General features: G+C 59.8%; 40 protein-coding genes and 3 pseudogenes. 11 read left to right on the top strand and 32 right to left on the bottom strand.

Features of this window, described 5'->3' with window-relative positions; translation table 11 throughout:
* Positions 1-77: 77 nt before the first annotated feature.
* Genes CH74_RS03905 through CH74_RS19315 form a run of 7 tightly spaced genes read right to left on the bottom strand, consistent with a single transcriptional unit; the run spans position 78 to position 7,322 of the window.
* Positions 78-2,360: a cation-translocating P-type ATPase gene (locus CH74_RS03905; RefSeq protein ID WP_053070615.1), complete on the bottom strand. Its 2,283-nt coding sequence runs from the start codon at positions 2,358-2,360 to the stop codon at positions 78-80.
* A 4-nt stretch (positions 2,361-2,364) separates the two neighbouring features.
* Complete coding sequence (locus CH74_RS03900) at positions 2,365-3,522, bottom strand: c-type cytochrome (protein ID WP_082140280.1); 1,158 nt, start codon at positions 3,520-3,522, stop codon at positions 2,365-2,367.
* Entirely contained in the window at positions 3,515-4,393 is an 879-nt protein-coding gene (locus CH74_RS03895; RefSeq protein WP_053070613.1) for a c-type cytochrome, read from the bottom strand. The genes CH74_RS03900 and CH74_RS03895 overlap by 8 nt, the downstream gene beginning before the upstream one ends.
* On the bottom strand, positions 4,393-5,106 hold the full coding sequence (locus CH74_RS03890; protein ID WP_053070612.1) for a cytochrome c: 714 nt from the start codon (positions 5,104-5,106) through the stop codon (positions 4,393-4,395). The genes CH74_RS03895 and CH74_RS03890 overlap by 1 nt, the downstream gene beginning before the upstream one ends.
* Positions 5,103-5,720: a cbb3-type cytochrome c oxidase subunit II gene (locus CH74_RS03885; RefSeq protein WP_048306159.1), complete on the bottom strand. Its 618-nt coding sequence runs from the start codon at positions 5,718-5,720 to the stop codon at positions 5,103-5,105. The genes CH74_RS03890 and CH74_RS03885 overlap by 4 nt, the downstream gene beginning before the upstream one ends.
* A gap of 4 nt (positions 5,721-5,724) precedes the next feature.
* Positions 5,725-6,891 carry a cbb3-type cytochrome c oxidase subunit I gene (locus CH74_RS03880; RefSeq protein WP_253272931.1) on the bottom strand — a complete coding sequence of 389 codons (1,167 nt, stop codon included), beginning with the start codon at positions 6,889-6,891 and terminating at the stop codon, positions 5,725-5,727.
* Positions 6,843-7,322, bottom strand: a complete 480-nt coding sequence (locus tag CH74_RS19315; RefSeq protein ID WP_253272930.1) for a hypothetical protein — start codon at positions 7,320-7,322, stop codon at positions 6,843-6,845. The genes CH74_RS03880 and CH74_RS19315 overlap by 49 nt, the downstream gene beginning before the upstream one ends.
* Positions 7,323-7,589: 267 nt before the next feature.
* Here CH74_RS19315 and CH74_RS03875 point away from each other — a divergent pair, with 267 nt between their 5' ends.
* Entirely contained in the window at positions 7,590-8,213 is a 624-nt protein-coding gene (locus CH74_RS03875; RefSeq protein WP_048306158.1) for a YbhB/YbcL family Raf kinase inhibitor-like protein, read from the top strand.
* A gap of 260 nt (positions 8,214-8,473) precedes the next feature.
* Here CH74_RS03875 and tdh read toward each other — a convergent pair whose 3' ends face one another.
* The 15 genes and pseudogenes from tdh to CH74_RS03800 form a co-directional block, all read right to left on the bottom strand.
* Positions 8,474-9,499 carry an L-threonine 3-dehydrogenase gene (gene tdh, locus CH74_RS03870; protein WP_048306157.1) on the bottom strand — a complete coding sequence of 342 codons (1,026 nt, stop codon included), beginning with the start codon at positions 9,497-9,499 and terminating at the stop codon, positions 8,474-8,476.
* Positions 9,496-10,688: pseudogene (locus tag CH74_RS03865) on the bottom strand (glycine C-acetyltransferase). Before CH74_RS03865 ends, tdh begins: the two are co-directional and overlap by 4 nt.
* 93 nt (positions 10,689-10,781) lie before the next feature.
* Entirely contained in the window at positions 10,782-11,897 is a 1,116-nt protein-coding gene (locus CH74_RS03860) for an ABC transporter permease (protein ID WP_048306156.1), read from the bottom strand.
* Between the two features lies 1 nt (position 11,898).
* A pseudogene (rbbA, locus tag CH74_RS03855) lies at positions 11,899-14,666 on the bottom strand (ribosome-associated ATPase/putative transporter RbbA).
* A complete protein-coding gene (locus CH74_RS03850) occupies positions 14,666-15,742 on the bottom strand; it encodes an HlyD family secretion protein (RefSeq protein WP_048306155.1) in 1,077 nt (358 codons plus the stop codon). The pseudogene rbbA and the gene CH74_RS03850 overlap by 1 nt, the downstream one beginning before the upstream one ends.
* Positions 15,743-15,851: 109 nt before the next feature.
* Complete coding sequence (locus CH74_RS03845; RefSeq protein ID WP_082140279.1) at positions 15,852-16,499, bottom strand: ABC-type transport auxiliary lipoprotein family protein; 648 nt, start codon at positions 16,497-16,499, stop codon at positions 15,852-15,854.
* Entirely contained in the window at positions 16,496-17,383 is an 888-nt protein-coding gene (locus CH74_RS03840) for an MlaD family protein (RefSeq protein WP_048306153.1), read from the bottom strand. Before CH74_RS03840 ends, CH74_RS03845 begins: the two co-directional genes overlap by 4 nt.
* A 1-nt stretch (position 17,384) precedes the next feature.
* Entirely contained in the window at positions 17,385-18,200 is an 816-nt protein-coding gene (locus CH74_RS03835; protein ID WP_048306152.1) for an ABC transporter ATP-binding protein, read from the bottom strand.
* Complete coding sequence (locus tag CH74_RS03830; RefSeq protein WP_048306151.1) at positions 18,194-19,336, bottom strand: ABC transporter permease; 1,143 nt, start codon at positions 19,334-19,336, stop codon at positions 18,194-18,196. The genes CH74_RS03835 and CH74_RS03830 overlap by 7 nt, the downstream gene beginning before the upstream one ends.
* Positions 19,333-21,639, bottom strand: a complete 2,307-nt coding sequence (locus tag CH74_RS03825) for a DUF3141 domain-containing protein (protein WP_082140278.1) — start codon at positions 21,637-21,639, stop codon at positions 19,333-19,335. Before CH74_RS03825 ends, CH74_RS03830 begins: the two co-directional genes overlap by 4 nt.
* A 100-nt stretch (positions 21,640-21,739) precedes the next feature.
* Positions 21,740-23,218 carry a Na+/H+ antiporter NhaC family protein gene (locus CH74_RS03820; protein ID WP_048306150.1) on the bottom strand — a complete coding sequence of 493 codons (1,479 nt, stop codon included), beginning with the start codon at positions 23,216-23,218 and terminating at the stop codon, positions 21,740-21,742.
* Between the two features lie 96 nt (positions 23,219-23,314).
* Entirely contained in the window at positions 23,315-24,223 is a 909-nt protein-coding gene (locus tag CH74_RS19310; RefSeq protein ID WP_367379089.1) for a hypothetical protein, read from the bottom strand.
* 514 nt (positions 24,224-24,737) lie between these two features.
* Entirely contained in the window at positions 24,738-25,598 is an 861-nt protein-coding gene (locus CH74_RS03810) for an FTR1 family protein (RefSeq protein ID WP_048306149.1), read from the bottom strand.
* Between the two features lie 15 nt (positions 25,599-25,613).
* On the bottom strand, positions 25,614-25,955 hold the full coding sequence (locus CH74_RS03805) for a cupredoxin domain-containing protein (RefSeq protein ID WP_053070611.1): 342 nt from the start codon (positions 25,953-25,955) through the stop codon (positions 25,614-25,616).
* Positions 25,956-25,980: 25 nt separating this feature from the next.
* Complete coding sequence (locus tag CH74_RS03800) at positions 25,981-26,502, bottom strand: iron transporter (protein WP_048306148.1); 522 nt, start codon at positions 26,500-26,502, stop codon at positions 25,981-25,983.
* 235 nt (positions 26,503-26,737) lie between these two features.
* On the opposite strand from CH74_RS03800, the gene vapB reads away from it, so the two are divergent.
* From vapB to CH74_RS03745, 10 genes are all read left to right on the top strand, one after another.
* Positions 26,738-26,968, top strand: coding sequence for a type II toxin-antitoxin system VapB family antitoxin (vapB, locus tag CH74_RS03795; protein ID WP_048306147.1), 231 nt, complete (start codon positions 26,738-26,740; stop codon positions 26,966-26,968).
* Between the two features lie 8 nt (positions 26,969-26,976).
* A complete protein-coding gene (locus CH74_RS03790; protein WP_216594709.1) occupies positions 26,977-27,378 on the top strand; it encodes a type II toxin-antitoxin system VapC family toxin in 402 nt (133 codons plus the stop codon).
* A gap of 67 nt (positions 27,379-27,445) precedes the next feature.
* Positions 27,446-29,140 carry a VRR-NUC domain-containing protein gene (locus CH74_RS03785; protein WP_048306145.1) on the top strand — a complete coding sequence of 565 codons (1,695 nt, stop codon included), beginning with the start codon at positions 27,446-27,448 and terminating at the stop codon, positions 29,138-29,140.
* Positions 29,137-31,446 (top strand): ATP-dependent DNA helicase, encoded by a 2,310-nt coding sequence (locus CH74_RS03780; RefSeq protein WP_048306144.1) that lies wholly within the window; start codon positions 29,137-29,139, stop codon positions 31,444-31,446. The genes CH74_RS03785 and CH74_RS03780 overlap by 4 nt, the downstream gene beginning before the upstream one ends.
* A gap of 639 nt (positions 31,447-32,085) precedes the next feature.
* Positions 32,086-33,027 carry a hypothetical protein gene (locus CH74_RS03770; RefSeq protein ID WP_048306142.1) on the top strand — a complete coding sequence of 314 codons (942 nt, stop codon included), beginning with the start codon at positions 32,086-32,088 and terminating at the stop codon, positions 33,025-33,027.
* A 54-nt stretch (positions 33,028-33,081) separates the two neighbouring features.
* Positions 33,082-34,263, top strand: a complete 1,182-nt coding sequence (locus CH74_RS03765) for a toxic anion resistance protein (RefSeq protein WP_048306164.1) — start codon at positions 33,082-33,084, stop codon at positions 34,261-34,263.
* A gap of 69 nt (positions 34,264-34,332) precedes the next feature.
* Entirely contained in the window at positions 34,333-34,539 is a 207-nt protein-coding gene (locus CH74_RS03760) for a hypothetical protein (protein ID WP_053070610.1), read from the top strand.
* Positions 34,536-35,063 carry a TIGR02281 family clan AA aspartic protease gene (locus CH74_RS03755; RefSeq protein WP_082140277.1) on the top strand — a complete coding sequence of 176 codons (528 nt, stop codon included), beginning with the start codon at positions 34,536-34,538 and terminating at the stop codon, positions 35,061-35,063. Before CH74_RS03760 ends, CH74_RS03755 begins: the two co-directional genes overlap by 4 nt.
* Positions 35,064-35,197: 134 nt before the next feature.
* Positions 35,198-35,377, top strand: coding sequence for a PLDc N-terminal domain-containing protein (locus CH74_RS03750; RefSeq protein ID WP_216594711.1), 180 nt, complete (start codon positions 35,198-35,200; stop codon positions 35,375-35,377).
* A 75-nt stretch (positions 35,378-35,452) separates the two neighbouring features.
* Entirely contained in the window at positions 35,453-36,667 is a 1,215-nt protein-coding gene (locus tag CH74_RS03745) for a homoserine O-acetyltransferase (protein ID WP_053070609.1), read from the top strand.
* Between the two features lie 27 nt (positions 36,668-36,694).
* Here CH74_RS03745 and CH74_RS03740 read toward each other — a convergent pair whose 3' ends face one another.
* The 10 genes and pseudogenes from CH74_RS03740 to CH74_RS18560 all read right to left on the bottom strand — a co-directional run bounded on the left by CH74_RS03740 (position 36,695) and on the right by CH74_RS18560 (position 48,080).
* Complete coding sequence (locus CH74_RS03740) at positions 36,695-39,808, bottom strand: efflux RND transporter permease subunit (protein WP_048306140.1); 3,114 nt, start codon at positions 39,806-39,808, stop codon at positions 36,695-36,697.
* On the bottom strand, positions 39,808-40,986 hold the full coding sequence (locus CH74_RS03735; RefSeq protein WP_082140276.1) for an efflux RND transporter periplasmic adaptor subunit: 1,179 nt from the start codon (positions 40,984-40,986) through the stop codon (positions 39,808-39,810). Before CH74_RS03735 ends, CH74_RS03740 begins: the two co-directional genes overlap by 1 nt.
* A 178-nt stretch (positions 40,987-41,164) precedes the next feature.
* Positions 41,165-42,844: a glycerol-3-phosphate dehydrogenase/oxidase gene (locus CH74_RS03730; RefSeq protein WP_048306139.1), complete on the bottom strand. Its 1,680-nt coding sequence runs from the start codon at positions 42,842-42,844 to the stop codon at positions 41,165-41,167.
* 91 nt (positions 42,845-42,935) lie between these two features.
* Positions 42,936-44,440, bottom strand: a pseudogene (gene glpK, locus CH74_RS03725) (glycerol kinase GlpK).
* Between the two features lie 761 nt (positions 44,441-45,201).
* Complete coding sequence (locus CH74_RS03720; RefSeq protein ID WP_367379088.1) at positions 45,202-45,840, bottom strand: RES family NAD+ phosphorylase; 639 nt, start codon at positions 45,838-45,840, stop codon at positions 45,202-45,204.
* Between the two features lie 50 nt (positions 45,841-45,890).
* Positions 45,891-46,289, bottom strand: a complete 399-nt coding sequence (locus CH74_RS03715; RefSeq protein ID WP_048306137.1) for an antitoxin Xre-like helix-turn-helix domain-containing protein — start codon at positions 46,287-46,289, stop codon at positions 45,891-45,893.
* A 117-nt stretch (positions 46,290-46,406) separates the two neighbouring features.
* Entirely contained in the window at positions 46,407-46,514 is a 108-nt protein-coding gene (locus CH74_RS19960) for a hypothetical protein (protein ID WP_082140281.1), read from the bottom strand.
* Positions 46,515-46,673: 159 nt separating this feature from the next.
* Positions 46,674-46,811, bottom strand: coding sequence for a hypothetical protein (locus CH74_RS18565; RefSeq protein ID WP_156181347.1), 138 nt, complete (start codon positions 46,809-46,811; stop codon positions 46,674-46,676).
* A gap of 12 nt (positions 46,812-46,823) precedes the next feature.
* Positions 46,824-47,225, bottom strand: a complete 402-nt coding sequence (locus CH74_RS03710) for a nucleotidyltransferase domain-containing protein (RefSeq protein ID WP_048306136.1) — start codon at positions 47,223-47,225, stop codon at positions 46,824-46,826.
* A gap of 171 nt (positions 47,226-47,396) precedes the next feature.
* Entirely contained in the window at positions 47,397-48,080 is a 684-nt protein-coding gene (locus CH74_RS18560; protein ID WP_156181345.1) for a hypothetical protein, read from the bottom strand.
* Between the last annotated feature and the right edge of the window lie 324 nt (positions 48,081-48,404).

Here is a 48,404-nt window from a genome sequence, read left to right as displayed (position 1 = left end):
CGAGGTCATTCGGGAAGATCTCGAACTCGGGGGTTAACAAGCGGCTATTGGTGGATGCGCCTACGCTGCACTCCATGTCATTGAGCTCTGACGCTTTGCGGCTTTTCCTTAGGTGCGGAAGGCGTCATGGTATTCGAGGCCAGTCGCGAGGCATTGGCCACTACGGTCAATGAACTGGCAGCCATGGCAATGGCGGCGGCCACCGGGGGAATGGCGCCGAAGGCGGCCAGGCTCAAGCCAATGGCGTTGTAGGCAAGCGCAAAGACAAGATTCTGGCGCATGACGCGATACGCCCGGCGCGCCGCGTCCAGGGCATCCGCGATGCGCGCAACGCCGCCCTCGGTAATGGCCACGCTGGCGGCGGCGGTGGCGGTACTGCTGGCATCGGCAACCGCCAGACCAACGTCTGCCCGGGCCAGGGCCGGACCGTCGTTGATGCCATCCCCGGCGAAGGCGATGGTGCCATGGGTGTTGTTCAGGATGGCGGTCTTGGCTTCCGGGCTGCAGGCGGCGAAGACGCGATTGGCCGGGATGCCGAGCTGCCGCGCAACCGCCTGGGCCGGGGGCGCGGCGTCGCCTGTGACGATGGCGCACTCGATGCCGGCTGTCTGCAAGCGGCTCATCGCTTCCCTGGCATCCTCGCGCAGCTGGTCCTGAAGCCGAATCGTTGCCAGCCAGGTGCCATTGACCGCCACTTCGACATGTAGGCTGATCTCGTCGTCGGATTCATAAGAGGTTGATGGGTTGCACGTCACATTCTGCTGACTCAGAAACGCCCGGTTGCCAACCAGGACCGTGCCGAGCTGCGGATCGTCGTGGCGCACGCCCCGCTCGAAGCGCTGAGTGGTGCCGGCTACTGTGGCTATGTCGGTGGCGGTTTGTGCCGCCCGCAGCGCCCGGGCGATAACATGATCCACGCCTTGTTCGGCCTTGGCTGCCAGGGCCAGCACGGCGTCCGCAGTGTCCGGCAGGCCCGGGCTGCAAGCATGAATCAGGACGTCCGTCACGCTCAAACGCCCTTGAGTCAGGGTGCCGGTCTTGTCGAACAGCACCGTATCGACCTTGGCCATGGTCTCTAGCGCCGCCGGATGGCGAAACAGGATGCCGTGACGCGCCGCCTGGCTGGCGGCAGCCACATAGGCTACCGGCACGGCGATGCCCACGGCGCAGGGGCAGGCAATGACGAGCACGGATATGGACCTTAGTAGCGCCTGTTCCAGCTCAATACCGCCGAGACTGGTACCGAGGAAGGTGATCAGCGCAAGCGCGATCGCCACGGGCACCACCCAGCGCGCTACGCCGTTCGCCAGCCGCTGGGTATCGCTTTTGGTGCCGGCGGCTTCGGCAATGCGCGCGCCGATACGATCGATATGGCGATGACCCACGGTTCTATCGACGCATAGCGTCAAAGGACTGACAAGATTGACGCAGCCTGCTTCCACTCGATCGCCTGATGCCACCGAGCAGGGCAGAGATTCACCGCTGAGCACGGCGCGATCAAGCTGGCTTGATCCTGATAGCACAAGACCATCCAGGGGGATGCGTTGCCCGGCGGACACCCGGATCGTTTCGCCAAGCTGAATCTCATCTGCCGGTACCTCAGTGATACCCCCTTGCGCATCGATGCGCTCCGCGGTCTCCGGCACCGTGTTTTGCAAGGCGTCGATCGCCTTGGCCGCGTGGCGAAGGGTGCGGGTTTCGATGAAGCGACCAAGGGTCAGCAGGGTGATCAGCATCACGGCGGTATCGAAATAGACCTCGCTGCTGCCTTGGCTCAAATGCCAGATTGACAGCCCCAGGGCCGAGCAGGCGCCAAGACTCACCAGCGTATCCATGCCCGGTACGCCGGTGCGCAGGGTACGCCAGCCTGCCAGCAAAATGGGCGAGCCAACGATGACGAGCATCGGAGCTGCCGCTATTCCCGCTGCCAGCGCAATCCACCAGCCCGCAGAAGAGGAGGCGATGCCGCCGCTGTCGACATACAGCAGCACCGATAGCACCATGGTCCAAAAGCCAAACAGGGCCGCCATCGCCAGACGAATGCCCAATCGTTCGACTTCTTCATCGATGCGGGCCAGGGTTTGCTGCGCGGTGAGGGGAGGGCCGAGCCGATAGCCAAGCCGGCGTACTCGACGTGCCAGTTCAAACAGATGCAGGCGCTCGGGTTCCCAGCGCACCAGGGCCGCGGAGGTGGCAAAGCTCACGCCTGCCTCGATGACCCCGGGGGTTTGTTGGATGAGTCGTTCCGTGGCGGTGGCGCAACTAGGGCACCAGAGCCCATCGATCGATAGCAGGGCGTGTCCGCTGTCCTGCAATGCCTCGAGTTCAGGGCTTTCGTTATCCTTGCGCCGCCTGCCCATCGGCTTACTGCTGGTTCATGGCGGACATGCCGGCGGTTTGCTGGGACTTGACGAAACGCTCCCAGCGTTCCGGCGTCGTGCCTTCGCCCAGCTTGATGCCGTGCAGGGTCTCGCCGTAATAGTCCATGTGCTGATGATACTGCTCCTTTGACTCTTCGACGCTCATCTTGCCATCCGCCTGCCGAGGGTCCGCTGGCCGCGGGAAGCTGTTGATGTAGGCCGCGACGTCCCAGGCTTCCTGGTCGCTCAGGCTATAGGGCTTGCCCAGGGGCATGTTGGCCTTGATGAAGCCTGCGGCGGTGTTGACCCGGTGCATGCCTGCCCCCCAGTTGAAGGAGTGCGGCCCCCATAGCGGCGGGAAGATATAGCGGCCGTTGAGGTCCTTCTGGCCCTGACCATCCGCGCCATGACAGACCGCGCAGTTGTTGACGAATACCTCTTCGCCGCGCTGCCAGTCGTAGCCGAGTTCGGTCTCGTCCGGGGTCGGAAAGCCTCGACCCGGCATGTCCTCGTTGAGCGGTGCGCCATCGCCAAGCCAGTAGAAATAGCTCTGCAGGTCCTTGTAGACCTGATGGCCTGGCGGTGGTGCATCGCCACTGGGTGAGTCCTGGGCATCCATGGAGTAGGTGAAGCAGCCGTTGATGCGATCCTCCATAGTGTTGATCATCTTGTTCTTGCCACGATAGGCCGGGTAGTTGTTGGCTGCTGCCCACATGGGCGCCGAATGGGCCCTGCGCCCACCGTTCAGATGGCAGTTGGCGCAGGCCAGATCGTTGCCGACGAACGCCCGGGCGTTGGTACCGGGATTGAGAAAGATCTCCCGCCCGCGGCGTACCGACTCACCGAACTCATCGTCGGGAATTTCATTGTCGAGGGGCGGCTGGAAATAGCCGGCTGAATCCGTTGGGGGTCTGGGGGCATCTGCCTTGGGATCGTCCTGCCAGGCCTTACGCTGCTCGACAAGTTCCTGACGTGCCTGGCGAGCAACCTGGGCGTTCTTCTCTGCCTGGCTTTCCTGTTTCTCCGGGCCGGTAACATAAAGCAGTAGATTGTAGTTGGCGATGAGCGAGCCTGCGGCAAATAGCACGATCGCGCCCACGCTTGCATAGGCGAAGCGGCGTTTGGTCGAGCGTTTCATCCGAGAATTCTTGTCATCAGTCATGATCGGCGCTCCCCTGTTGCCGGCTCTGTGAAGGGCCAGCGGCGTCTGTCGATGTCGAACGTGCCTCTAGCGCCGAAGTATCGGGCTCGGTCTGCTGCCCTGGCGGGGCCGGCAGCGTCGCCAGATAATCCGCCACGGAACGCATGTCGTTTTCGGAAAGCGCCATGGCCACGCTGTGCATCAAGTTGATCGGCGAATTGGCCCGTCGTCCGTTCTTCCAGTTGGCGAGCTGGGTATAGGTATAGCTTGGATGCTGAGCCGCGAGGGCGGGAAAGGCCTGACCCACCCCCCAGGCGGAAGAGCCATGGCAGCTGTAGCAGGCGGGCACTTCGACGCTCCAGTCCCCTTGCAGGGCAAGCTCACGACCACGATCCAGATCGCCGCTCAGATCAGGCTTGGCGTTGCTGGGGCTTTCCAGCTGGGCGTAGTACTTGCCAAGCGCCGCCATCTGCTCATCCGTCAGGCCTTCCACTACATACTGCATGTTGGCATTCAGGCGGCGCTCGTTGGCGTAATCGTGCAGCTGCTTGGTGATATAGCCCGCCGGCAACCCGGCCAGGCGCGGCACGGTTTGTGCTCCCTGCCCATGATCGCCGTGGCAGGAAGCGCATGCCCAGGTCTTGTCGGTGCCTATACCGATCAACGGCTCTATGCTTTTGACATCGGCGTTGGCGGCGATACGCCCATAGTGCATTGCTGCAAGCGGTTTCTCGAGGGAATCCGCCTTCGTGGTCAGCGACTCGGAATCGGTGCGTTCTCCAGCGTCCTCGTCCTGATCCTGGCTCCAGGAGGTTGCTGCCAAGCCGCTACCGACAATGAGTAACACCGCATAGGCCATCCATCTTCTGTTAGTCGTCTTGAATGAGCGCATCAATTGGTCTCCTCGCTCGGGGCAGTCGCCGCCGCCTGAGTATTCGTTCTCGATAGCGATGCCGGAATGCCGAAGGTATCGGCAAGTGCCTGACCGCCTGCCCAAGGGCCATTGCGATCGGCGAAGCGCTGACGCTGCTCACTGACGAAATTCGCGTCGATCTCTGAGGCCTCGTTGCCCCAGCTGTTACGAACATGATTCACCACCGCCGCAATCTGATCGTCTTCCAGGTCGTGACCGAAGGTCGGCATGCGGCCATTGTAGAGATTGCCGGCCACGGAGATTTCTCCTGCGATGCCGAACAATAGAATATTCACCGGCACCGCAGGATCGCCTTGCACATAGCGGGAGCCGGCCAGCGGCGGTACCGCATTGGCGATGCCCGCGCCGTTGTTCTGATGGCAGGTCGAGCAGTTGGTGATGAACAGCTGATGGCCGTCCTGAGTTCGAGGGGCTGCGGTGGCAACTTCGGGTTGTCGAGACGCCTCGGCGCCTTGGGTGACATCCGGTTTCGAATCCGCCATCTGACTATTGGAAACAAGCGTGATGATGCCCCAGGCCGCCAGTGCGAAGGCAATGGCGAACACCTGCCAGGGGATGGGATTGAGCGCCTCATGAGGATCGAAATTGATGTCGCTGGTACCGGCGACGTTCTTTATTCGACGCTGCTTTCTAGGTTTCTGGTTGGGCCCTTGATCAGGCTTCTGGGTCATGAGTCCTCCTTGGCCACGAAGCCGTTATCCCGAAGATCGACCCGCTCTGCCGGGTAAGTGCGATCAAGGCTGAGCAGATAATCGACAAGATCCAACGCCTGCTGCTTGGCCACAATGATCTTGCCTTCCGGGCGATAGCGTGCCGGCACCGGAACGACGACGTCATCGTCTTCAGCTTGATCCTTGGCCTCGAACAGATAGGGGAAGGCCGGCATGATGCTTTGGGGCACGATGGCCCGAGGCTGATACAGATGGGTCAGTTGCCAGCCCTGGGAGGGTAGACGAGCCCCCACGTTGAGCAGATCCGGGCCGGTGCGCATGGTGCCCAGAAGATGAGGCTCGTCATAGACGTAGTCCGCGGGGGTCGAAGGGCGCCCCCAGCCGCGCAGCACGTCCGGTGCCTGTTCCGGAGAGCGGGGCTGCTGGGAATGGCAATAGACACAGCCTTGGCTTATGTATTCCGCACGCCCATTGAGCTGAGCCTGGGTGTAGGGCGCAAGCCCATCCGGTGCGTCGATGCTGCGAATTTGCATCGCAGGCCCCGCCACCAGGAACAGAGTGGCAAAGGCGAGAATGGCCAGGGCAACGATGATCAAGGGAAGAACACGATTCATTGCATCAAGCTCCTTGGCTCTGGGCGGCAACGGAGGGGCTGACGTCGTCCGCGTCTTCTTCGAATGCTTGCGTGCGACCAAAGAACAGCACAGCAAGATTGGCGGCAAATACCAGATGGCCCAGAGTCATCAAGGTACCGCCCAGGGAGCGACCGGTCAGATAGGGAATCGTCACTTCCATGCTTTCCAGCCAGTCCTTGCTGGCGTCCAGCATTGCCATGCCCTGTAGCCAGCCGCCGATGGTCAAGGATATGAAGTAGACGGCAAACCCAGCCACCACCAGCCAAAAATGCAGGCTAATCGCCCAGGGCATGGGCCAAGCGCGACCCGTGATGCGCGGCAGCATGTAATAGACGCCGCCGAACAGCACCATGGCCACGAAGCCATAAACGCCTAGATGCGCGTGAGCCACGGTGTAGTGGGTGAAGTGAGTGATGGTGTTGAAGGCGCGAACCGCCTCGAGAGAACCCTGTAAGGACGCCAGGGTGTACATGATGGCGCCAAGGGCGACGAAGCGCAGCGGCAGACTCTCTTTCCAGGCCCACAGATTGCCCAGACTCAGCGTATGCTGGTTGATGGCCACGGCGATGACTGAAATCACCATCATCACGGACTGCACCACGGAGAGCGACACCACCCAGGTAGGCACCGGGCCACCGATCAGATGGTGCATGCCCACCTGGCTGTAGAACAGGGCCAGTGCCCAGAAACCCAGCAGGGACAGACGATAGGAGTAGATCGGCTTGCCGATGATCTTGGGAATGAAATAGTAGGCGGCCCCGAGACCCAGCGGCGTCAGCCACATGCCCAGCACGTTGTGCGCAAACCACCAGTTGGTGGTGGCCTGCTGGGCGCCGCTATGAACCCCGGGCAGATTGGCCAGGATGAACAGCATCGGAAACCACACCAGGGCAGCCATGTAGTACCAGCCGGTTACATAGATATGACTCACCTTGCGCGCCGCGGCGGTATACAACAAAGGGATGGCGAAGCAGGCGCCGCCGATGGCCAGAAAGATATCGATCTGCCAGGGGATTTCGAGCCATTCCAGGCCATCGTTCCAGCCGCCGGCCATGGCAAGAAGACCGGCAAGCAGGGCCAGATTCCACACGACCGCACCGATCATGGCGAGCCGGGCTTTTTGCAGGGCCACCTTGAACAGAGTCGGCACCAGCCAGAACGCGGTGCGACCCCTGTCAGAGAAAGAAAGCCGTAGATGACCGAATTCAGGTGCAGGGTGCGCATACGGCCGAAGGTCAGTGGCGCGCTGCCGGTCAGCCAGTCAGGGATATGCAGTTTCAAAGAGGCGATCAGACCGAATATCGAGCCGAATACCAGCCAGGCGGTTCCCGTCACGAACATGACGATCAATAGGCGCTGCCACTCCCGAGTCATGTTTGGCTGCAAGGACGCCGCGGATCGTTCACTGTGAGAAGAAGTGGGATCGTCCAGTTTGCCACCCTCATCTTCGTCGAATACGGCAAGAGCATCGCTCTCGGTGATACGAAACTGATGAGTCGATATGGCCCAGATCAAGGCCGCGATCGCAATCAAGGAGACGGCGAAACTGAACGCCAATAGAGTGCCGATAGTGAAGTTCATGCGCGCTCCGGGAAAGGTTAGAGGGCCACGTGGACGACAAGCCAAGTGACCTGATCAAACAAAACAGAGGCCGTGATAGGCTCTGTTTATATAGCTCGCTTATTAATATAGACAAAAAAGCAATAAGAACCAAGTTAATGGCGAAGACCATTGAAAAATGGGGTTATCGTTACCAAGAATAGTTCAGCGGCTTAGGCTTGCAACCCTGGCGTACAACCCGAGCCATGCTAGCCTAGGAATGAGCGATCAATGACACAGGAGGTGACAATGAAGCTGACCATACAAGGTATTCAGGATAAGCAGCCCATTCCCGAGAAGTTTGCCTTTGGCGTTCCCGGTGACGGCGAGCCCATGGCCACCGGGCCAAATCGCAATCCCGCTCTGACCTGGGAAGACGCCCCGGAGAACACGAAGAGCTACGCCATCATCGTGGTAGATCCGGACGTGCCGGAAGATGCAAGCGATGCCAATCAGCCCGGTAAAATGCTGGCAGCCGATCTTACTCGGCGCAATTTTTATCATTGGGTGCTGGTGGATATTCCTGTGAATACCAGCGCCATCGAGGAAGGCGCGGCTTCAGACGGCGTCACCCCCCACGGCAAGGAGCCCGGTCCTAGCGATCTTGGCCTCAAAGGCATCAACTCCTTCACGGATTTCCTGGCCGGCGATCCGGACATGGAAGGCACTTACGGCGGTTACGACGGCCCCTGCCCGCCCTGGAACGACGAGCGCATGCACCATTATCACTTTACGGTCTATGCGCTCGACGTGGAAACCCTTGGGCTGAACGGCGAGTTCACCGGGGTCGAAGCAGAAAAAGCACTGCAGGATCATGTGCTGGACAAGGCCACGGTAACCGGCACCTATACGCTCAATCCCGCGCTGCGCTGAACCTAGCCTGTATCGCAAAACGGCCCTCGCTTGTTTTCAAGCGAGAGTCGTCTTATTTGGTTCACTGCAAATTAGTGTGACGCCGTGAATCTGCCGGACAGGTTGGCGTAGGAGCGTAGATCCTCTGCGCGAATGGCGCCGTCAGGCGCCCGAGCCGAGCTTGCACTCCTTGGCTGGTGCCGCTACGCGGCATTCGCCCGATAAATCAGGCTCCTACGTCCCACAGCCATAGCACGGCAATCTGTGAAGAACCTTTTATTTTACGTCCAGTCCAGCACCACCTTGCCCGACTGCCCCGACCCCATCACCTCGAAGCCTTTCTCGAAGTCGTCGATGCCAAAACGGTGGGTAATGATCGGGCTCAGATCGAGGCCGGACTGAATCAGGCTTGCCATCTTGTACCAGGTCTCGAACATCTCCCGGCCGTAGATGCCCTTGATGGTCAGGCCCTTGAAGATCACCTTGGTCCAGTCGATGGCCATTTCCTTGGGTGGAATGCCGAGCATGGCGATCTTGCCGCCGTGATTGATGACATCGAGCATCTCCGCCACCGCCGAAGTCACCCCGGACATCTCCAGCACCACATCGAAGCCTTCGCTCATGTCCAGATCCGCCATCACGTCCTGGAGTTTTTCCCGCGAGACGTTGACGGTGCGGGTCGCGCCCATCTTGGACGCCAGTTCCAGGCGATAGTCGTTGACGTCGGTGATCACTACATGTCGAGCGCCGATATGACGAATTACGGCGGCAGCCATGATGCCAATGGGCCCAGCGCCGGTGATCAGCACGTCCTCGCCGACCACATCGAAGGCGAGCGCCGTGTGCACCGCATTGCCGAAGGGGTCGAAGATCGCCGCCAGTTCGTCGGTGACTTCATCTGGTAGCTTGAACAGGTTGTAGGCCGGCAGCGTCATGTATTCGGCGAAGGCGCCAGGGCGATTGACCCCCACCCCAACGCTGTTGCGACACAGATGCCGTCGCCCGGCGCGACAGTTGCGGCAATGACCGCAGGTCACGTGCCCCTCACCTGAGACTCGATCCCCCACCTCGAAGCCGCGGACCTCTTCTCCCAGGGCGACGATTTCGCCGGAATACTCGTGGCCGGTGATCATCGGTACCGGCACGGTGTTCTGAGACCACTCGTCCCATTGATAGATATGCATGTCCGTGCCGCAGATGGCGGTACGATGAATCTTGATCAGCACATCGTTGTGGCCGATCTCCGGCACCGGTGCATCGATCATCCAGATACCGGTTTCCGGCTTCAGTTTCGCTAGTGCTTTCATGAGATCACCTCGAGTTCGCGGCCGATGCGGGTAAACGCCTCGATGGCCGCATCGATCTGTTCAGAGGTGTGGGCAGCGGACATTTGGGTGCGAATGCGTGCTTGGCCCTTGGGCACCACCGGGAAGGAGAAGCCAATCACGTAGATGCCCTCGGCGAGCAGCCGATCGGCAAACTCGCTGGCCAGACGCGCATCGCCCAGCATCACCGGGATGATCGGATGATCCGCGCCGGCCAGGGTAAAGCCAGCGTTTGTCATGCCGTCGCGAAAACGGGCCACGTTGTCCCAAAGCTGTTTGCGCAGCTTGTCGCCCTGTTCGACCTTGTCGAGCACCGCAAGGCTCGCGGCCACGATGGGCGGGGCCAGGGCATTGGAGAAGAGATAAGGCCGGGAGCGCTGGCGCAGCCATTCGGCGATGGCGCCCCGAGCCGCGGTGACGCCACCGGAGGCGCCGCCAAGTGCCTTGCCCAACGTCGTGGTAATGATATCCACCCGGTCCATGACCTGATGATATTCGTGGGTGCCGCGCCCGCTATCGCCGAGAAACCCCGTGGCGTGGCAGTCGTCGATCATCACCATGGCGTCATAGCGCTCGGCGAGATCGCAGATGCCTTCAAGGTTTGCGATCACCCCGTCCATGGAGAACACGCCGTCCGTGGCGATGAGCTTGAAGCGCGCGCCGGCATCACTGGCTTCTTTCAGCCGCGCTTCGAGTTCTTCCATGTCGTTGTTGGCGTAGCGGTAGCGCTTGGCCTTGCACAGCCGTACCCCGTCGATGATCGAGGCGTGGTTCAGGGCATCCGAGATGATGGCGTCTTCTGCGCCGAACAGGGTCTCGAACAGCCCGCCGTTGGCATCAAAGCAAGACGAGTACAGGATGGCGTCGTCCATGCCGAGAAACTCCGCAAGACGCTTCTCCAGACGGCGATGTTCCTCGTGGGTGCCGCAGATGAAGCGCACCGAGGCCATGCCGAATCCCTGATCGTCCAGGCCATGCTTGCAGCGGCGATCAGGTCCGGATCGTCCGCCAGGCCCAGATAGTTGTTGGCGCAAAAGTTGATCACATCGCCGCTTTCGACCTTGATCTTGGCCCGCTGGGGCGAGAGCAGTTCGCGCTCCTGCTTGTAGAGCCCTTCTTCGCGTAGCTCATCGAGCTGTTGATTGAGATGTGTCTGGAATGCCTGGGACATGGTGGTTGACTCCTTGTCAGTCGGCCAAATGAAAAGGCCCTTGTACGTTGCCACCCGTTCGGGTGACGTGACCAGCATTGCGGCAGCGGGACATCAGTTCAGTGATTTGCGCAGCCGCGACAGGGCGATAATAAAGAATAGACCGCCAATGGCCGCCAGGGCCAACAGCTGTGGCCAGACGATGGCGAACCCTGCACCGCGAAAGAGTATTGCCTGGGCCAGCTCGATGAAATGGGTCGTGGGGGCAGCGAGCATGATGTTCTGGATGATCTCCGGCATGCTTTCCCGTGGCGACTGCCCTCCGGAAAGTATCTGCAGGGGCATCAGCACCAGAATGATCAGAAGCCCCAGTTGAGGCATCGAGCGGGCCACGGTGCCGAAGAAGATGCCCATGGACGTGGTGGCGAACAGGTGCAGCGCCGCCCCCAGCAGAAACAGCCATAGAGAGCCCGCGATAGGAATGCCCAGCCAGGTTTCCACCACGAAACGCAGGGCAAACGCCGAGGCCAGCAATACCACCAGCCCCATGGACCACACCTTGGCCACCATGATCTCCACCGGGGTCACCGGCATCACCAGAAGGTGTTCGATGGTGCCGTGTTCGCGTTCGCGAATCAGTGCCGCCCCGGTCAGGATGATCGAGAGCATGGTGATCTGATCGATGATGGAGTTGATGGCACCAAACCAGGAGCGATCCAGGTTGGGGTTGTAGTTCATGCGCACCACGGACTCCACTGGCAGCGGGCCCTGCCCGGCATAGCGCTGTAGAAAGGTAGTGGTCTCGCTGGTGATGATCTGCTGGATATGCCCGGCGCCGGTGAACGCCTGGCTGACCTGAGTGGCGTCAACGTTGAGCTGCACCGACGGTTGTCGTCCCCCAAGCAAATCGCGCTGAAAATCCGGCGGAATGTTCAGGGTGAAGGTGTATAAGCCTTCATCCATGCCGGTATCCATTTCCGCATGGGTGATGGGCCTGGGCGGCAGAAAGTAGGGCAGCTGAAAGGCATCCAGGATGCGATAGGACAGCGGCGAGGGGTCCTCGTTGACCACCCCGATGGTGGCTCTGAACGGCGCTTCCGGCACCGCGGTGGCGCTGGAGTAGACGCTGAAGCTGAAGGCGTAGACGATCAGCAGCACCAGGGCCGGGTCGCGGCTCAGGCTGCGCAGCTCTTTCATGCCGAGTTGGAAAATATTGGCCAGGGTACGCATGTCATTTTTCCTGCTGTCTGAGTCCGGCGATGCTGAGCAGCAGCAACACAGGAATAGTGATCAACAAGGGAATGAGGTACGGATAGAGATCCGCCATGCCCAGTGCCTTGGCAAACACCCCGCGGCTGACGATCAGAAAGTGGGCGGTGGGATAGATCTTGCCGATGAAGGCTGCTCCCCCTTCCATGGCGGACACTGGATGGATCATGCCGGAGAACTGCACCGCCGGGATCAGGGTGGCAATCATGGTGCCGAAGATGGCGGCGATCTGGCTGTTGAGCACCGAGGACATCAGAAGTCCCAGGCCGGTAGCGCAGAAGATGTACAGGAGTCCGGCGATCGCCAGGGTCAGAAAACTGCCCTTGATCGGCACGCCGAAGACGAATACCGCCAGGGCCACCATGATCAGAAAGTTCACCATCCCCAGGGCCACGTAGGGCAGCTGCTTGCCCAGCAGGAATTCCGTGCGGGTCACCGGAGTGACATAGAAGTTGGTGATCGAGCCCATCTCCTTTTCCCGTACCACCCCAAGGGCGGTGAGCATCGCAGGATCATCATTAACAGCATGGGAATCACCGCCGGCACCATGGCTCGCAGGCTTTCCACGTCCGGGTTGTAGCGATAGCGCAGAGCGATATCCGCAGCGACGGGGCTTGCGCCACTTGGCGCCTGCCGGGCGAGGTTCTTCAAGTAGTCCATGTGGATGCCCTGAACATAGCCCTTGACCGTGTCCGCGCGATCCGGCATCGAACCATCGACCCAGAAAGCCACCTCGGGCGTGGCGCCGCGCTTGAGATCGCGCCCGAATCCCGGCGGAATGACCACCCCCAGGCTGATCTCGCCGGTACGCATGCGCGCATCGAGCTGATTGATATTGGCAAGGGGCGGCTGCTCGATGAAATAGCGCGATCCCGCCAGGTTCAAGGTGTATTCATGGCTGGTGGTGGTCTGGTCGTAGTCAAGCACCGCATAGGGCAGGTCTTCCACGTCCATGCTGATGCCATAGCCCATGATGAACATCAGGATCACGCTTCCCAATAGGGCGAGCACCCCGCGTACCGGGTCCCGGCGCAGCTCCATGGCCTCTCGACTGGCGTAGCTGTAAAGCCGCAGGAAGCTGAAACGCTTGGGCGCCGCCGCTTGTAAGCTTTGCTCCGAAGGCGGCTGCGCGACCGTGGCGGGCGTATCCAAGGATGGATCCGGCTCCACATCAGCGGCATCGTCGTCGCTGGCCTGTTCGAGATAGGCGATGAACGCCGCTTCCAGGGTCGGGGCGTTCTGCTTTTCCTGCAGCGCCGCCGGCGTATCGCTATCCAGCACCTTGCCTGCGTGCATCATGGACATGCGATCGCAGCGCAGCGCCTCGTTCATGAAATGCGTCGAGATGAAGATGGTGACGCGCTCTTCTCGGGACAGGTAAATCAGCAGTTCCCAGAAGTTGTCCCGGGCCACCGGATCGACCCCGGAGGTGGGCTCATCAAGAATCAATATTTCCGGCTTGTGAATCACCGCCACCGCCAAGGACAGGCGCTGGCGCACCCCTAAGGGCAGGCTCATGGGCAGACTGTCCACCACGGATTCAAGCGAAAAGCGCTCGAGCATTTCCTGGATGCGCGGTTCTTGCTGCGCCTGGGGGATCTGGTACAGGCGCGCATGCAGCTCGAGGTTCTGACGTACCGTCAGCTCGCCGTACAAGGAAAACGCTTGGGACATGTAGCCGACCCGCTGACGTATCTCCAGGTCGTTCGGGTCCACCGGCTGGCCGAACAGCTTGGCTTCGCCCTCGCTGAAGGGCAAAAGGCCGGTCAGCATCTTCATGGTGGTGGACTTGCCGCAGCCGTTGGAGCCTAGAAAGCCGAATATCTCGCCGCGTTCGATGCGAAAACTGACGTGATCCACCGCGGTGAAATCACCAAAGCGCTTGGTCAGACCATGGGCCTCGATGGCGATCTCGTCGCTGGATTCACGCGGGGGGATTTCCACCTTGTGATGCTGGGCGCGCTTGGCTTCCGGCAGCAGGGCAATGAAGGCTTCTTCGAGGGTTGCGCTGTCGGTGCGCTCGAGCAGTTCTGTTGGGGTGCCGGTAGCAAGAATCCTCCCGGCATCCATGGCCACCAGCCAGTCGAAACGCTCTGCCTCATCCATGTAGGCGGTAGCCACCAATACGCTCATTTGGGGGCGCTGACGGCGAATCCGCGCGATCAAATCCCAGAACTGGTTGCGCGCCAGGGGATCGACCCCGGTGGTGGGCTCATCGAGGATCAGAAGGTCCGGGTCGTGGATCAGGGCGCAGCACAGTCCGAGTTTTTGCTTCATGCCGCCGGAGAGCTTGCCCGCCGGGCGCTCGGTGAACTTTTCAAGCCCGGTGCTCGAGGTCAGATCCGCAATGCGACGATCCCGTTCTTGCTGGCCCTGGCCGAACAGTCGGCCGAAGAACTCGAGGTTTTCGCGCACGCTCAGGGTAGGGTAGAGATTCTTGCCCAGCCCCTGAGGCATATAGGCGATACGCGGGCAGGTCACGCGCCGGTGCTCTGCATTCGTCATGTCGCCGCCGAGCACCTGGACGTTGCCCTGCTGCAGGCGACGAGCGCCGGACACCAATGCCATCAGACTCGATTTGCCCACGCCGTCCGGGCCGATCAGCCCCACCATGCGGCCGGTGGGAATCTCGAGGCTCAAATCATCCAGCGCCTTGATCTTGCCCTTGCGAACGCTGCCGTACTCCAGGGTGACGTTCTTCAGGCTGGCGACACTTTCCTGGGCTGCCATTACGGCCTCACGTTGATCTTGAGTGCTTCGGGCCATTCAATATCGTCGTCGAGTCTGACGTAGGCCACCCCGGGCAGGCCGGTCTTGACCTGCTCCACGTACTTCCTCAGAAGCTCCGGGTCGAGACGCGCCTTGACCCGAAACATCAGCTTCTCCCGCTCATTTTCGGTTTCCACGGTCTTGGGGGTGAACTGAGCGACGCTGGCAACAAAGCTGATACGCGCCGGTACCACGTAATCCGGGGTCGCATCGAGCACGATGTGGGCCGAATCACGAATGCCAACCCGGCCCACGTCGCGAGTGGGCAGGAAGAAGGTCATGTAGACGTCGGTGAGATCCACCAGGTTGAGAATCTTGGCGCCGGCGCCCAGCACCTCGCCGGGTTGGGCAATACGGTACTGCACCCGGGCCACGCGATCCGCCTTCAGTTCGCTGTCGTCGATGTCCGCCTGGACACGGGAAACGGCGGCGTTGGCGGCCTCGATGGCGGACTCGGCCTCGACCACCTGGGAGCGTGCGGATTCGATACCCGCTTCCGCGGACAGCACCTGGGAGCGCGCTGCCGCAAGTGCCGCCTCGGCGCTCTGCCGGGCGGCAAGATCATCATCGAGCTGCTGACGTGAAAGGGCGTTGCGTTCCACCAAGGTAGCGGAGCGCTGATAGCGCTTCTGGGCAGCGTCGAGCTCTGCCTGGCGCTGATTGACCACGGATTTGGCGGTCTCGTGTTCGCTCTTGCGCTGGGCCACCACGCTGCGGGCGGTGATAAGGGCGTTTTCCGCCTGACGGGTCTCAGCCATGGCCCGGGCCAGCTCCGCGTTCAGGGTGTCGGTATTCATGCGCGCGATCACCTGTCCCGGCTCGACGAAATCTCCCTCGTCCACCAGCACCTCCATGAGGCGGCCGCTGAGCTTGGTGGCCACGTCGATTTCGGTAGCCTCGATGCGGCCATTGCCCTTGGCAAAACCCTCGGGCAGCCCCTCGGGCTTGTACATCTGCCAGACCAGCAGCGCCAGTACGACGACGACGCCAGCGATGATCGATAGTTTGATGATGGATTTTCTGTTCGCATGCTTCATTGCATTGTTCCTGTCGCTCAAAGGTGGCTCAGTGGTGGCCCAACAAAATTAGCCGGCAAACGTTATCGTTCAGTCTAGCGCGTCTGCCGCGAACACCGCTTGATGTAAATCAGCTTCCGATATGCTCGTCGATATTGGCAAGACCCCAGCTCACCAGCTGCCTGCTGAGTTCATCCGCTGCCTGGCCAAAGGTATCGACGACGGATTCGATGCGCGCATCCTTGCTCTTGATTCGTACCGTAAAATTCTTGCTGGCCAGCAAACGGCGGCTGGCACCGTCAATCAGCTGCGCATCGAGACGAATGACGATCCAAGGAGTGTCTGCTTGGTACTCGCTGTGAAAGGCATCCAGTTCGCTGAGTAGTACGAAATCGCTTCTGACCGGATCGTTGCCGGCAAATACGCCGGAAAGGCGCCCATCTTGACGAAACGCTTCCGTCAGACGACCGCGTAGCAGGTCAGGCACATCCGTACTCCAGCGCGCGTCTTTGTAAACACTCAATTCATTCGATGACGGCATGACCAAAATTCGTCGATTCTTCAGGACCTCGCTGGCTCGGGGGGTGGCAAGGTGCAAGGTGACGTCCAGTGGCGCTTCACTCGACGGCGCGTGGGTTCCGACCGGCAGGATGAAGGTTCGCAACGGCTTCGCGCCGGGAAGCAGGGTGCAGGCCACCAGGGAACTCGACAGGATTATCAGGACAAGAAATTTCCAGGCAGCGGCCCGCCGAACAAAGCCCATACTGCATGCGCTCATGGTGAAAACTCCGGTAGGGTGTCGCCCTTGAATAGATAGTTGGAAGGGCTTTCCTCGAAGCGACGGGTGATGCGATTCAGATTGGTCAGCACGCTGTTCAACTCGTTGATGGCCGGCCCGAAATCGCCCAGTCCTCGGTCGAGAGAAGCTTCGTTATCCGCAAGCAAGGATTCGAGCCGAGCGCTCGTACGGGCTAGGGTCGTCATTGCCCGCTGGGCATCGTCAAATGCCAGGCTTGCCTGATTTTCCAGCAGTGCGTTGAACGTCTGGCTGGCCTGATTGAAGTTCGTCGCCGTCTGGGCAAGCTCGCCGCGCTGGGCCGCCAGCGAAGCGGTGACTCGCTCCATGTCCGTCAGGATACGCTCGACCCGCCCGGCGTTATCCGCCGACAGCAGCCGATTGGCGTTGTTCAGCAGCTGATCGAGGCTGCCCATCAGGGTTTCGCCATCGGCGAAAAGCGAGCGCAGGGAGGAAGGCTCCGCCAGGATCACCGCCGGCTGATCCGGGTCGCTGACAAGCGTCGGGCTCTGTGGGCTACCGCCGCTGAGTTGCACGCTCATGCTGCCGGTGATGTTGGCAAGCGCCAGGCTGGCTCGAGTATCTTCCTTGATCGGGATATCGCTATAGACGCGCACCAGTGCCCGGACTTGGCCTGGGTCGTTCGGATCCAGCGTTAGATCCAGCACGTTGCCTACCCGGATGCCGTTGTATTGCACCGCATTGCCCACAGCCAATCCGCTCACGGCCTGGTCGAAGCGGATCTCGTAGTGGCTGTAGTCCCGCTCGGCGCTCGACTTGCCCAACCAGAGGGCAAACAGCAGGGCGCCACCAAGAGCAATGAGGGTGAACAGACCTATCATCACATGATGCGCACGGGGTTCCATGTCAGCCCACCTTCGAAGAATTGAGATGCTGCCTCGCTGCTCGCCCACGAGGCCCATGAAAATAGTCGCGAACCCAAGGGTCGTCCACTTTTTCGACCACTTCCAGCCGGTCCGCTGCCAAAACGCGTCGCTGGGACAGCACGGCAACCCGATCGCAGGTGCTGTAAAGCGTATCCAGATCGTGGGTGACCAGAAATACGCTCAGACCCAGCGCATTTCTCAAGGTCAGCAGCAGCTGATCGAAGGCCGCGGCGCCGATGGGATCGAGCCCGGCGGTGGGTTCATCGAGAAACAGCACCTCCGGGTCCAGGGCCAGTGCTCGGGCCAGGGCAGCACGCTTGATCATCCCGCCGGAGAGCTCCGACGGGTATTGCAGGGCGGCATTTGCCGGTAGCCCCACCAGGGACAGTTTCACTCGGGCCAGAAACTCCGCCTCGGCCCGCGCAAGCCCCAGGTGCTCGATCACTGGAAAGGCCACGTTCTCCTGCAGGTTCAAGGAAGAAAACAGCGCCCCGCGCTGAAACAGCACGCCGAAGCGCCGTTCCAGCAGGGAGCGGCGCCTGGTCGATAGCGCCTGCAGATCCTCCCCGAACACGTCGATGCTGCCTGCATTCGGTCGCAGCAACCCAACGATGCTGCGCAGCAGCACCGACTTGCCGCTGCCGGAGCCCCCCACGATGCCCAGGATCTCTCCACGGTAGACGTCCAGGTCGAGATGTTCATGAACGACATGCTCACCAAAGCGGTTGCACAGATCGCGAATCCTGATCAACACGTGATCGTCGCCCCTTGGCGTATCTTCATGAAGACTCACCATCCCATCTCCATGAAAAACAGCGCGGCCATGGCGTCCAGCAGAATCACCATGAAGATGGACTGCACCACGCTGGAGGTAGTGTGCTCCCCTACGGACTGGGCGCTGCCGCTGACCTTGAAGCCTTCCAGGCAGCCGATTGCTCCGATGAAAAAGGCAAATAGCGGCGCCTTGGCCAGACCGACGATGAAATGATGGGGCGCCACCTCCTGCAGGATGGTGAAGAACTGCAGCGCCGAGATGTCCAGAGCCACCAGGCACACCAGCGCCCCGCCAAGGATACCGCTCAACATGCCCACGAAGGTCAGGATTGGCAGTGTCACCAGTATGGCGAGCACCCGTGGCAGCACAAGAAGCTCGACAGGGTTTAGCCCCAAGACGCGAATGGCATCGATCTCCTCGTTGGCTTTCATCGAGCCTATCTGGGCGGTAAAGGCGCTGGCGGTGCGCCCGGCGAGCAGAATGGCCGCCAGCAACACGCCGAATTCCCGCAGGAAGGAAAAGGCGACAAGATTGACCGTATAGATCGTCGCGCCGAAGTTCTGTAGCACCGTGGCGCCCAGAAAAGCCACCACCGCCCCGATCAGGAAGGTCAGCAGGGCGACGATGCCGATGGCGTTGAAACCGGTCTGCTGAATCTGTGCCACCAGGGCGGTCATGCGCCAGCGCCTGGGGCGCAACAGGTTCGTCACCAGCGCGCTCAGAATCAGGCCGATGAAACCAAGCAAGAGGCGCTGCTGTCGCCAGAAATCCTCGATGCGCTCACCGGTTTGCGCCAGAAAGGCCAGCGGCTTTGAGATCTCGTGGCTTTTTGGCGTAAGCGGCGTCGCCATGGCCTGGGTCATGGTGTCGAGCAATGCTCGACGTGCTGGGGACAGTTCTGGTGCTTGCGCCATGGTTGCCGCCATACGCTCAACGCCGAGCAGATCGATCAGCAGCGCGGCACCGGCGGTATCCAGGGTCTCAATCGCACTTAAATCGATGCTTCTGTCTAGGTCGTGGCCGTTCCCGACCTGAGCCTTGAAAGCGTCGATTTGAGCCTGAAGTCTGGCGTAGTGGGTAATGGTCCAGGCACCGATGACATGCAAACCGTCGGGCCGGTCGTCGAGGCGACCGGCCTGGCTCGTGTTTGGAGTCATTTGGCTTTCGATTGCTTATTCGATGTTCGGCTTGACGGCTGTTCAAAGATCTCGTTCAGGTAACGCCATAGCTTTCCGGTCTCACCTTCGCCGTTGCACCAGGCCGGCTCGATCCTGCACACGGCATCGAGGATTCGCTGTCGCGACTCCTCATCCGGCACCATATCGGGCAGCTGCTGCACGCTTTCCTCGGGATAGGCAAAAACCAGTAGATTCTGCTGGCGCGTAATCTCGCGCAGCGTCTCGATGTCCGGTAAACGCGTCGCTACGCGGCGATAGCCATTGACGATGGTCTCCATGGCGGACTTGGACAGCCTGCCATCCGCCTTCTTGGCGAACAGCAGCAGCACCCGCAGACCAGCTTCCAGCTCGCCGCCCTTGCCCAGTTCATCGCGAAGCTTCTCGATGCGCTCTCGCTCACGGCTTTCGTCATGGCGCTTGGTGTTAGGCGAGGGGGCGGCGCTGCTGAGCATGCTCAGATAGCCGTAGACGGCATGAAAGATTAGTTCACCGCCGGCATCGCGCATCTCCCCCCAGCTGTCCAGAGTATTGGCGATGTTGCGCGAGGCCAGTCCCTGCCAGGCCAGCAGCGGGTTTTGCGCATCAACTAGGTGGCGGGACGCCCGCACCTGTTCAGCGGCGGCGGGCAGCCACCACAGTGCAGGATTCTGGCTGCCCCAAAGGCTGCGCTTGAGACGAAACGGATGGGTCTGGCGCATCGTTTCCGCCATGGGTTCAGTGATCGCCCGGCTGAGCCAGGGCCGGACCATCCAGTCGTAAAGGGTGCTGGTGATTTCCGAGACTCGGTCTACCTCGATGAATTCTCGCTCCTCGTCGCGTCCGTCCGTGTCCACGGCCCGGATGTCGTCGACGCTACGAGACTCAAAATGCACCTCGTACTGTGGCGTTTTGCTATCCGAGAGGTCATCGATGATCAGCTCATAGAGCCCGGGTGGAAGCGCCTTGATTTCATCGATGGCGTCGATCATCTGGCGATGCTCGCGCCGCGCCACCTTGCCGGAGACAAAGATGCCCAAGTGCCCGGTGCTGGCGTGCTTGAGATAGACGATGGTGCGCCCGGCGCTCTGCAGGGCGAAGTCGTCCGGGTAGAGATCGACGATCCAATCCAGGGCCTGCTGGGGCGGAGTGATGTTGTCACCATAGGAGCAGAACACCACCACCGGCACCTCGATGGCGCGCAGATCGAGCAGATTGCCACCGGCATTGGCGGCACCGGTCAGTCGATTGCCGATGAACAGATCATCGACGATGGACTCTATTTCGTCCGCGTTGAACAGATTCGGGCTGCCCCACCAGCGCTCGAAATCAAGAAAGCGCGGCGCTTCGGTATCTACCTTGGAATAGAGATCGTAGCCCTTGGTCCAAAGCGTGTTGGCAGGATTCAAGTTCTCGAAGTTGCTGACCAGCCAGGCACCGTCGAAGCGACCGTTGCCCAGATCGCTTGCCAGCCGGGTAACCCAGGCGCCCCCCATCAGGCCGCCGGCATAGCGCATCGGGTTGCGTCCGGTGACGCCGGCCCAGTAGGCAAGCGGCGCCCCGTTGACGATCACCATTCCCGGCAGTTCCGGGCGGGCGGCGGCAAGCCCCATCAGGGCCCAGCCCGCCTGGCAGTTGCCGATGATGACCGGCTTGCCGGCGTCAGGATGGCGTGCGGTCACGAGTTCGATGAAGCGTATCTGGGCCATGGCCACGTCGGTCATGGTCTGACCGGGTTCCGGAGAAAAGCCGAAGGCGATGAAATAGGTCGGATGGCCGGCGCGCAGGCTCTCACCAATTTCCGAGTCCTGCTTGAAGCCGCCGATGCCGGCACCATGGCCGCCGCGAGGGTCGATGACGATCAGCGGCGCCAAGGTATCGTCAATGGGCTGATCGTTACCGGGCAGGATGCGCAGCAAGGAGTAGTTGACTGGGGTTTCCAGATCGGCGCCGTCCAGCAGCACATCAAAATCGAACTTGAGCAGCGGGGGAGAGCCAGCCTGTTCGTGGGCCAGGGTGTTGTCCGCGCGCTGGCGCAAGGTGTCCCAGAACAGCACGCTGCGCTCGCCTGCATCTACCAGGTAGTTCAGCCAGTCTCCGGGGCTGGGCACCTTCAATTTGCCCTCGAGCCAGGGCTCGATCATGTCCTGCTGGCGCCTTTGCAGATTGGTCAGCAGATTCTGGCCTTGCTGGCGCTGCAGGTCGGTAATGTTGCCGATCAGTTGCCTGGCAGCGCTTCTTGTTTCGTGAGTTGCTTCCTGCGCGTTCACTTGCCTGGTGACTGACGTATTCTCTGAACGATCCATGAAATCTCCTCATGAAAACGCTTGTGGTGAGCGGTATCAAACGCCTCGAGCTGTTGATTAGCAGTCTAACTCACGCGCCATGAGCACCGCTTGATGCGGATCATCTTGCAGGTGGATGTTGCAGCTCGTTGCCGTCAGCGTCTTCGAATTTGAGTCCCCAGCTGGTCAGGGCGGCGAACAGCATGATCAGCGCCAGGAACCAGCCTTGGAAAACGAAGGGGAATACCTGGGTGGGCGCCACCGCCGGCAGCCAGTCGTAGGTGTCCTGCATCCCGGTGATCGTCGACCAGCCCAGCAGCACCGGCGCACCCCAGGGAAAGATGTACCCTAGCGCGGAGGTCACCGCGTCAAGCATGTTGGCCCGCCGATAGCGATGTATGTGATAGCGGGTGCCGAGTTCACGCACGAAGGGAGCGGCGGCGATCTCCGCGGCGGTATTGATGGTGATGGCGCTGTTGAGCAGAGCGACGATGCCCCAGATCGAGGTCTCGGCACGCTTGACGGATTTCCCGATCCAGGTCATCAGCTTGCCGGTGATCATCTCCATGGTGCCGCCGAGTTTCATCAGGTAAGCGCCAGCGACGATTAGCAGGATCAGGATCGACATGGTGACGTAACCTTGGACGCCATTGACCAGCGCCCCAGTGACCACGGTATCGGAATCCGCATCGAAGGCGATGATATCGGACAGCGAGCCGGGGCCGATGAAGGCAATGGTGGGAATCGAGGCCAGAATGCCCCAGGTGAGCGAGGTGATTAAATGCTGACCGGACAATGCCAGGATCAAAACCAGCGCAAAGGGCGCCAGCATTACCAGCCCCAGCGGTTCCGTGGACTCCATCATGGCACTGAGCGCGGCGGGATCGGCGGCGCTGCTGTCGCCGCCACCGCCGAACAACACATAGAGAATCGTCGCTGGAATCGCGGCCATGATCGAGTATTTGAAACGGCTGCGTACCACCCCGGGCACGTCCGCGTCCTGGGTGGTGGCGGAGACGATGGTAGTGTCCGAGACCGGCGCCAGATTGTCGCCGAAGATGGCGCCGGAGAGAATCGCCGCAAACAGCATCACCGGGTCGCTGCCCACGGCGACGCCAGCCGGGTACATCAGGGTACAAAACGCCACGGTGGTCCCGTAGCCGGTGCCCACGGCGGTAGAGAAGATGGCGGCCAGGATGAAGGTCAGGGCAACGAACCAGCCCCCGGTCATGTCGGAAATGGCGCCGAGCCACACCAGACCTTCCACCAGGCCGCCGACCTGCAATACCTGAGCGAACATGCCGGCATAGAACCAGGCCACGATGGCGACGACGCCGACCGGCTGGGTCAGACCCTCGAACAATCCCTTGGCGTAGTCCTCCCATTTGCTGGTGCAGAAGAATAGCCCCAGGGTAATGCCGAACAGGGCCCCCATCACCAGGCCGATCTCCGAGGAGAGCCCCATCACGCTGGTACTGATGGCCCAGATCACGAAGAACAGCAGCGGCACCGCCGCCCCCCAGGCGCCCAGACGAAACGAGAGAGACGACACTCCTTCATCCTGAGTGGCTTGTTGCCGATCCGTTGGTGTGCTGCTCATAGGACGTTCCTTGTTGTTCATTGCCTGCCATCAGCGTAGCAATGAAGACAGGAAATGTCGGCAGCGCGTCACATACGTCCCTGACTTCCCTGCGGGCTACCAGCCCCAGAACATCAGCCACCAGGCCGCAAGCACCACGCCAATCGCCAGGGCCACGCCGCCCAGGGCGCTCAGCCGGCGCACGCCGCTGGCATAGCGGCCAAGGATCTTCCAGCCAAGGCTCAGACACCAGGCGCTGCAGGCAATCAAGAGCGCCGCCCGGGCATCGTTTGCCCATAGCATGCGCAGCCCGTCGCCCCGTAGCAGGGATACCGTGGTGGTGGAGAGCCCGAGAAATACCCCCAGCCCGCCCAGGGGTATCAGGGCATAGGCAAGATGCCAAAGGCGCGGCCAGGACCAGGCACCCAGAAGTCGATTGGTCAGGGCCAGACATCCGCTCAGCAAGAATCCCATGACCAGGCCGGTTGCCAGGATATAGCCGATCAGTACGGCGCCATCCAGCAAATTGAAGACATCGTTCTGGCCAGGATAGTTGGTCAGTATCCACCAGGGCGCGGTGGTCTCCAGGGGCCACATCAAGTCGTGGTTGACCAGCCAGACGGCAGCGGCCTGCTTCAACTGCACGAACCAGGGGCTGGCAGACCAGTGAAAGGCACCAATGGCAACACCCAGCAAACCAAAGATCAGTAGAACGAACTCCCAGATGCTGGCGGGGCGATCGCGACTTGGGGTGATCAGCTCGCTGCCGGGCTTGCGCGCCTCGAGATGCATCGCATTCTTGTAGCCGCTGCAACGGGAGCACATATGGCAGTCGCTGGCGCTGTCGAGTTGCTTGAGTGGGATCAGCGGCGCACAGTTCGGCGCGGCGTGGCGCACCGCCTCTCCTTGGCGGACCTGGCGGTTGTAATCCTCCCAGGCGCCTTTGTCAGTGTGATAGTGCAGCGGTGCAAGCTTGGCCAGCAAAGAAAAGACGCCGTTGACCGGACACAGATGACGACACCACACCCGGGTGCCCTTGCCATAGACGAGCCCCACGGCGATCGCCGCCACGGTAGAGCCGCCGAGCACCACCAGGCGCCGGTAGGATACTGATAGACGCTGGCCATCTGGCCGTACAACGTGGTGCCGAGAAAGGCCACGAAAGGCCAGCCCTTCCAACGTATCCAAGGGGGAATGGGGCGGCCCATCCCGACCCGGCTGGCGGCTTCGGACAGCGAACCTTCCGGGCAGAACACGCCACACCACATCCGCCCGACCAGCACCATGCTGACCAGCACGAAGGGCCACCAGATGCCCCAGAACACGAAGGCAGCGAACACCGTGAGATTGGACAAGATATGCGCCTGATAGTCCGGCAAAGGCAGCCAGGCCGGCACCAGCAGCAAGAAGGCATAGAGCCCGACTACCGTCCACTGAATGGCCTGGATGACCCCGCGATGGCGCTGCAGGGCATTGCCTAGAGCCGCGAGCCTGGGGTTACGCGGCGCATTGCGTGATGTGCTCGGGCTGCAGGCGCTCATCAGGTTTGCTCCGCCGGTACCGAGTGAGTCACTTGATGAGTGCTTGCGCGACGCTTCTGCCAGCGCAGAAGCCCCAGGATTGCGATCCAGTAGATCGCATAGCCGGCCACCACGGTAAACGGCGGCCAGGCACGGTAGCCGGCGAAAGAAGCGAGAATGCCGCCGATACCGCTGCCATCATCCAGCCAGGCGCTGGTATCCCATAGCGGATCTGGCCCGGCAGGCAGAACGCCCAGGCCGATGAGTCGCTCAAGCCCCGATACCAGCAGCGACGCGGCCAGAAACAGCAGCAGAATCTCGGTGATACGGAAAAACAGCTTCCAGGAAAACACCTTGGTTCCCAGCTGCAGCACCCAGAAGGTCAACAGTGCCAGCACGAAGCCAACGGCGGCGGATAACGCAAAGCCGCCGATGCCGCCGCTTTGCAGCTGTGCCATGCCCATGCCGTACAGGAACACGATGGTCTCGGAGCCTTCCCGGGCTACGGCGATGGCCACGAGAAGTGTGATGCCCCAATAGCGGGACTGGGCCACGGACTCCTGCAGACCTTGCTGCATGTCCGTTTTCAAGGTGCGTCCGTGAGCGCGCATCCATAGCACCATCTGCACGATCAGCGCACAGGCGATCAGCACCATGGCAGTCTGGAAGACATCCTGAGCCGGACCCTGCAAGACGCTGCCGGCGCTCATCAGGCCCAGACCCATGAGACCCGCCAGCACCAGGCCACCGAACACGCCCAGCCATAGATAACGCAGGCCGATACGTGCCTCGGACTGTTTCAGCCAGGCATAGACGATGCCCACGACCAGAATCGCCTCGACGCTTTCGCGCCAGACGATGAAGAGTACCTGTTCGTTCATGCTTGTCTCCTGGGATTACTCGGCGATCACGAGGCCACGTGCATCGGGTAAGTGAAATTCATCGAAAAAATCGTATTCCCCGGGCTTGAGCGGATGGATGACCACGAAGGACTCGACACCGGGTCCCATCACCTTTTCCTTGCGCAAAGAGCGGCTTTCGAACTCCACCGGAGTGTTGCCGGTATTGTGCAGATTGATCTTGAAGCGCTCACCGGCTTTGACACGCAATTCCTGAGGCTTCAGCTCTCCGTTGTGCAGTTCGAGATCGTAGGCCGGCAGGCTAGCGGCCTGGGCTTGGGTTTGAACAAGAACAGCGGTAAGCGCCAGCAGGAGAAATCCACGCAGTGCTGTCTTCATAAGAGGACTCCAGGAATGGACCGAATCAATAACCGCCTTTCTTACCGGTCCCGGCATACACAAAGTCGTACTCGACCTCGAAAGGCTCATACCATTCGGCGACACCGGTTTCCTTATCGATGTGGCGCTGTAGCTGGGGAGGAGTGATGGTGTAGGTCAGATGATACTTACCTGGCCCATCAAGCTTGACGTTGGCGCCGTAGTGGGTGCCGTCGTTAGCCATCATCGGCATGAAGCTGCCCTCGATCGACTCATCGCTATCTTGCTTGGTCAGGGTGTAGTCGATGTCGAGATAGGGAATCCAGTCCCCCGGCGCGAAGCCATTGGGATTGTCCTCCAGAGCGTGAATGTCCGCTTCCAGATGCACGTCCGCCTGATCCGCAGGCAGTTCGCCGGCAGGTTCCATGGTTACCGGCTGCAGATAAACCGCAGCGATCTCCATGCCGTGCTCGAGCTTCGGCTCGCCGATAGGGTACTCGAGGGCCAGGGCAGACGTAGCGACCAGCGATAGAGGTATGGGCAGGGTGACAAGCAACACGCGCTTCATGAAGACTCCTGTTAAAGGTTAGCAGGATAGCATTGTGTCTAACAATGATAGGGATTCTCAACAGCATTTGTGTTACTGCGACGTCGTGCCGCTCTGGCGCAAGCCAGTTTGCTTGATGCCATGATATGTTTTGAGCGCCAGGTATCGACGGTATGTGACGGTTGTTCGCAACTATCTGCATATGCTTGCAAGGTTCTGAATATTCGAGCTCACATGTCCGAACTGGAGATCCTTCATGCGAACTGTTTCGATATTCAAAAATGGCAAGAATCAAGCCGTTCGCCTGCCCAAGGATATGGAGTTCGACGATGTCACCAAGCTGGAAATCATTCGCGAGGGCGATACCATCACGTTACGTCCGGTTCGTCCTAGTTGGTGTTCGTTGAGCACATTATCCAAGGCTGATGCGGACTTCCTGCAAGAGCGCCCTGGGATCGTTACTGACGAAGGGCGCTTCGAGCCATGAGCACCTGCATGCTCGATACCTGTATCTGTTCTTTCATCATGCGTGATCATCCGGAATCGCTGCTGCAGCGTCTGACCGACGAAGTGGCCAAGCAGAATAGAATCGTCATATCGGCCATCACCTATGCCGTAATGCGCTACGGCCAGATAGGCAAGAAAGCCTCGCCCAGGCACGAGCTGCTCGTAGATGAATTTGTGCGTCGCCTCGATGCCATTTTACCTTGGGACAAGGCGGCAATAGATGCCACTATTGAGGTCAAGCGCCAGCTGACCAGGACGGGAACGCGGATAGGCAACAACGACAGCGCCATCGCAGGCCATGCCATCGCGAGCGGCTGCGTATTGGCGACCAACAACCTGCGCGAGTTCAGCCGTGTGATCGGGTTGGTTTATGAGGACTGGGTTCACTGAAAGCACTAGCAACCAATAAATGGACTGAACAGGTTGCCTGTCCACCATGCCTTGCTATCATGGATGAATGAACAGTGCTCTGGCTTCTCACTCCTTCGCCGCGTCGGTAGACGATCCTTTCTATTACCTGCTCAATTTTCGTTTTCTGCTCGACTGGGTGGAGGCGCGTTACCGCGATCTGTTGAATGCGGAGGAGCAGGGCTTCATCACCGCCTTTCATGACGTGCCCAAGATTTCCCAGGCCCTGCTGGTACGCATGATCATGCGCAAGGGCACGCTGTTTCGAGAAAGCAAGCTTGCCTACCCCGAAATAGGCTCGACTCGAGACGCCGCAGTGCCGTTGATTGCCCAAGGGTTGATCGACGATAGGCCCATGCTGAGCCTGGAAGAGCTGTTCGACCTGCTAACCAAGGCAGAGCTCGTTGCCGTGTTCAAGGATCATGTCGATCGCAAAAGCGTGAAAAAAGCCACGCTGTTCGAGAAGCTTGCCGCTCTTTTCGGGGAAGAGCATACATTCGATGGCTGGTATCCGGAAAGCGAAGACAAGGTGTATGCCCTGCCGCTGATGGCCCTGTGCGACCGATTTCGCCTGATGTTCTTCGGCAATCTGCGTCAGGATTTCTCCGAGTTCGTGCTGGCGGATCTGGGCATCTTTCGCTACGAGCGGGTGCCGTTCACCCCGAATTCCCGCGCGTTCACATGTCGCAACGACGTGGACGCCTATCTGCATCTGCATCGCTGCCGAGAGTCTTTCGAGGCGGGAGTGCCTCTGGAGAATGTGCTCGCCGAGGTGCCGCCAGCCTTCGCCGACAGCCCCTGGCTCGAATCCCGCCGCGCCAGGCTGTTGTTCGCCCTGGGCCAGCACTGCGAACGCAGCGCGCTGCTGGACACCGCGCTTGACGTGTATGCGGATTGCATTCATCCCGGTGCCCGATCTCGCCGCCTGCGGGTGCTGGAGCGCAGCGAGCAGTTTGAAGCGGCGTTGGAACTGGCTCAGAAAGCGCAACAAGCACCGGAAAGCGAGGCGGAGTCCCAGCTTCTTGAAAGAGTGCTGCCACGCCTGCGGCGCAAGCTGAATCTACCCAAGCTGCCGCGACAGGACGACGCAACCGTCGAGCGCATCGATCTGGTGCTGCCGAGACCGACTTCCCCACGCTCGGTGGAAAGCCTGGTGCGCGAGCATTTCGATGAAACGGCGGGCCCGGTGCATTACGTCGAAAATGGGCTGATCAACTCCCTGTTCGGATTGCTCTGTTGGGAAGCAATTTTCGCGCCGCTGCCCGGGGCCTTCTTTCACCCGTTCCACGGCGCCCCGGCGGATCTGCTGCGCCCGGATTTTCATGCCCGGCGCGAGGCGCTGTTTGCCGCCTGTTTGGCCAAGCTCGATTCAGATGCCTATCTGAGCACCATTCGCGAGAATTTCATCGCCAAGCAGGGCCTGCAGTCGCCTTTCCTGCACTGGGGCCTTCTGAGCGACACGCTGCTGGAACAGGCGCTGACCTGTTTCCCGGCGCGACATTTGAAGCTCTGGTTCCTGCGGCTGCTCAAGGACATCAAGGCTAATCGTGCCGGCCTGCCGGATCTGATCCAGTTCTGGCCCGAGCGCGACGCCCCTCTCACTCGCTACCGCATGATCGAGGTAAAGGGTCCCGGTGATCGGCTGCAGGACAATCAACGGCGCTGGTTGGCGTTCTGTGCCGAGCACGATATGCCGGTGACGGTGTGTTATGTGCAGTGGCAGGAAGGCGACACCGCCTCATGAACTACCACATTGCGGTCCGCGCCCTGTGCGAGTTCACTGCCAAGGAAGGCGATCTTGATCTGCGCTTCACGCCCTCGCCCTCCGCCCGGGAGGGCATCGCCGGCCACGGTGTGGTCGCAGCTCGGCGCAGTGACGACTACGAGCGGGAAGTGGCGCTCGAGGGACGCTATCGTCATCTCAGGGTGCGCGGTCGCGCGGACGGGTTTGACCCCGCGCTCAGCCAGCTCGAGGAGGTGAAGACCTTTCGCGGCGACCTGTCGCTGATGCCGGCCAATCATCGGGCGCTGCACTGGGTTCAGGTAAAGGTCTATGGCTGGCTGCTATGTGAGAGCCGGGGGCTTTGTGAGCTGCGCCTGGCCCTGGTCTATTTCGATATCGTCAGCCAGCGGGAGACACTGCTCAGCGAGGTGTTTTCAGCGACGACATTGCAGGCATTCTTCGAGCAGCAGTGTGAGCGCTTCATCCATTGGGCGGATCAGGAACTGGCCCATCGGTCGGCTCGGGATCATGCCTTGAGTGAGTTGAAATTTCCTCATCCGAGTTTTCGCACCGGCCAGCGCCCCTTGGCGGAGGCGGTTTACAAGGCGGCCAGCACCGGGCGCTGTCTGATGCTGCAGGCGCCTACCGGTATCGGCAAGACGCTGGGCACGATGTTTCCTATGCTAAAGGCACTGCCGACTCAGAGCCTGGACAAGCTCTTTTTTCTCGCCGCCAAGACACCGGGGCGACGCCTGGCCCTGCAGGGGCTGGAATCCCTGTTGCCTCGAATTGATGGCGACGAGCCTGGGCCGTTGCGGGTGCTGGAACTGGTGGCCCGGGACAAGGCCTGCGAGCATCCGGACAAGGCCTGTCATGGCGATGCCTGCCCCCTAGCCAACGGCTTCTACGATCGTCTGCCCGCCGCGCGTCAGGCGGCGGTCGAAGTTGGCATGCTCGATCAGGCGGCGCTGCGGCAGGTGGCCTTGGCGCACGCTGTCTGCCCCTATTATCTGAGCCAGGAGCTGGCGCGGTGGAGTGACGTAGTAGTGGGGGATTATAACTACTACTTCGATCTCAACGCTGGGCTGTTCGGCCTTACCCTGGCCAATCAGTGGCGCATTGGTGTGCTGGTGGACGAGGCCCACAATCTGGTGGAGCGGGCCCGGCGCATGTACAGCGCAGAGCTGGATCAGGTGGCCTTCAAGGCGCTGCGGAAAGAGGCGCCGGCAGTGCTAAAGAAAGCGCTGGACCGAGTTGCCAGGCAGTGGAGCGCGCTCAACAAGCTAGAAAGCGAGACGGCAAAGAAACAGACCTACCAAGTGCTGGATGCGCCGCCGACCACGCTGTTGAACGCCCTGCAAAACGCCGTCGCCGCGATCACCGATTATCTCACGGAGCAACCGTTTGGCCTCGTTAGCGCGCTGCAGACCTTCTACTTCGAGGCGATGCATTTCTGCCGCGTGGCGGAGCTTTATGATGAGCACTCCCTGTTCGACATGACGCTCAAGGCCGGTCGGCGAGGTGGGGTGAGTTCAACGCTGTGTTTTCGCAATGTCGTGCCGGCAGGGTTTCTGACACCGCGCTTCGAGGCGACGAAAGCCACGGTACTGTTCTCCGCGACCCTGAGCCCGAGCCGCTACTACGGCGATTTGCTCGGTTTACCGGCAAATACGCCCTGGATCGAGGTGGAATCGCCTTTCAGCGCCGAGCAGCTGTCGGTGCGAATCGTCGATCATGTCTCGACCCGCTTTCATCAGCGCGGGGCCTCCCTTGCGCCTATTGCCCAGCTGATGGCGGATCAGTTCGCCAACCGGCCGGGCAACTATCTGGCCTTTTTCAGCAGCTTCGATTATCTCGAGCAGGTGGTCGAGCTGTTTCGCGAGCGTCATCCGGCGTTGCCGGTCTGGGTACAGTCACGACGCATGGACGAGCCCGCCCGGCAGGCGTTTCTTGCACGCTTCGAGGAGAATGGCCAGGGTATCGGTTTTGCCGTGCTGGGCGGGGTCTTCGGTGAAGGCATTGACCTGCCCGGCGAGCGCCTGATTGGCGCCTTCATCGCGACCCTGGGGCTGCCGCAAATGAACCCGGTGAACGAGCAGTTCAAGCGTCGAATGGGGGCGCTGTTCGGCGACGGTTACCACTACACCTATCTCTATCCTGGCCTGCAGAAAGTGATCCAGGCCGCCGGGCGTGTCATCCGCACCCAGCAGGATCGTGGCGTGATCTATCTTATTGACGATCGCTTCGCCGGCACCCAGGTACAAAAACTACTGCCCGGCTGGTGGCGGACGGCTAGTTCTGCGAAGGCTCGCCCTCCGCCTCTTTAGCGTTAGTCGGCTCGGCCTCGGTCGATTCAGTCTCAGCTGAATTGACCAAGACTCGAAGCTTTTGCTGATCCCCCGAGGTAGATGCAGCGTGAAGATGGCTCGAGTCGGGCCTGGCGGCGTCAACTGCCAGTAACGCCTGTCGCTGGTCAATTCGCTCGTCCATCCGCCTTGATCGACGAACCAGGTCGCAATCTGTTCGCTGTCCAAACATAGGCTCTCATTGCCCTCCAGCACAAGGGGCGCTGCCTGGGAGGCGGTGTCGGTGATATCCAGCACCTTGTCGCATTGTTGTGAGGGGTTATCCGCCTGCGCCAAGGCATGGCCATTCGTGAGCAACATAAAGGCGAGCGGTGCCATCAAGAGGGTATAAAAAAACGACTTCATACAGGGCTCCCTTCCGGTGGGGTCGTATTATCGAGCAGTTATTCGTTTGTCTTGGCTTCACATTCCCTGCGCGCCACTTTTCTATTTAAGCATTGGAGGATTGACTCGTCATTACATGGATCAATAAGAGGGTACTAGTGATTTCGTGGTGGAAAAACGAACGACATGCCCATATCTCCTCTCTAAGGAATTGTTGAATAAACCGCAGACCATCGCGGCAACTCCATCGTTTTTGAGTCGACAGGTCTCATATCCATGCTCGGATTTCTTCAAGGTTTTGCCTACGGGCTCTTCATCACCTGCCTGCCCTGGTTCCTGATCGGCATGATCAGCCCTGGGCTTGCCCTTGGCACGCTGACGCCGGACCGTCTTCAGGTCATCATTCGCTACTGGCTGACGGTGCCGTTCATCGCCATGCTGCTGTGGGTGACCTCGCTCTGGGGCGGCTTCGGTCCCAGCCTGCTGGGCTGGCTTGCAGGCCTTGGCGCGGTGGCGGTCGCCGTCCCGGTGGAGCGGCGCATCCGCGGCTGGCTGATGAAGCGCAAGCAGCGCCGTCTCGAGGCGCAGCTCAATGCCGAGAAGGCACGCCGTCAGCAACAGCAGGCTCAGGAGGCCAGCGAGAAAGGCGGCGCCACTCTTGATCCAAAAAATCCTCCAATCAATGCAGATGACGTCATTCGTGCGCTGTGCACCGCCAAGGAGCGTTTGATCGCCGTGAGCCAGCCTCAGCTTGCAGTGCAGGCGGATCGCTTATACAGCCGTTACTTGAGGGTCACGAAGGTGCTCAAGGAGCGCTTTGATACCAGCGAGCTCGCCTTCGAGCGCTCCCGTACGCTGATCTCGGAGGTCTGTTTTGCCGCAGTGGACAACTTGACCAGCATGGCCTCTCAGGCCAGCGGCATCGCCGGGGTAGACGGTGATTTCGTGCGCCGCCGTTTGTCAAAGGAGCGTAACAGCCTGAGTCTGACCGAACGGGCCACCCTGGAGCGGCGCCTGACGCTGCTCACGGAAACCCAGCAGCATCTGGATGAACTCAGCGCCCGTAACGAAGCCGCGTTGACCGCCCTGGACGATGCCACGGTGACCATGGCGCGCATCGAGACCGGTCGGCCCCAGGCCTCCATCGATGCGGACCAGGCCCTGCGCGATCTGAGTCATTTCGTCGAGCGAGCCGAGCGCTATGGCCGGCAGCGCTGATGGGATATGTTAGTGACAGATATCAATGACGGGCTGCAAAAGGGCAACGAACCTATGAGTGCTGAGCGTGACAGGACGCAAATGGCAGGACAGCTGCGTTTGCCGCCGGCAGATGAAATCGCAAGGAACCTGCAGGGGGAGTTCGAGCCTCGCAAGCCCGAAGACGACCAGACGGCACTTGCCGCCCAGGCGGACAGCTTCGTCGACGATCTGCTGACTAGGAGCGAGTCCGCAGAAAGCCAGCGTCGCAGGGTAGATGAGATGGGCAGCGACATACAGCGCCAGGCCGCCTATCGCAGCGAGATGCTGCAGACCCCCATTCGTAAGCTTGCCCATCAGGGCGATGATGGCGGTCCGGTGGCCAAGGCTCTGACCAGCCTGCGGGAGCGCATGACGAACCTCGATCCCAATCGGCACAAGTTGACTCGAAGCGGACTTGATCGCTTGCTGGCCCGCATTCCCGGCGTCGGCAACGGGCTTCAGCGTTATTTCCGCAAGTATGAAAGCGCCCAGCAGGCACTCGACGCCATCATCCGCGATCTTGAAGAGGGTCGTGACATGCTGCGTCGGGACAACCTGACCCTGAGTGACGATCAGACGGCGCTACGCGACATCCTGGGTCAGCTGCAGCATCAGATTACCCTGGGCAGGATGATCGACGAGCGTCTGGAGCGACGCGTGGTGAGCCTGGAAGAGAGCGATCCCAAGCGGGCCTTCATCGAAGAAGAGCTGCTTTTTCCGCTGCGTCAGCGCATCGTCGATCTGCAGCAGCAGCTGGCGGTCAGTCAGCAAGGCGTGCTGGCTCTGGAAGTGGTCATTCGCAACAACCGGGAGCTCATCCGGGGGGTGGATCGAGCCATCAACGTCACCGTTTCGGCGTTGACCGTGGCGGTCACCGTGGCCCTGGCCCTGGCCAATCAGCGTCTGGTGCTTGATCGGGTCGAAGCCTTGAACGCCACCACCTCCGACATGATCGCCGGCACCGCCAAATCCCTGCGCAGCCAAGGGGTGGAAATTCAGAACCGCTCCGCCTCCACCATGCTGGACATGGAAAAGCTCGAGCAGGCCTTTGGCGACGTCCTGGCGGCCATCGATGATGTCTCGCGCTATCGTCGGGAAGCGCTGCCCCGGCTGGATGAACAGATCGATCGTCTGCAGGTCCTGGCCCGCCAGGGGGGTGACGCCATTCACCGGCTCGAGCGGGGCAGCGATGCCAGCTCCGGTGAGGCCATATAGAGTACAAGTACGTCATGTTAGCGGGCTGTCATGCCCGGATCGCCAATCTCGAACGGGAGTCATCATTACATGATTCAGGGGCGCACTATCGATCATGGCTGCCTGCGTCTGGAACCTTTCGATGCCCAGGCCATCCAGGCGTATCTCAAGAAGCAAGGGGTCAATCCCGGCGAAGTAACCCGACGCTATGGCGCCGAGGGTATGGGGCCTTCGATCTATGTAAATGATCCGGAGGGCAATACCGTCGAGCTCAAGGGTTCGCCGGAGGCGCCGTGAACGACGAGGACAAGGCGCTACGCCGAGCCGGGCTCGGCATGATGCTGCTGTTCTGGCTGATCGTGATGGGGCTTGGGGTGTGGTGGTTTCAGGGCTTCATCGATGATCGGCGCAACCCCAACGCGGATCTTGCCCGGCTCGCGGGAAGCGAAGGCGAGCCGGTTACTCTTGAGCGCAACGCCTCCGGGCATTTTGTTGCCACAGGACATATCGACGGCGAGCCAGTTGAGTTTTTGCTGGATACCGGAGCAAGTCTGGTTTCGATACCTTCTACGCTTGCGGATCGCCTTGGCTTGCAGCCCGGCGCCGCTGCGGATTTCAACACCGCCAACGGACGCGTTCGCGGTCATCTGACGACGATCGATGAGATCGATCTGGGCGGTCTGATAGCAAAAGACGTGCGCGGCTCGATCAATCCCGGCCTTGGAGGCAACACCGCCCTGTTGGGAATGAGTTTTTTACGTCATTTCGATATCGCCATTCGGGGCAGCAAAATGGTGTTGAGTCCGGCTAGTCAGAATTGAGTAATCCTTCGCGTTCAAATTGGCATAACCTCGATGGAGTAGCGAAGACTGAAGCCTGTGATACTATTCCAGCGGCGAATGGAAGCACTCAATGAATCACGAAGGAGAAAAACATGGATAATTTGTTCGGCAGTCTGGGTAACGCCTTTGGCGGCATTCTGAGTCTGATCTGGTTGATCATCGTCATCTGGGCCATCGTCAAGGTCGCGAAAAGCGGTGCCAGCACCTTGGCCAAGGTCATCTGGATTCTCGTACTCATCTTCTTCCCGCTGATTGGCTTTATTCTCTGGCTGATATTCGGACCCAAGGGCTAGATATGGTTCCGTATTATCCGAACGGGCAGCTCTTCCGAGCTGCCCGTTTTTTTTGTGATATAGCGAGGACACGCCATGGCAAGCGATGATGAAAGAGCGTTCAAGGCATCAAGCTGGGCCGCTTCCGGTCTGATAGCAGGTCTGCTACTGCTGGGTAGTGGCGCGGCCATAGGCTATGACGAGCTGGTCGAAAAGCGAGTGTTCGAGATGGACCGTTACACCACCCAAGGCGGCGAGGAGATTCCTTCTCTCAAGGTAGGGTGGGAGGCCTACGGTACGCTGAATGAAGCCAAGGACAACGTCATCTTGATTACTCACTATTTCTCCGGCACCAGCCACGCGGCGGGCCGCTATGACGAAAACGATGCCGCTCCGGGTTATTGGGACGGTATCATCGGGCCGGGCAAGCCGCTGGATACCGACAAGTACTACGTCATCGCCTCGGATACCCTGGTGAACCTGAATGCCAAGGATCCCAAAGTGACCACTACCGGCCCGGCGACGATCAACCCGCAGACCGGCGAACCCTGGGGGTTGGATTTTCCCATCGTCACCATTCGCGACTTCGTCGAGGTGCAAAAAGCACTGCTGGAAAGCCAGGGCATCGACAGTCTGCAGGCGGTAATGGGGGCCTCCATGGGCTCGCTGCAGGCCTATGAATGGGCCAGTGCCTATCCGGAAATGGTGAAGCGGGTGATCCCGGTGATCGGTTCCGGCGTTGCCAATGCCTATCTGATTGGCTGGCTGAACGCCTGGGCCGCTCCCATCAAGGTCGACCCCCACTGGAACGGCGGCGATTACTACGCTGGCGAACCGCCCACCCAAGGGCTCCAGGAGTCGCTCAAGCTGATCACGCTGCAGGCCAATCACTGGCGATGGGCCAATGACACCTACGATCGGCAGTGGGCGAAGAAGGGCGTGGACCCCGCCAGCAGTCTCGAGGCGCGCTATCTTTTCGAGAAGATATTAGACGATGCCGCCGCCAGTCGGGCCAAGGTCGCCGACGCCAATCATCTGTTGTATCTGGTCAAGGCCAACCAGCTTTTCGTCACCGGCAATAGCGACAACGCGAAAGAAGGGTTTGCGGCCATCGAGGCACCGACCCTGGTGATCTACAGCAAGGATGATCTGGTGTTCTTTCCCGAGCTGGTGGAAAAGACCATGGATGAGATCAGCGCGGACGGCACCCCGGTGAGCCAGGTGGTGCTGGAGGGCGACCGAGGGCACCTGGACGGCGTGCTATCTATCGAGCAGGCAAGTGGCGACATCCGGCAATTTCTGGCGCAGTGACATTGGCTTGGCGGTCTGGGCCGGGCCTTACGGGGATGGGGAGTCCATCTCCCGCTCCAGCCGTCGGGAAATCGCCTGAGGCGAACCGGTATGACGTGCCAGCAGATCATAGGCCACCGGAATCACGAACAGGGTGAACAGGGTGGCGGCGGCAACGCCACAGAAAATCACCGTGCCCAGCACCAGCCGGGTCTCGGCACCGGCACCGGAAGAGAGAATCAGCGGCACGGCCCCGGCGATGGTGGTGACAGAAGTCATCAGGATCGGCCGCAGTCGGGTAAGCGAGGCCTCGATCAGGGCGTCGCGAAATTCCCGGCCTTCGTCCCGCAGCTGATTGGCAAACTCGACGATCAAAATGCCGTTCTTGGCTGCCAGGCCCACCAGCATGACCAGCCCGACCTGGCTATAAATGTTGAGGGACTGCCCCGTCAGATAGAGCCCGAGCAGCGCACCACCGATGGCCAACGGCACTGTCAGCATGATTACCAGAGGGTGCACGAAGCTCTCGAACTGGGCCGCCAGCACCAGAAACACCACGATCACGCCGAGAACGAACAGGAAGGTGGTGTCACCGCTGGACTCTTGGTAATCCCGGGCCGCGCCCTTGGTATCGGTCTGTACTTCCGCGGGCAGAATCTCATCCACCGTGTCTTCCAGATAGCTCAAGGCCTCGCCCATGGCGTAGTCGTCCGCCAGGTCCGCCTGAAGGGTGATGGCACGCAGACGGTTGTAGCGACTGTAGGTGCTGGGCCCGGCATAATCCGTCAGGGTCACCAGACTGGACAGTGGGATCAGCTGATTGGTGCGGGCCGAGCGCACGCGAATGTTGTCCAGGGCATTGGGGGAGGTATGAATGCCACGCTCCGCTTCCAGGATGACGTCGTACTCCTCGCCTCGCTCAACGAAACGGGTGACGCTGCGTCCTCCCAGCAGGGTTTCCAGGGTGCGACCAATTTCCGTGACGGTGACGCCGAGATCCGCCGCCCGGGTGTAGTCGATCTCGACCCGCAGCTGGGGCTGATCCTCCTCATAGTCGCTCTCGAGATTGAGCAGCCGCGGATTGTCCTTGCGAATATGTTCCATCAGAGTATCGCGCCACGTCACCAGCTCTTCATAAGTGCCGCCGCCCAGCACGAACTGCATCGCCTGTTCGGTGCTGCTACCGCCAAAACCGCGGCGCATGATGGGAAAGACGCGCACCCCGGGCAGATCGCCGAGCCGCGCGCTTATCTCCCCCATGATCGGCCAGGCGGCGCGTCGCTCGGCCCAGTCGCTCAAGCCCACGATGACGAAGCCGGTGTTGTAGTTTTCGCTGGGGCCGCCCCGGCTCAGCGGTGCCAGTACCAGCACGCGATCGACTTCGCCCTCTTCGCGCAGGGGCAGCAGTCGTGCCTCGACCTCGTTCATGTAGTCCAGCATGTAGTCGTAGGTAGCCCCAGGCGGGCCGGAGACGATGATGAAGAAGGTGCCACGATCTTCTCGAGGGGTGTACTCCGCTGGCAGCAGCGTATAGAGCCAAGCGGTGGCAACGAGCAGCGCAGCGAAAACGCCTACCAGCAGCCAGCGCAAGGCCAGGGCACGCTCCAGCAGACGACGATATAAGCGCTGGGAGGCTTCCAGCACCTGCGCCACCCGATGCGCCATGGCGCCCTCATGCATCCGGGAAGAGAGAATTTTTGATGTCAGCATCGGCGTCAGGCTCAGCGCCAGCACCGTCGAGATGGCGATGGCCGCCGCCAGGGTCAGGGCGAATTCCGTGAACAGCCGACCGATATCGCCGCGCAAAAAGCTCAGCGGCACGAAGACGGCGATCAGTACCAGGCTGGTGGAGACCACGGCGAAGGTCAGCTGGCGCGCGCCGCGAAAGGAGGCCACCAGTGCCGTTTCGCCGTAGAGATGCATGCGCCGATGAATGTTCTCCACCATGATGATGGCATCATCCACCACCAGGCCGATCGCCAGTACCAGGGCCAGTAGCGTCAGCAGATTGATGGTGAATCCAAGCATCGCCAGAATGGCGAAGGTCCCGATCAGCGCCGTGGGTACGGTGATCAGCGGCACCAGGGTGGTGCGCAGGTTGCCCAGGAAAATGAAGATGGACACCATCACCAGCACCATGGCGATACCCAGGGTGATGACGACTTGATCGATGGCGCCGGCGACGAATTCCGAAGTGTCATAGCTGAGCCGCAGCGACATGCCCGGGGGCAGAGACGGTGTAATACGCGCCATCTCCGCCTGCACGCCTTCGGAGAGCGCCATGAGATTGGCGGTGGACTGCTTGACCATGCCAAGCCCCACCACCGGCACACCGTTGCCGCGAAACAGGGAGCGCTCCTCCACGGTGCCAAGCTCCACCCGAGCCACATCTTTTAGACGTACCAGATAACCACTGGCACCCTGATCCAGCACCAGTGATTGAAAGTCTTCCGGGGTGGCGAAATTACGCGGCAGACGCACGATGAACTGGCGATCTTTCGATTCCAGAGAGCCGCCGGGAAGTTCGACGTTCTCCTCTCGCAGGGTGTTTTCGATATCGCTGGCGGTCAGATTCCGCGCCGCCAGGGCGTCGCTGTCGAGCCAGACCCGCATGGCATATTCCCGGTCGCCGCCGATGCGCACTCGGGAAACCCCCTCCTGCACCGAGAAGCGATCCTGCAGATAGCGACTGGCATAATCCGTGAGTTCCGCGGTGGTATAGCCGTCGCCGGCCAGCACCAGCCACATCACCACATCCGAGTTGGCGTCCTCCTTGCTGATTTCTGGCGCTTCCGCCTCATCCGGCAGTTCGTCCCGAGCGCCGGCAATCCGGTCGCGGATGTCGTTGGCGGCGTCGTCGATATTCTTGTCGAGGCGGAACTCGGCGCTGATGCTCGAACGCCCGTCCTGGCTGCTCGAGGAAATCACCTGGATGCCGGAGATGCCCGCAATCCTGTCTTCCAGCACCTGGGTGATCCGGGTTTCCACCACGTTTGCAGACGCCCCGGGGTAGCGGGTATCGACGCTGACAATGGGTGGATCGATGGTGGGATATTCCTGCAGCGGCAGCCGGGTCAGGGCCAGCAGGCCGAAGGCCACGATTAGCGCCGCGATGACGATCGCCAGCACCGGACGCCGAACGGAGATGTCCGACAGCAGCATCAGGTGTCGTCCTCGCTGCGCTGGGCATCGAGAATCTCGCTGACGCTGGTGTTCTCGTCGACGACGCCGATCAGACGGACGCGAACGCCCTGACGCAGACGATCGCCGCCGTGGCTGACCACCATGTCATCTTCCTCGAGGCCTTCGAGGATCTCGACTTCCCCCTCCCGACGAGAGCCGATTTCCACTTCCCGGCGCTCGACCGGAGCACCTTCGGCCTCGTCATTTTCCACCTGCACCACGACCCACACATACTGACGCCGGCCCTGAGGCACCAGTGCGCTTTCAGGGATCACCAGGGTCTGGCGGGGCGCGCGGGCCACTTTTACGCGCATCAGCATGCCCGGACGCAGCAGGCGCTCATCGTTGTCCAACAGAGCGCGCACTCCGACGCTGCGGCTGATGGGATCGACCCGGGAGTCGATGGTGCTGACGGTGCCTTCAAACACCTCGTCCGGATAGGCGCTGCTGGTGGCGACGATGGAAAGACCGACCGCCATCATGCCGAGCTGCACCTCGGGGATGCGAAAATCGAGCTTCAATCGATCCACGTCATCCAGGGTCGCAAGCTCGCTGCCCGGGGTCACCAGAGTGCCGACACTGATCTGGCGGGCGCCGACGACGCCGGCAAAAGGGGCGCGCAGGGTGTGGTCGTCGAGTCGTGCCTGAAGCGCCTGGATTTCGGCCTCGACCTGGCGCAGCTGGGTACGACTGTCCTCGAGATCCGCCAAGGGCGCCAGATCGCGCTGCTGCAATCTGGCCAGGCGCTGCACCGCGTTGGCCCGCTCTTCACGCAGCGTCTGAGCAACTTTCAGGTCGGCGAGCTCTTCCTGGGCGGACAGGCGTACCAGTACCTGACCTTTCGCCACCTTTTCGCTGCCTTCGAAATTGAGTGCTTCCACGGTATCGGTCACCGTGGATGACAGGGTGACGCTTTCGTTGGCCCGCAGTGTGCCCAAGGCGGCCAGCGGGTCCGACCAATCCGTGAGAATGGCCTGCGCCCCGATGACGGCGGTCACTTCAGAGCCATTACCGGGCTGCTGAGCGAACAGCCGGGGGGAGAAGCAGGCGATCAGCAGCGTAAGCGCAAGAAATACAGGTGTGACGACGACGTTCAAGCGTGGCAGGCGATGTTGCAGGCGTTGCGAAAATTCCAGGAAAAAACAAGCTGATGGCATGGCGACCACGATCGTGAAAGAAAGAGAACTAGAGCGTCATTTTATGACTACAAATGTAGGATTTGTATCCTAGCCATTATTACACCATGAAGCTGCTCTAATAAGAGACATAGTGCTTCAATCGTCTTTGGCCGCAAAAAAGCTTCGGGCCAAAAGAACCGGGTGCCTTTTGCACTGCTTACCACTGCAGCGTTTCGGAGCGTGTCGAATTGTCCGATTCGGCGCTGTCACCCAGGGACTGGGTCGGCTGATCGGCGGTATCCGCGAAGTACTCGTTGAAGCGTTCTTGGGCCTGATCGCCAAACAGGATTTCACAGGCCTCTTTCAAGCCCGGTGACTGGCGAATCCTGGCCCGCTCCACCACCAAGGATATTTTCGAGCGACGACGCAGGAAGTCTTCGAGCTTAGTGATCATTTCCCGATGCTTGGCGTGGCGCAGCTCGCAGCGCAGATATTCGGTGCCCTCGATCAAAAGCTCGCCCTGGCGTGGGTCCTCGCGAATGTCCTCGAGCATGGCCAAGGCATAGGCGCCGTAGCGCCGCCAGAGGCGCGTCGAGAGATGCTCGACGGATTCTTTCGGAGTCAGGGCATCCAGCTTCATCAGTTTGGCCTGATGGAAAAATTCTTGCCTGACCGCTTCCGGGGACTCGCCGTACCAGCGATAGTCCGGATGGGGAATTCCTATCCCGAGGCGTTTCACTTCGGCGATGACTTCCTCCCCCACGTTCAGGCAGTCCGTCAGCTTACCGCCGAAGATGCTGATATGGGCATCGTCTTCCTGAGTGTCAATGGCGTGTTTGCGAGACAGCTGCAGGAAGTCTCGCTTGCCGCCGCTGCTGGGCTTGATCGCCAGGGAGCGTACGCCGCAGCGAGTGGCGATGATGTCGTCCCGGCGGATGGGCTTGTCCATGTCGAGGCGCTTGTTGATGTTGTCCAGCACGAACTGGATGTCCTCCTCGGTGACACGCGCCTCCGGGTTTTCCATGCGGGTGTCCGTGGTGCCGATGCAGGTTCGCCTGCCCATGGGAATGACGAAGAACAGGCGGCCTTCGTCGTCGAAGAAGGCCAGCACCCGTCGGTTGTCCGTAAGCCTCGGCACGATCAGATGAATGCCCTTGGAGTAGGCGTGCTTGTGCGCTGTTTTCTGCTTGCTCAGGGTGTTGTGCTGATCGACCCAGGGGCCGGCTGCGTTGATCAGTACCTTGGCGCGAATATCGAAGGTATCGCCGGTCATCACATTGCAGGCCCGGGTGATCCAGCCCTCGTTTTCACGCTGCGCGCCCTGGGATTCGACATAGTTGGCGGCCACGGCGCCGTGGTTCAGTGCGGTGCGCACGAAGTTGAAGACGAATCGCGCGTCGTTGTCGTGCAGATAGGCATCGGAGTATTCGAAGCCGCCCACGGCTTCCTCGGTATCGATGATCGCTTCGCGGTGCTTGATGGCCTTGGGAGACAGGAACCGGGGGGTTTTCGTAAAGCAATTGCCCATGAACCAGTAGAGCCAGGCACCGGCCCATAGGAACCGAGGATGATAGCGAAAGCCCTGGGTAATGGTGGTCAAGAAGCGGATTTCCTGAACCGTCGAGGGAAAGCTTTCGATCAGATGGTTGCGGCTCTTGCACAGCTTGCGCACCAGGGCAAAATCGTAGCTTTCTATATACTTGATGCCTCCCCAGACCAGATTGGAGGACTGCATGCTGGTACCGCCGGCGAAATCCCCGCGATCGATCAGGGCCACATTGACGCCTTTGCCGGCCAGGGCCGCGGCGGCGGCGGCACCATTGATGCCACCACCAATGATCAGCACATCGAAGGTTTCACCGGCCAGTTTATCGATATTGCTGTCACGTAGCTGCATGAATGATCTCCCTCAGCCTATGCAAACGCATTCAGACAGCTAGCGGTTGCCGGTCACCCGAATGTCTAAATCCTGAATAGATGATGGTCAGTTACTCCGCCTCGTCGCGCGCCCAGTCCATGGTGCGGCGCACGGCTTTTTTCCAGCCCTTGTAGCTACGCTCGCGCTTTTCGGCGTCCATCTGGGGTTTGAAAGTGCGATCCAGAATGCCTTTGTCCGCTACCTCTTCCTTGGACCACAGACCCACTGCGATACCTGCCAGATAGGCAGCTCCCAGGGCAGTGGTTTCCGTGATGACCGGACGCTCCACGTTGACGCCGAGCATGTCCGCCTGAAACTGCATCATGAGGTTGTTGGCAACGGCCCCCCCATCGACCCGCAGGATTTCAAGGTGATGCCGGAGTCGGCTTGCATGGCATCAATCACATCCCGGGTCTGGTAGGCCAGGGCATCCAGGGTGGCCCGGGCGATATGGGCCTTGCGAGTGCCCCGGGTCAAACCAAAGATGGCGCCCCGGGCATACATGTCCCAGTAAGGGGCGCCCAGCCCGGCAAAGGCGGGAACCACATAGACACCCCCTGCGTCTTCCACCTTGCCGGCGTGATATTCGGAGTCTTCTGCGGAGTCGATGAGCTTCAACTCGTCGCGCAGCCACTGTATCGCGGCACCGGCGATGAAGATCGCGCCTTCCAGCGCGTATTCGACCCTGCCGTCCAGCCCCCAGGCAATCGTGGTGAGCAGACCGTTTCGTGACGTTACCGGGGTTTCGCCGGTATTCATCAGCAGAAAACAGCCAGTGCCGTAGGTATTCTTGACCATGCCTTTCTCGAAACAGGCCTGGCCGAACAGGGCAGCCTGTTGATCGCCGGCAATCCCGGCGATGGGAAGCTGGGCGCCGCCAAACATCTGGGCATCGGTGGTGCCATAGACTTCACTGGAGGAACGCACCTCGGGCAGCATGGCGCTCGGGATGTTCAGCGCCTCGAGCATGCGCTGATCCCACTTTAGCCTGTGAATATCGTAGAGCAGGGTGCGGGAGGCGTTGGTAACGTCGGTGATATGACGCTTCCCTCGGGTCAAATTCCACACCAGCCAGGAGTCCATGGTGCCGAACAGCAGATCGCCTTTTTCGGCGCGCTCCTGGGCATCTTGCACGTTATCCAGAATCCAGCGGATCTTGGTGCCGGAAAAATAGGCGTCCACCACCAGGCCGGTGGTCGCACGAATGTGATCTTCCAGGCCCCGTTCCTTGAGCTCGTCGCATAGCGGGGCCGTACGACGGTCCTGCCAGACGATGGCATTATAAATAGGCTTGCCGGTATGACGATCCCATACCAGGGTGGTTTCGCGCTGATTGGTGATGCCAATGGCGGCCACCTCGGAAGGCGAGATGCCATGGGTTTCCAGCACTTCTCGAGCCACCCCCATCTGACACCCCCAGACTTCCATGGCGTCGTGCTCGACCCAGCCCGGGGTAGGGTAATGCTGGGTGAACTCCTTTTGAGCAACGCCCAGGATTTGCGCGTCGTAATCGAAGAGGATGGCGCGACAGCTGGTGGTGCCCTGATCGAACGACAGGATGTATCGCTTTTCCATGAGGGTGTCCTCGGCGTGTTTCGGTGGTTGCTGCCTTTGGCTATCGCGTGAGTAATAAGTACTGATGCAGGTCGCTGGCTGAAACGCCACAGCTACGCTTTCTTGGCCACCGCTTTGCTGTATCAAAGCTAGCGCAGAAACATGAATGTTCTATTTGGATCGAGATTTATCGGTGATGTTCGATGTAGAAAAACTAGCGCTAGAATCCCACTCAGGCAATGGCCATATCGTCGTAATGCATTGCCTGATGGTTTGAACGAACGCAATACAGGACGGCGTTCATGCTCAAAAACATCAGGGCAGCTCTAGGTTCGCGCCGATGATTGCAGAACATGGCCCGTTCGAGACGGTTGCGAGGATTGCGAAAACAGAAAGGAGACTGCTTGTGGTTTAAACAAGCATTGAGGACACATAGCGATGGCAACCGATTGAATCGGCTATTGGCAGATTATCCAAGCAAAACGCCCCGTCCACGTCAGGATGGGGCATTTGGTCTGTCAGCGCGACGACTCTTTATAGTGGCCGGGAATCGTGACTCGATCGCCGTTAGGCAACTGGCGAACGTGGGTGGGTACGTAGATCCGCTTGATGATGCTTTTGCTATCGGTCATGAGTTTTCCTCCTTTAAGTGACGATAACACCTTCCCCACGTGGCCAACATGACTGCGATCAAGGCTTGTGTAACAAGGCCGGTCAGTCACTCATTGTCGAATGGCGTCGTGGCGCTCGCGTCGTTCATATGGGGTAGTGCGTGAATGCAATCACTCCTGGGAAGTGAGCCAATTGATATCGGTGATTGATCCATTCCAGATCATTTCCAGGTGAGCTGTCTGAATGATGGACGTTACGCAGCGAGGTGTCATCAGTGCCCAGCAGGTCGCGCTAGGCTGGCGCACCGAATGGTAGCGGATGCCATTGTCCTGTTGCTTGCGTACATCGCTGCCGAGCAGGCGTGGTTCGCGGTAGTCGTCGGGATGATAGATAGGATGATCGCTGGGCAGCGTCTGGGCGTCGCGTAATCCGGCTTCCCCGAAATTACCCTTGAGACCGCGGAAAACGAAGCGCTCATAGCGGAGTTCAGGAACTCGGCTCCAGTAACGCTGCTGGTGGTATTTGACCTCGGCAATGGCGGTGGTAAAGGAGTCGGCCAAATAGAGCACACCAAAGCTTCCATCGCTAAACCTCGAACCCTCCGGATTGACGTGAGTGAAAGGAGCCGCTGCGTAGGAGCAACCTTGAATGCCGAAGGGAATTTCGCTGCTTGGAAGAAGCGTTAAATTGCCGACCTCGTTTTGCAGCCTGGGGTTGGTCAACGCCTGCAGTGCATAGAGCGTTTCGAACTCTTCGCTGTCGGCTACATCGTCGAACAGGCTGATGGGTGGAAACTTGCTGTTGATCAATCGGTAGCTCGTGACTTGCCGCCCTGACAAAACGGGAAGGTCAGCGGCGCTTACCATTGGGCGCCGCGCAGTGCATCGATACGCTTGAAGATTTCATAGAGCGCTGAAAAATCACCGCAACCAAGAATCTCCAAGGGAGAGCGACCTTCAAAATAGGGATTATCGTTGGCCATCTTCATGAACCCATAAAGATTCTCGGGATTGTCGAAGAGAAGGCGCAGGGCAGCATGAATGTTCAATACGTAACTGATCCGCGTCAGCTGATCGCGATCGAGCTTAATGGTTTGCACGCTGCTATTGCGCGCTCGAGCATAGGTACTGTGTGACACCCGCAAGATAGCTTCACCTTGTTCACCGCTGGCGCCCCACTTATCCAAGATACGTACCGCCGTCTTCAAACCGGTAGCGGCGGCGGCCTTGTCGTGACTGACGGCTTCTTGAAGTTGCATAGTGTTTTCAGCCCTACCTTTATCTTTGCGAATACTATAATAGGTAGTCTTGTCTTTGCAAAGACAAAGATGGCGCTAAAGTGAGGTGATTTCTTGCAGATCAGGCCGATCGATCGGTCACTTACCAAGCTGGGCATTGGCAAAGTCGATCAGCGCCTGATATTGGCGCTGGCGGACGACGGCCACAACGATTTCTGCGTCTAGGTTTAGGTAGCCATGAACCAGTGCATTGCGAAGCCCGACGACCTTGTTCTAGGGAATGCTGCCGGCTTCGTGTCCCAGAGACTGCAGCTTGGCGAATGCCTGTCGTGCCTCGCCTGGCACCACGGCGCCTAGCGATTTGAGCTTTCGTTTTGCTATGCCGATACAGGCTTCTGTCAACAGCTACAAGTTGCGCTCAGCTGCGCGGTAGAGAAGCGGATTCAGGCCTTGAGGTTGCTGCGCCGCCTGATGAAGCTGCTCAAGCTCCTCGGAGAGTGTAGCAATATGTTCGCGCAGGGCAGCGGCGTATTCCTGTTCCACAATAGGCTCCCGTCAGCTGAAATGGCGCAAATGGTACTGGTAGTCCAGCTCCCACATCGAGGTAATGCGGTTCTCTTCACGGGCCAGCCGCAGCGGGTCGTTGACCTGCAGTTCGCGCCCGGTGCGAATGATGACGTGGGCAAGCGTTATCGGCGCCAGATTGATGTCGACAATGGAGAGCAGGTGTTCCGGCAGTTCGAGGGCATCCTGCCAGCTCTGGGCCAAAAGCTCAGGCCGCAGGCGACGCTCCAATGGCTCGCCGCCGGGCTGACGAAAAGCCACCGCCAAGTCAAAGTCGCTATCTTTGGTAGCGGTACCCTTGGCATGGGAGCCGTATAGCCAGAGCACGGCGATAGCGTCGTCCTTAGATGCCAGATCGATTAGCCTGGGCAGAATCGCCTGCTCGTAGTGCATGTAGGCCCTTCTATCGAGGGTAGAAGACTATCACCCGGCAATAGGGTTGAAGGTTGTTGAAATATTTTGGGCCATGCCTTACGGCACAGCTTAAGTCTTACTAGCCCACCAATCTCAGTTTGGCGCACCGCTAACCTGGTGCTCGGTTAAGCGAATGTCGTAAGATAGGTTTTAGTTTTTATTAGATGTTTTCATTTTTTCGTTATTAAGTGCCATTTTAACAAAACATGGCATCCTTGGATCAGTGAACTGGAATACTCCGCGAGCAGGTTTGCATAATATTGTACTTCTGTTGCCTTTGGCCAACGTTCCTAGCCTTCGGCTGAGAATGTTAGGGTCGATTGTTATGTTGAGAATTTTATCCAGCTTTTTGTTGACTTCAGATATTCTGAACTCTGGAGTTTTACAATTGGCGGCCGCTAATAACAAGAGTCGATATTCTTGCGGCTTTGAAAGATTTCTCAAAGTAGTGTCAAAGACTCTTTTTAAAGCGCCTTCTGATTCTTCTACCGATGCTTTAAGAGAGGTTTCCAAGCATCTCTCTCCAATATGCTTTGTATGCGATGTCAAAGCATTTTCTGCACATTTCAAACATATTAGGTGAGTGAAGTGTGGGAAACCCGCGCTTATATTTATAATCTTTTCTACTGCTTCATCAGATAAAACTAAATCAATTTTTTTCATCCCGTTCAGAATTATTTTTCTTAAAGAATCATCGCTCATTCTTTGTAGTAGAACTTCTTTCAGACACCTTTCAACAGATGGGTGTCCTGCCGTTAATTCTTCGCCGGTTTTAGCTATTCCAACAATGATTATTTTAAAATCTGATTTCGAGTCGCTAAGGAGTTTTAGCATCGATCGATGTACAGCTACGTACGTCTGAGCATCGATCGATGTACAGCTACGTACGTCTGAGCATCGATCGATGTACAGCTACGTACGTCTGAGCATCGATCGATGTACAGCTACGTACGTCTGAGCATCGATCGATGTACAGCTACGTACGTCTGAGCATCGATCGATGTACAGCTACGTACGTCTGAGCATCGATCGATGACAGCTACGTACGTCTGAGCATCGACGAGTACAGCTACGTACGTGAGCACGATCGATGTACAGCACGACGCTGAGCATGACGATGAGCTACGTAGTCTGAGCATCGATCGAGTTACCAAAGCA

It is taken from the genome of Halomonas sp. PR-M31 (genome assembly GCF_001039575.1).
GTDB lineage: Bacteria > Pseudomonadota > Gammaproteobacteria > Pseudomonadales > Halomonadaceae > Modicisalibacter.
This window is presented reverse-complemented; position numbering and strand designations above follow the sequence as displayed.

Excerpts from the sequence above, each read along its gene's own strand:
- CH74_RS18560 (WP_156181345.1), bottom strand. The coding sequence starts at position 48,080 with ATGCTAAAACTCCTTAGCGACTCGAAATCAGATTTTAAAATAATCATT.
- CH74_RS03900 (WP_082140280.1), bottom strand. The coding sequence starts at position 3,522 with ATGACTGATGACAAGAATTCTCGGATGAAACGCTCGACCAAACGCCGC.
- CH74_RS03840 (WP_048306153.1), bottom strand. The coding sequence starts at position 17,383 with ATGGAACCCCGTGCGCATCATGTGATGATAGGTCTGTTCACCCTCATT.
- CH74_RS03835 (WP_048306152.1), bottom strand. The coding sequence starts at position 18,200 with ATGGTGAGTCTTCATGAAGATACGCCAAGGGGCGACGATCACGTGTTG.
- CH74_RS03770 (WP_048306142.1), top strand. The coding sequence starts at position 32,086 with ATGCTCGGATTTCTTCAAGGTTTTGCCTACGGGCTCTTCATCACCTGC.
- CH74_RS03820 (WP_048306150.1), bottom strand. The coding sequence starts at position 23,218 with ATGAGCAGCACACCAACGGATCGGCAACAAGCCACTCAGGATGAAGGA.
- CH74_RS03850 (WP_048306155.1), bottom strand. The coding sequence starts at position 15,742 with ATGAAGCATGCGAACAGAAAATCCATCATCAAACTATCGATCATCGCT.
- CH74_RS03905 (WP_053070615.1), bottom strand. The coding sequence starts at position 2,360 with ATGGGCAGGCGGCGCAAGGATAACGAAAGCCCTGAACTCGAGGCATTG.
- CH74_RS03805 (WP_053070611.1), bottom strand. The coding sequence starts at position 25,955 with ATGAAGACAGCACTGCGTGGATTTCTCCTGCTGGCGCTTACCGCTGTT.
- CH74_RS03740 (WP_048306140.1), bottom strand. The coding sequence starts at position 39,808 with ATGCTGCTGTCGGACATCTCCGTTCGGCGTCCGGTGCTGGCGATCGTC.
- CH74_RS03890 (WP_053070612.1), bottom strand. The coding sequence starts at position 5,106 with ATGACCCAGAAGCCTGATCAAGGGCCCAACCAGAAACCTAGAAAGCAG.
- CH74_RS03710 (WP_048306136.1), bottom strand. The coding sequence starts at position 47,225 with ATGCACTACGAGCAGGCGATTCTGCCCAGGCTAATCGATCTGGCATCT.
- CH74_RS03785 (WP_048306145.1), top strand. The coding sequence starts at position 27,446 with ATGAACAGTGCTCTGGCTTCTCACTCCTTCGCCGCGTCGGTAGACGAT.
- CH74_RS03745 (WP_053070609.1), top strand. The coding sequence starts at position 35,453 with ATGGCAAGCGATGATGAAAGAGCGTTCAAGGCATCAAGCTGGGCCGCT.
- CH74_RS03860 (WP_048306156.1), bottom strand. The coding sequence starts at position 11,897 with ATGCGTACCCTGGCCAATATTTTCCAACTCGGCATGAAAGAGCTGCGC.
- CH74_RS03730 (WP_048306139.1), bottom strand. The coding sequence starts at position 42,844 with ATGCAGCTACGTGACAGCAATATCGATAAACTGGCCGGTGAAACCTTC.
- CH74_RS03780 (WP_048306144.1), top strand. The coding sequence starts at position 29,137 with ATGAACTACCACATTGCGGTCCGCGCCCTGTGCGAGTTCACTGCCAAG.
- CH74_RS03825 (WP_082140278.1), bottom strand. The coding sequence starts at position 21,639 with ATGGATCGTTCAGAGAATACGTCAGTCACCAGGCAAGTGAACGCGCAG.
- CH74_RS03715 (WP_048306137.1), bottom strand. The coding sequence starts at position 46,289 with ATGCAACTTCAAGAAGCCGTCAGTCACGACAAGGCCGCCGCCGCTACC.
- CH74_RS03845 (WP_082140279.1), bottom strand. The coding sequence starts at position 16,499 with ATGAGCGCATGCAGTATGGGCTTTGTTCGGCGGGCCGCTGCCTGGAAA.
- CH74_RS03895 (WP_053070613.1), bottom strand. The coding sequence starts at position 4,393 with ATGCGCTCATTCAAGACGACTAACAGAAGATGGATGGCCTATGCGGTG.
- tdh (WP_048306157.1), bottom strand. The coding sequence starts at position 9,499 with ATGAAAGCACTAGCGAAACTGAAGCCGGAAACCGGTATCTGGATGATC.
- CH74_RS03885 (WP_048306159.1), bottom strand. The coding sequence starts at position 5,720 with ATGAATCGTGTTCTTCCCTTGATCATCGTTGCCCTGGCCATTCTCGCC.
- CH74_RS03765 (WP_048306164.1), top strand. The coding sequence starts at position 33,082 with ATGAGTGCTGAGCGTGACAGGACGCAAATGGCAGGACAGCTGCGTTTG.
- vapB (WP_048306147.1), top strand. The coding sequence starts at position 26,738 with ATGCGAACTGTTTCGATATTCAAAAATGGCAAGAATCAAGCCGTTCGC.
- CH74_RS03800 (WP_048306148.1), bottom strand. The coding sequence starts at position 26,502 with ATGAAGCGCGTGTTGCTTGTCACCCTGCCCATACCTCTATCGCTGGTC.
- CH74_RS03760 (WP_053070610.1), top strand. The coding sequence starts at position 34,333 with ATGATTCAGGGGCGCACTATCGATCATGGCTGCCTGCGTCTGGAACCT.
- CH74_RS03830 (WP_048306151.1), bottom strand. The coding sequence starts at position 19,336 with ATGACTCCAAACACGAGCCAGGCCGGTCGCCTCGACGACCGGCCCGAC.
- CH74_RS03735 (WP_082140276.1), bottom strand. The coding sequence starts at position 40,986 with ATGCCATCAGCTTGTTTTTTCCTGGAATTTTCGCAACGCCTGCAACAT.
- CH74_RS03875 (WP_048306158.1), top strand. The coding sequence starts at position 7,590 with ATGAAGCTGACCATACAAGGTATTCAGGATAAGCAGCCCATTCCCGAG.
- CH74_RS19315 (WP_253272930.1), bottom strand. The coding sequence starts at position 7,322 with ATGAACTTCACTATCGGCACTCTATTGGCGTTCAGTTTCGCCGTCTCC.
- CH74_RS03790 (WP_216594709.1), top strand. The coding sequence starts at position 26,977 with ATGCTCGATACCTGTATCTGTTCTTTCATCATGCGTGATCATCCGGAA.
- CH74_RS03810 (WP_048306149.1), bottom strand. The coding sequence starts at position 25,598 with ATGAACGAACAGGTACTCTTCATCGTCTGGCGCGAAAGCGTCGAGGCG.